49 protein-coding genes (1 of these 49 running past the window's edge) are annotated in these 57,671 nt (G+C 39.4%); 28 read left to right on the top strand and 21 right to left on the bottom strand.

Features of this window, described 5'->3' with window-relative positions:
- The 10 genes from KTJ10_RS10065 to KTJ10_RS10020 form a co-directional block, all read left to right on the top strand.
- Positions 1–797: the 3' portion of a VOC family protein gene (locus KTJ10_RS10065; RefSeq protein ID WP_262441933.1), read on the top strand. Its footprint begins 133 nt before the window's first position; the window shows 797 of its 930 coding nt (coding positions 134–930); the start codon falls outside the window, past its left edge; its stop codon occupies positions 795–797.
- 28 nt (positions 798–825) lie between these two features.
- Entirely contained in the window at positions 826–2,037 is a 1,212-nt protein-coding gene (locus KTJ10_RS10060; RefSeq protein WP_032005859.1) for an NAD(P)/FAD-dependent oxidoreductase, read from the top strand.
- A gap of 42 nt (positions 2,038–2,079) precedes the next feature.
- Positions 2,080–3,303: an MFS transporter gene (locus KTJ10_RS10055; RefSeq protein ID WP_005803015.1), complete on the top strand. Its 1,224-nt coding sequence runs from the start codon at positions 2,080–2,082 to the stop codon at positions 3,301–3,303.
- Positions 3,304–3,326: 23 nt separating this feature from the next.
- A complete protein-coding gene (locus KTJ10_RS10050; RefSeq protein WP_002117566.1) occupies positions 3,327–3,848 on the top strand; it encodes a cupin domain-containing protein in 522 nt (173 codons plus the stop codon).
- A gap of 35 nt (positions 3,849–3,883) precedes the next feature.
- Complete coding sequence (locus KTJ10_RS10045; RefSeq protein WP_170248883.1) at positions 3,884–4,708, top strand: alpha/beta fold hydrolase; 825 nt, start codon at positions 3,884–3,886, stop codon at positions 4,706–4,708.
- A gap of 15 nt (positions 4,709–4,723) precedes the next feature.
- A complete protein-coding gene (locus KTJ10_RS10040; protein WP_000009973.1) occupies positions 4,724–5,518 on the top strand; it encodes an SDR family oxidoreductase in 795 nt (264 codons plus the stop codon).
- Between the two features lie 15 nt (positions 5,519–5,533).
- A complete protein-coding gene (locus KTJ10_RS10035; RefSeq protein ID WP_262441932.1) occupies positions 5,534–6,325 on the top strand; it encodes an aspartate dehydrogenase in 792 nt (263 codons plus the stop codon).
- 13 nt (positions 6,326–6,338) lie between these two features.
- Entirely contained in the window at positions 6,339–7,805 is a 1,467-nt protein-coding gene (locus KTJ10_RS10030; protein WP_262441931.1) for an aldehyde dehydrogenase, read from the top strand.
- Positions 7,806–7,843: 38 nt separating this feature from the next.
- Entirely contained in the window at positions 7,844–9,484 is a 1,641-nt protein-coding gene (locus KTJ10_RS10025; RefSeq protein ID WP_063098301.1) for a thiamine pyrophosphate-binding protein, read from the top strand.
- Between the two features lie 155 nt (positions 9,485–9,639).
- On the top strand, positions 9,640–10,836 hold the full coding sequence (locus KTJ10_RS10020) for a hypothetical protein (protein ID WP_262441930.1): 1,197 nt from the start codon (positions 9,640–9,642) through the stop codon (positions 10,834–10,836).
- Between the two features lie 62 nt (positions 10,837–10,898).
- On the opposite strand, the gene KTJ10_RS10015 is transcribed toward KTJ10_RS10020, so the two are convergent.
- Positions 10,899–12,197 carry an MFS transporter gene (locus KTJ10_RS10015; protein ID WP_017399054.1) on the bottom strand — a complete coding sequence of 433 codons (1,299 nt, stop codon included), beginning with the start codon at positions 12,195–12,197 and terminating at the stop codon, positions 10,899–10,901.
- Between the two features lie 234 nt (positions 12,198–12,431).
- Between KTJ10_RS10015 and def the strand changes: the two genes are divergently transcribed.
- Both def and KTJ10_RS10005 read left to right on the top strand, forming a co-directional pair.
- Entirely contained in the window at positions 12,432–12,914 is a 483-nt protein-coding gene (def, locus tag KTJ10_RS10010) for a peptide deformylase (RefSeq protein WP_016144602.1), read from the top strand.
- 178 nt (positions 12,915–13,092) lie between these two features.
- Positions 13,093–14,415, top strand: a complete 1,323-nt coding sequence (locus KTJ10_RS10005) for a glutaminase (protein ID WP_262441929.1) — start codon at positions 13,093–13,095, stop codon at positions 14,413–14,415.
- Here KTJ10_RS10005 and KTJ10_RS10000 read toward each other — a convergent pair.
- Positions 14,382–15,170, bottom strand: a complete 789-nt coding sequence (locus KTJ10_RS10000; RefSeq protein ID WP_262441928.1) for an AraC family transcriptional regulator — start codon at positions 15,168–15,170, stop codon at positions 14,382–14,384. The two genes, KTJ10_RS10005 and KTJ10_RS10000, sit on opposite strands and share 34 nt — an antisense overlap.
- Before the next feature lie 106 nt (positions 15,171–15,276).
- Here KTJ10_RS10000 and KTJ10_RS09995 point away from each other — a divergent pair, with 106 nt between their 5' ends.
- Positions 15,277–16,497 carry an MFS transporter gene (locus tag KTJ10_RS09995; protein WP_032063159.1) on the top strand — a complete coding sequence of 407 codons (1,221 nt, stop codon included), beginning with the start codon at positions 15,277–15,279 and terminating at the stop codon, positions 16,495–16,497.
- A 67-nt stretch (positions 16,498–16,564) separates the two neighbouring features.
- On the opposite strand, the gene KTJ10_RS09990 is transcribed toward KTJ10_RS09995, so the two are convergent.
- On the bottom strand, positions 16,565–17,710 hold the full coding sequence (locus KTJ10_RS09990; protein ID WP_262441927.1) for an aldose epimerase family protein: 1,146 nt from the start codon (positions 17,708–17,710) through the stop codon (positions 16,565–16,567).
- Positions 17,711–17,901: 191 nt separating this feature from the next.
- Here KTJ10_RS09990 and KTJ10_RS09985 point away from each other — a divergent pair, with 191 nt between their 5' ends.
- The gene (locus KTJ10_RS09985) at positions 17,902–18,348 is read left to right on the top strand and encodes a hypothetical protein (RefSeq protein WP_262441926.1); all 447 of its coding nucleotides are present in this window, start codon (positions 17,902–17,904) and stop codon (positions 18,346–18,348) included.
- An 11-nt stretch (positions 18,349–18,359) separates the two neighbouring features.
- On the opposite strand, the gene KTJ10_RS09980 is transcribed toward KTJ10_RS09985, so the two are convergent.
- Positions 18,360–19,235 (bottom strand): LysR substrate-binding domain-containing protein, encoded by an 876-nt coding sequence (locus KTJ10_RS09980; protein WP_079284341.1) that lies wholly within the window; start codon positions 19,233–19,235, stop codon positions 18,360–18,362.
- A 184-nt stretch (positions 19,236–19,419) separates the two neighbouring features.
- Between KTJ10_RS09980 and KTJ10_RS09975 the strand changes: the two genes are divergently transcribed.
- The 4 genes from KTJ10_RS09975 to KTJ10_RS09960 all read left to right on the top strand — a co-directional run bounded on the left by KTJ10_RS09975 (position 19,420) and on the right by KTJ10_RS09960 (position 23,429).
- Positions 19,420–20,169, top strand: coding sequence for an SDR family NAD(P)-dependent oxidoreductase (locus KTJ10_RS09975; RefSeq protein WP_262441925.1), 750 nt, complete (start codon positions 19,420–19,422; stop codon positions 20,167–20,169).
- A 78-nt stretch (positions 20,170–20,247) separates the two neighbouring features.
- Positions 20,248–21,549 carry an MFS transporter gene (locus tag KTJ10_RS09970; RefSeq protein ID WP_057068489.1) on the top strand — a complete coding sequence of 434 codons (1,302 nt, stop codon included), beginning with the start codon at positions 20,248–20,250 and terminating at the stop codon, positions 21,547–21,549.
- A 19-nt stretch (positions 21,550–21,568) separates the two neighbouring features.
- Complete coding sequence (locus KTJ10_RS09965) at positions 21,569–22,414, top strand: transketolase (RefSeq protein ID WP_262441976.1); 846 nt, start codon at positions 21,569–21,571, stop codon at positions 22,412–22,414.
- A 10-nt stretch (positions 22,415–22,424) separates the two neighbouring features.
- Positions 22,425–23,429: a transketolase family protein gene (locus KTJ10_RS09960; protein ID WP_262441924.1), complete on the top strand. Its 1,005-nt coding sequence runs from the start codon at positions 22,425–22,427 to the stop codon at positions 23,427–23,429.
- 165 nt (positions 23,430–23,594) lie between these two features.
- Here KTJ10_RS09960 and KTJ10_RS09955 read toward each other — a convergent pair whose 3' ends face one another.
- Genes KTJ10_RS09955 through metH form a run of 4 tightly spaced genes read right to left on the bottom strand, consistent with a single transcriptional unit; the run spans position 23,595 to position 30,370 of the window.
- Positions 23,595–24,290, bottom strand: coding sequence for an MAE_28990/MAE_18760 family HEPN-like nuclease (locus KTJ10_RS09955; protein ID WP_163049926.1), 696 nt, complete (start codon positions 24,288–24,290; stop codon positions 23,595–23,597).
- Entirely contained in the window at positions 24,283–25,428 is a 1,146-nt protein-coding gene (locus KTJ10_RS09950) for a DUF262 domain-containing protein (RefSeq protein WP_262441923.1), read from the bottom strand. The genes KTJ10_RS09955 and KTJ10_RS09950 overlap by 8 nt, the downstream gene beginning before the upstream one ends.
- Positions 25,429–25,438: 10 nt before the next feature.
- On the bottom strand, positions 25,439–26,680 hold the full coding sequence (locus tag KTJ10_RS09945) for a site-specific DNA-methyltransferase (protein ID WP_262441922.1): 1,242 nt from the start codon (positions 26,678–26,680) through the stop codon (positions 25,439–25,441).
- 3 nt (positions 26,681–26,683) lie between these two features.
- Entirely contained in the window at positions 26,684–30,370 is a 3,687-nt protein-coding gene (metH, locus tag KTJ10_RS09940) for a methionine synthase (RefSeq protein ID WP_262441921.1), read from the bottom strand.
- Between the two features lie 464 nt (positions 30,371–30,834).
- On the opposite strand from metH, the gene KTJ10_RS09935 reads away from it, so the two are divergent.
- Both KTJ10_RS09935 and KTJ10_RS09930 read left to right on the top strand, forming a co-directional pair.
- Positions 30,835–32,466: an inorganic phosphate transporter gene (locus KTJ10_RS09935; RefSeq protein ID WP_161281807.1), complete on the top strand. Its 1,632-nt coding sequence runs from the start codon at positions 30,835–30,837 to the stop codon at positions 32,464–32,466.
- A gap of 166 nt (positions 32,467–32,632) precedes the next feature.
- Complete coding sequence (locus tag KTJ10_RS09930) at positions 32,633–33,967, top strand: D-serine ammonia-lyase (RefSeq protein ID WP_262441920.1); 1,335 nt, start codon at positions 32,633–32,635, stop codon at positions 33,965–33,967.
- 47 nt (positions 33,968–34,014) lie between these two features.
- Here KTJ10_RS09930 and KTJ10_RS09925 read toward each other — a convergent pair whose 3' ends face one another.
- The 5 genes from KTJ10_RS09925 to KTJ10_RS09905 form a co-directional block, all read right to left on the bottom strand.
- Complete coding sequence (locus tag KTJ10_RS09925) at positions 34,015–35,562, bottom strand: hypothetical protein (RefSeq protein WP_262441919.1); 1,548 nt, start codon at positions 35,560–35,562, stop codon at positions 34,015–34,017.
- A gap of 556 nt (positions 35,563–36,118) precedes the next feature.
- Positions 36,119–36,283 carry a hypothetical protein gene (locus KTJ10_RS09920; RefSeq protein ID WP_086264877.1) on the bottom strand — a complete coding sequence of 55 codons (165 nt, stop codon included), beginning with the start codon at positions 36,281–36,283 and terminating at the stop codon, positions 36,119–36,121.
- A gap of 109 nt (positions 36,284–36,392) precedes the next feature.
- Entirely contained in the window at positions 36,393–37,397 is a 1,005-nt protein-coding gene (locus KTJ10_RS09915) for a formylglycine-generating enzyme family protein (RefSeq protein ID WP_262441918.1), read from the bottom strand.
- Complete coding sequence (locus tag KTJ10_RS09910) at positions 37,394–39,070, bottom strand: arylsulfatase (protein WP_262441917.1); 1,677 nt, start codon at positions 39,068–39,070, stop codon at positions 37,394–37,396. The genes KTJ10_RS09915 and KTJ10_RS09910 overlap by 4 nt, the downstream gene beginning before the upstream one ends.
- Before the next feature lie 172 nt (positions 39,071–39,242).
- Positions 39,243–39,860, bottom strand: coding sequence for a rhomboid family intramembrane serine protease (locus tag KTJ10_RS09905; protein WP_017387134.1), 618 nt, complete (start codon positions 39,858–39,860; stop codon positions 39,243–39,245).
- Between the two features lie 158 nt (positions 39,861–40,018).
- Here KTJ10_RS09905 and nfuA point away from each other — a divergent pair, with 158 nt between their 5' ends.
- Both nfuA and KTJ10_RS09895 read left to right on the top strand, forming a co-directional pair.
- The gene (gene nfuA, locus KTJ10_RS09900) at positions 40,019–40,657 is read left to right on the top strand and encodes a Fe-S biogenesis protein NfuA (protein WP_002117617.1); all 639 of its coding nucleotides are present in this window, start codon (positions 40,019–40,021) and stop codon (positions 40,655–40,657) included.
- A gap of 169 nt (positions 40,658–40,826) precedes the next feature.
- Positions 40,827–43,091 carry a TonB-dependent siderophore receptor gene (locus KTJ10_RS09895; protein ID WP_262441916.1) on the top strand — a complete coding sequence of 755 codons (2,265 nt, stop codon included), beginning with the start codon at positions 40,827–40,829 and terminating at the stop codon, positions 43,089–43,091.
- 23 nt (positions 43,092–43,114) lie between these two features.
- Here the strand turns inward: KTJ10_RS09895 and KTJ10_RS09890 are convergent, their stop codons facing one another.
- Positions 43,115–44,122 carry a hypothetical protein gene (locus tag KTJ10_RS09890; protein WP_262441915.1) on the bottom strand — a complete coding sequence of 336 codons (1,008 nt, stop codon included), beginning with the start codon at positions 44,120–44,122 and terminating at the stop codon, positions 43,115–43,117.
- A gap of 26 nt (positions 44,123–44,148) precedes the next feature.
- Positions 44,149–45,174: an alpha/beta fold hydrolase gene (locus tag KTJ10_RS09885; protein WP_199992692.1), complete on the bottom strand. Its 1,026-nt coding sequence runs from the start codon at positions 45,172–45,174 to the stop codon at positions 44,149–44,151.
- A 284-nt stretch (positions 45,175–45,458) separates the two neighbouring features.
- On the opposite strand from KTJ10_RS09885, the gene KTJ10_RS09880 reads away from it, so the two are divergent.
- Positions 45,459–46,073, top strand: a complete 615-nt coding sequence (locus KTJ10_RS09880; RefSeq protein ID WP_002117769.1) for a carbonic anhydrase — start codon at positions 45,459–45,461, stop codon at positions 46,071–46,073.
- A gap of 35 nt (positions 46,074–46,108) precedes the next feature.
- Here KTJ10_RS09880 and KTJ10_RS09875 read toward each other — a convergent pair whose 3' ends face one another.
- Positions 46,109–46,732 carry an arylesterase gene (locus KTJ10_RS09875; RefSeq protein WP_033848609.1) on the bottom strand — a complete coding sequence of 208 codons (624 nt, stop codon included), beginning with the start codon at positions 46,730–46,732 and terminating at the stop codon, positions 46,109–46,111.
- 44 nt (positions 46,733–46,776) lie between these two features.
- On the opposite strand from KTJ10_RS09875, the gene KTJ10_RS09870 reads away from it, so the two are divergent.
- Positions 46,777–47,469 (top strand): ABC transporter ATP-binding protein, encoded by a 693-nt coding sequence (locus tag KTJ10_RS09870; RefSeq protein WP_033848611.1) that lies wholly within the window; start codon positions 46,777–46,779, stop codon positions 47,467–47,469.
- A gap of 3 nt (positions 47,470–47,472) precedes the next feature.
- Positions 47,473–49,932 (top strand): ABC transporter permease, encoded by a 2,460-nt coding sequence (locus KTJ10_RS09865; protein ID WP_262441914.1) that lies wholly within the window; start codon positions 47,473–47,475, stop codon positions 49,930–49,932.
- A 1-nt stretch (position 49,933) separates the two neighbouring features.
- Here KTJ10_RS09865 and KTJ10_RS09860 read toward each other — a convergent pair whose 3' ends face one another.
- Positions 49,934–50,743 carry a rhomboid family intramembrane serine protease gene (locus KTJ10_RS09860; RefSeq protein WP_262441913.1) on the bottom strand — a complete coding sequence of 270 codons (810 nt, stop codon included), beginning with the start codon at positions 50,741–50,743 and terminating at the stop codon, positions 49,934–49,936.
- Between the two features lie 76 nt (positions 50,744–50,819).
- On the opposite strand from KTJ10_RS09860, the gene mtgA reads away from it, so the two are divergent.
- Both mtgA and ppk1 read left to right on the top strand, forming a co-directional pair.
- Entirely contained in the window at positions 50,820–51,497 is a 678-nt protein-coding gene (gene mtgA, locus KTJ10_RS09855; RefSeq protein WP_002117784.1) for a monofunctional biosynthetic peptidoglycan transglycosylase, read from the top strand.
- Between the two features lie 104 nt (positions 51,498–51,601).
- Entirely contained in the window at positions 51,602–53,680 is a 2,079-nt protein-coding gene (gene ppk1 / locus KTJ10_RS09850) for a polyphosphate kinase 1 (protein ID WP_262441912.1), read from the top strand.
- Positions 53,681–53,739: 59 nt separating this feature from the next.
- Here ppk1 and KTJ10_RS09845 read toward each other — a convergent pair whose 3' ends face one another.
- Positions 53,740–53,868: a hypothetical protein gene (locus KTJ10_RS09845; RefSeq protein ID WP_086264938.1), complete on the bottom strand. Its 129-nt coding sequence runs from the start codon at positions 53,866–53,868 to the stop codon at positions 53,740–53,742.
- Between the two features lie 57 nt (positions 53,869–53,925).
- On the opposite strand from KTJ10_RS09845, the gene KTJ10_RS09840 reads away from it, so the two are divergent.
- Positions 53,926–54,516 (top strand): SPOR domain-containing protein, encoded by a 591-nt coding sequence (locus KTJ10_RS09840; RefSeq protein WP_199992752.1) that lies wholly within the window; start codon positions 53,926–53,928, stop codon positions 54,514–54,516.
- Positions 54,517–54,545: 29 nt separating this feature from the next.
- Here KTJ10_RS09840 and oxyR read toward each other — a convergent pair whose 3' ends face one another.
- Genes oxyR through rubB form a run of 3 tightly spaced genes read right to left on the bottom strand, consistent with a single transcriptional unit; the run spans position 54,546 to position 57,639 of the window.
- The gene (gene oxyR / locus KTJ10_RS09835; RefSeq protein ID WP_068566306.1) at positions 54,546–55,454 is read right to left on the bottom strand and encodes a LysR family transcriptional regulator OxyR; all 909 of its coding nucleotides are present in this window, start codon (positions 55,452–55,454) and stop codon (positions 54,546–54,548) included.
- Positions 55,455–55,460: 6 nt separating this feature from the next.
- A complete protein-coding gene (gene estB, locus KTJ10_RS09830; RefSeq protein WP_032056843.1) occupies positions 55,461–56,405 on the bottom strand; it encodes an esterase EstB in 945 nt (314 codons plus the stop codon).
- Between the two features lie 52 nt (positions 56,406–56,457).
- Positions 56,458–57,639 (bottom strand): rubredoxin reductase RubB, encoded by a 1,182-nt coding sequence (gene rubB / locus KTJ10_RS09825; RefSeq protein WP_262441911.1) that lies wholly within the window; start codon positions 57,637–57,639, stop codon positions 56,458–56,460.
- Between the last annotated feature and the right edge of the window lie 32 nt (positions 57,640–57,671).

Genomic DNA, 57,671 nt, shown 5'->3' with positions numbered 1-57,671 from the left:
GTAGCAAGATTTATCTATTTAATTGTGATGATGAGCGTTTGCCGACTGCTATTGAACAAGGTTCAACTTTACGTGAAGTGACTTGGGGCGTTGATAGTGCTCAAGACCTTGATGACTTGGCAGCTCGTTTGGCCGATGTAGAGGGTTTTAAACGTACTGAAAATACAGTTGAGTGTCTTGACCCAAATGGCATGACCATTCGTTTTGAACAAAGTTTTGTTAAAGAAGTACCTGAACTTAAAACGGAAGGTATTAACCAATACGGCAACATTCAACGTGTGAATGCAGCAAGTCCTGTTTATGAAAAAGGTCAACCTGTTGCGATTGGACATGTGGTGTTCTTCACACCGGATTTGGCAACAACTGAAAACTTCTATATCGAGAAAGTAGGTTTCCATTTATCTGATGCTTACAAAAATCGCGGTGCATTCTTACGTTGCCGCGGTGAAGGTTATCACCATGATTTATTCTTGCTTAGTGTTCCAAATAAACCTGCTGGCTTAAATCACGTTGCGTTTGTTGTTCGCGATATCCATGAGGTGATTGGGGGCGGTTTAAATATGAATCGTTCGGAGTGGTCAACCTTTATTGGACCGGGACGTCATCCAATTTCTTCTGCTTATTTCTGGTACGTCAACTCACCATTAGGTGGTGCATTTGAATACTACACCAACGATGATTATTTGACAGAAGAATGGCAACCACGTGTAGAAGAACATCGTCTAGAGCTTTTCACTGAATGGGCGATTGAGGGTGGTCTTGATGACACAACCCGCCGTCAGGTGAAGCCTGTTTAACAGGTATTGCTTTACAAGGAAGATGGCTATGGAAAAGATCGTAATTGTAGGTGCCGGACAGGCAGCGGGTTGGGCAGTAAGTACCTTGCGTCAAAATGGGTATGTGGGTGAAATTCACGTGGTTTCAAATGAAGATCAAGTGTTTTATGAACGTCCGCCACTGTCTAAGCAAGTACTTTCAAAAGAAGCAACATATGAAAGTTTGAATCTGTTCTCACCTGAACAGGTTCAAGAGTTCAACGTTCAATGGCATAAACCGGAAATTGCGACAAAAGTCGATCGTGAGCAAAAACAGGTTCATTTAGAAAGTGGTCAGATTTTGCCGTATGACAAATTGCTGATCGCAACTGGAAGCCGTGCGCGTGTACCCGTCAATACATGGCAGTTCATTCCAAATGTTGTGACTTTACGCAATGTGCATGATTGTGAACGTTTGGCTGAAATTTTAAAGAATGCAAAAAATGTCGCTGTGATTGGCGGTGGCTGGATTGGTTTAGAAATTGCTGCAACTGCACGTAAGCAAGGTAAAGATGTTCATATATTTGAATATGGTGATCGTTTATGTGCAAGAAGCGTGAGTCCGGAAGTTTCTGCATTTTTAAAAAATATGCATGAAACTCAAGGTACAAAAATTCATTTAGACAGCAAGAGTCTTCATTTAGTTGAAGCGCCAAATCAAAAAGTTGAAGTGGTGAACCATCCTCAAAATAGTCAGTTATTTGACTGTGTTGTGGTAGGTGCAGGCGCTGAGATTGCCAAAGAGTTAGGTGTACATGCTGGTCTCGATGTGAAAGATGGCATTGTAGTGAATTGTTTTGGGCAAACTTCAGATCAAAACATTTATGCCGCAGGTGATGTTGCGATTCATCCGGGCTTGGGTTATTGCATTCAGTCGTGGGCAAATGCACAAAATCAGGCGATTGCAGCTGCGAAGTCAATGCTCGGCATTGAAACCGAATATAGCGATATTCCATGGCTTTGGTCAGATCAATATCACTTTAATATCCAGATTTTAGGTACGTATCAACCTGAAAAAACGAAGGAAGTAGTCATTCGTCAAGGTGGGGAAGATCAGGTGAGCTATTTATATCTGGACCATGAAAATCGTTTGCTCAACATGATTGCCATTAATGATTCTAAACTGATCAAACTGGCAAAACGTTGGATGCAAGCCAACACCGTTTTAGATCCAAAACTATTAGCAGATGCTGAATTTAATGTCATGAAGTTAAAACCGTAAACATTAAATCTGGTTCTCATTACCAAATCGAAGGAATGACACATGAGTAATGAAGAAAAAAGTGGATTGAAGCATTGGGTACCTGCTTTTGTCCTTATGGTGTGTGTGGTACTGGCGTTTTTCGACAAGATTAGTATTGCGGTTTTATTTTCAGATCCTCATTTTCAAAGTGCAATGGGAATTGCTGAAGATAAGGCCAAGCTCGGATGGCTCATGACAAGTTTTTTACTTGCTTATGGTTTTTCATCAGTCTTTCTAAGCTTTTTGGGTGACATCTTTAACCCAAAGAAAATGCTGTTCTGGAGCGTAACGTCGTGGGGCGTACTCATGTTCTGTATGGGGTTCACCACCAGTTATTCAGGCATGTTGGTTTTACGTGTACTGCTTGGTTTAGCAGAAGGCCCGTTATTTGCCTTGGCATACACCATTGTTAAGCAGACTTATACGGACCGTCAGCAGGCACGTGCTTCTACCATGTTCTTACTTGGAACACCGATAGGTGCATTCCTTGGGTTCCCGATCACTGCAAATGTTTTAGCTCACCACGATTGGCATACCACTTTTTTTGTGATGGCTGCGCTAACCCTGATTGCGATTTTTAGCATTGTTTTTGGTCTGCGTAACTTGCAGCTCAAGAAAACTGTCGAAATTGAGGGCGAGAGTAAACGCACTAATTTCAAAGGTCACATTGCCAATACTAAATTGCTGCTCAGCAACAGCGCATTCTGGCTGGTTTGTCTCTTTAACATTGCGTTGATGACGTATTTGTGGGGCTTAAACAGCTGGGTTCCTTCTTACCTAATGCAAGACAAAGGATTCAATCTCAAAGAGTTTGGGATGTATTCAAGCTTTCCGTTCATTGCCATGTTAATTGGCGAAATTATCGGTGCGTTTTTATCTGACAAATTAGGCCGCCGCGCAATTCAAGTATTTAGCGGTTTATTACTCGCGGGCATCTTCATGTATGTGATGGTCATTATGACTGAGCCATTATTGATTATTGCTGCCATGTCTTTAAGTGCTATGGCATGGGGTTTTGGAGTAGCAGCTGTATTTGCTCTGCTTGCAAGAGTAACGACCTCAAATGTAGGGGCGACTGCGGGCGGAATATTTAACGGTTTAGGTAATTTTGCAAGTGCAATTGCGCCTGTTCTTATCGGTTACATCGTGATGCAAACACACAGTTTTAATTTAGGAATTACCTTCTTGGCTGCTGTCGCTGTCATTGGGTCGTTGTTCTTGGTTCCTCTTTTAAAACGTTATTAATTCACTGTATAGGAGTTTAAAAAATGACTACACAACAATTCGAATCGTGGGCACAACCAGAGGGTGCTTCTTTAGAAGATTGGTTAAACACACGTATTGCTCGCTTTGAGACACGTAAATATGACTTCGATGCTTTGAAGTTCCAAGCAGATTACGACCCGAAATATCGCCGTGCACAAATGCGTTACATGGGTACGGGTGCAACAGGTGTTGCAAATGATGGTAACACCGTTCCAGCAGAAAACTTCACGTTTTCAACCATGGTTCTGCCACCACAATGTGAAGGTCCTTTGCACATTCACCACGATGTTGAAGAAGTTTTCTTTATGCTTCGCGGCGAAATTGATTTGTTTATTGAGCACAACGGCGAAAAATTTGAAACCCGTTTAAAAGAGCGTGATCTGATTTCAATTCCACCGGGAATTTACCGTGGTCTGTTTAACCCAGGTCAAGAAGATGCCTTGATGTGTGTGATGTTAGGAACAGGTAAACCAACCATTCCGAACTATCCACCAGAGCATCCATTGTCTCAAATCAAACGTTAATTGTTTGATGAAGTGAATGAAGGAAAGAATTGAAAATGATGACACTCATTGAAAAGTTAGCAGAATTTCCGGTGAAAACCGTTACTGTTCAAGGCCAGCAGCAAGCCTATCGGGAAGCTGGTCAGGGCGAGTACCTTGTGCTGTTGCATGGTATTAGTTCAGGTTCTGCTTCATGGGTAAACCAACTTGAAGTGCTGTCTCATCATTTTCATGTCATTGCCTGGGACGCACCGGGCTATGGCAAATCAGATGAACTTTTAACTGATCAGCCCAATGCTACTGATTACGCAAAGCGTTTGGCAGCATTGTTTGATGTTTTAAAAATTGAAAAAGCAATTGTGGTCGGACACTCATTAGGTGCCTTACAGGCCAGTGCATTTGCTGCACTTTACCCAGAGCGAGTGGAACACTTGGTTGTTGCTAACTTGGCACAAGGCTATCAACGCCACGATGAACAAACACAAATTCAGGTTTTTGAAAAAAGACCAAAAATGTTGAAAGAACTAGGCGCTAAAGGAATGGCTGAAAGCCGTGGACCTCATTTGATTTATAAACAAGAGCCACAAGCCTTAGCTTTAGTTTCAGAGGTGATGCAGCAGCTGACCCTAAAAGGTTTCACCCATGCATCGTACTTACTGGCATATGACGAAATACGTAATTACTTAACCAATTTAAAAGTCCCATGCACAGTCATTGCAGGGCAGCAAGATCAAATCACTCCTGCGTTAGGTATACAAGAGCTTGCTCAGGAATTGCAGTTGGAACAGCGCTTCGTCATAGAAGATGCAGGACACTTAAGTTATGTCGACCAACCGCAAGCATTTAACCAAATTATGTTGACGATTCAGGAACAATCGTAAGAGAGATTAAGGATTATGAGCTTCCAAGTTGAAGGAAAAGTTGCAGTTGTTACCGGTGGCTCATCTGGGATTGGGCTGGCTGCTGTTGAAATACTGGTTGCAGAGGGTGCAAAAGTTGCTTGGTGTGGTCGCGATGAAGAACGTCTAAATGCTTCAAAGCACTATATTTTAGAAAAATTTCCACATGCCAATATTTTTACTAAAGCATGTAATGTGTTGAAAAAAGAAGAAGTTCAGCAATTTGCCAAAGAGGTCAAACTCAATTTGGGCAATGTGGACATGCTCATTAACAATGCTGGGCAAGGCCGTGTTTCAAATTTTGAAAATACGCAAGATGAAGACTGGATGAAAGAAATCGAGCTGAAATATTTCAGTGTTTTACATCCGGTAAGAGCTTTTCTTGATGACTTAAAACAGTCGGCAAATGCCTCAATTACTAATGTGAACTCGTTACTGGCATTGCAACCGGAACCGCACATGATTGCGACTTCATCTGCACGCGCTGCACTGTTGAACTTAACCCATTCGTTGGCGCATGAGTTTACTCAATATGGCGTTCGTGTGAACTCGATTTTACTCGGTATGGTCGAATCTGCGCAGTGGAAACGCCGTTATGAAACCCGTTCAGATTTAAATCTGTCATGGGAAGAGTGGACAGGCAATATCGCAAAAAATCGTGGCATTCCTATGCAGCGTTTAGGTCGTCCAGAAGAGCCTGCACGTGCTTTAGTTTTCTTGGCATCACCATTGGCATCTTACACCACAGGTTCGGCAATAGATGTCTCAGGTGGTTTTAACAAACATTTATAAATATTAGGTGCTGTCATGAAAAAGTTGATGATGATTGGTTTTGGCGCAATGGCAGCAGAAGTGTATGCCCACTTGCCTCAAGATCTGCAACTCAAATGGATTGTCGTGCCATCTCGCAGTATTGAAAAAGTGCAGTCACAAGTCTCTTCCGAGATTCAGGTGATTTCAGATATTGAGCAATGTGATGGTACGCCAGACTATGTCATTGAAGTGGCAGGTCAAGCAGCAGTGAAAGAGCATGCTCAAAAAGTTTTAGCGAAAGGCTGGACCATTGGTCTGATTTCGGTGGGTACTTTGGCTGATAGCGAATTTTTGATTCAGCTTAAGCAAACTGCCGAAAAAAATGATGCACATCTGCATTTACTTGCAGGGGCTATCGCAGGTATTGACGGTATTTCTGCGGCCAAAGAAGGTGGTTTGCAAAAAGTCACTTACAAGGGCTGTAAAAGCCCAAAAAGCTGGAAGGGCAGTTATGCAGAGCAATTGGTCGATTTAGACCATGTGGCTGAAGCTACAGTCTTTTTCACAGGAACTGCCCGTGAAGCTGCGACCAAATTTCCAGCCAATGCCAATGTTGCAGCAACCATTGCACTGGCAGGGCTTGGAATGGACGAAACCATGGTTGAGTTAACTGTTGATCCAACCATCAACAAAAACAAACACACCATTGTGGCAGAAGGTGGCTTTGGGCAAATGACCATTGAACTGGTGGGCGTGCCGTTGCCAAGTAACCCGAAAACATCAACTTTGGCTGCGCTTAGCGTGATTCGTGCTTGTCGCAACAGTGTAGAAGCAATACAGATTTAAGAAGGATTTGATCATGGCAAAGGAAATTTATATTGCAGGTGAATGGCGATTAGGTCGTGGTGCAGTCATTCAAAGCCTGTTTCCGGCAGATCAGTCGGTAAACGCTGAGCTTTCAACAGCAACGCTTGAAGATGTAAATGAGGCAATTGAAAAAGCGGATCAGGCTTGGCGTCAACCGAGCTGGAGAAACAGTTTGCCGCATGAGCGCGCACGTATTCTCTATAAAGTTGCAGATATTATTGAAGCGCGTATAGATGAATTAGCAAAATTACAAACCCGTGATAATGGAAAGCCTTTAACCGAAACTCGTGGTTTAGTGATGAGCGCGGCGGCGACTGCACGTTATGTTGCTGCGGCATGTGAAACGCTGAATGATGAGCTCACCACACAACGTGCTCCAGACTTTATGACCATGAGCGTGCATGAACCTGTAGGGGTTGTGGCAGCAATTACGCCTTGGAACTCTCCAATTGCGAGTGAAGTTCAAAAGCTTGCTCCAGCTTTGGCAGCAGGAAATGCAGTGGTGTTAAAACCAGCAGAAGCAACTTCACTGATTGCTTTAGAACTTGCCAAAATTTTTGAAGAAGCTGGCTTACCAAAAGGTTTACTCAGCGTGCTAGTTGGTCGTGGTTCTGTGATTGGTGATGCAATTGCTCAGCACCCGCTGGTTCGTAAAATCTCTTTTACGGGTGGAACAACTACGGGTCGTCATTTGGCACACATTGCCGCTGACAAGCTTATTACTACTTCACTTGAGTTAGGTGGAAAGTCACCAACCATCGTTTTGCCAGATGCAGACATTGAACTGGCTGCTAAAGGTGTCGCGTACGGTATTTTTAGCTCGGCAGGCCAAGCGTGTATCGCAGGTTCTCGCTTGTTTATTCATAGCAGTCTTTACGATCAGTTTTTAACGCGGTTGGTTGAAATTACCAAAGGCTTACGTGTGGGTCATCCGGAACAAGCTGGTGTACATTTAGGGCCACTAGTGAATGACAAACATTTGCAGTCAGTTGATCGCTATGTGCAACTTGCTAAAAGCGAAGGTGGTCAAGTTCTGATTGGTGGTGAAGCACTTACAACTGGTGACTATGCCAAAGGAAGCTATTACTTACCTACCATTATCACGGGCTTAAATAACAGTGCTCAAACCTGTCAGGAAGAAATTTTTGGCCCTGTTTTAGTGGTTATGAAATATGACAATGAGCAAGATTTAATTGCCCAAGCTAATGACAGTTGTTTTGGTCTTGCCGCAGGTATTTGGACTGAAAGCTATCGCAAAGCTTGGCGTATTGCACGTGCCTTAGAAGTGGGAACGGTATGGATTAATACCTACAAAAAATTCTCGATTAGTGCGCCGTTTGGTGGCTTTAAAGACAGTGGTATCGGGCGCGAAAAAGGCCGTTTGGGCATTTTATCGTACATGCAACAAAAGAGTATTTATATGGGGCTGAATGAACAGCCTAACCCTTGGTGCGATTAATAAATTCAAGGACTGAAAATAAATTTTGAGGAACAGACATGACTGAACGTGTAAATGTAGGCGAAGCAATCGCAAGAGTTTTAGAAGCGCACCAAGTTGATAGTATTTATGGTGTTATTTCCATCCACAATTTACCTATTGCCGATGCAGTAGGGCGCCGTGAAAAAATGCGTTTTGTTGCAGCCCGTGGTGAGGCTGGCGCAGTTACCATGGCAGATGCACACTCACGCTTTAAAGGCCTAGGTGTAGCGTTGACTAGTACAGGTGCTGGGGCAGGTAATGCGGTAGGCTCACTCATTGAAGCAATGAATGCGGGTAGCCCTGTATTGCATTTAACGGGTCAAGTTGAGCGTGAATATCTCGACCGTGATGCGAGTTTCATTCATGAAACCAAAGACCAACTTACATTCTTGCGTGCATCGAGCAAAGCGGCGTTCCGTATTACCAGTCCAGACAATGCTGTTGGTGTAATACGTGAAGCAATCCGTGTAGCAACTACAGTTCCAATGGGACCGGTTAGTGTTGAGTTACCAATTGATGTACAAGCAGCAGAAATTGATTTGCCACTTAATCTTGGGCCAGTGAAAGCACTTGAGTTGCCACAGGCAGAGCAAGCTGAAATTGATCTTCTTGTCAGTGAAATCAAAAAAGCAAAACGCCCGATTTTCTGGATTGGTGGTGGAACTTTAAATAGCGTTGCCGAAGTTAAAGCCATTGCAGATTTAGGTATTCCGGTTGTGTCGTCTACACACGGCCGTGGTGTGTTGGCAGATGATCATCCACGTAGTTTAGGTGCTTTCCATAACTCGGCAGGTGTTGAGCAGTTATTAAAAGATGCCGACCTGATGGTAGTAGTGGGTTCTCGTTTACGTAGTAATGAAACTAAAACTTATTCGGTTGAATTCCCTGAAAACATTATTCAGGTAGATGCAAACCCAGTGGCTCAGCAACGTAATTACAAAATCCGCAACTTCATTTGTGGCGATGCCAAAGATGTATTAACACGTGTGTTGGAACAACTTCAAGGCACTTCAAAAGTTGATGCCGATTATGATGCTGCTGTAGTAGCTGCTAAACAAGCTGCAATTGATGCACTGCGTAAGCAAATCGATCAGTACGCTTTAATTTGTGATCACTTACGTGCAGCTTTACCTCAAGACGGTATTTTTGTACGTGACATCACCATGTCGGGTAGTACATGGGGCAGTCGTTTATTCCCGGTACAAGCACCAAACCAAAACATCCACTCGCTTGCGGGGGCAATTGGTTTAGGTCTTGCAACAGCAATCGGTGCTTCGATTGCTAACCCTGACAAAAAAGTAATTGGTTTAGTCGGTGATGGCGGCTTAATGCTTGGCATTGGTGAAATTGCAACCATGGTGCAAGAAAACACCAATATGGTCTTAATGATTATGAATGACGGTGGTTATGGCGTAATGCGTGGCATTCAAAATAACTACTTTGGTGGTCGTCAGTATTTCAATGAATTGCATACACCTGACTACAAACTTCTTGGCGAATCAATGGGTGTGAAAAGCTGGAAAGTGGGTAGTGCAGATGAGTTTAAAACGGTTATTCAAGAGGCAGTCGCTTTTGAAGGACCAACTGTGATCGAGCTCGATATGAACTCGATTGGACCATTAAACTTCGCGGGTCCACCGCAAAAGAAACTGTATTAACCAGTTTGGATGGTTTAGTACATATGCGATGGGAGCTGCTAAGCCATCCTTTTTTTAGATAAATTTTTTTGTCTAAAAAACAATAAAAACTAAGTTTTACAGGTAAAACAAATAAAGTTCCAGCAGGACGCTGGAACTCAATCAAGGATGTAGAGATGAAAAAGACTTCATTGATCATGGCATTCATTGCACCGCTTACGCTGGGGGTAAGCGTCAATGTATTTGCAAAAGATTCATTGCTTGAATGGAAAAGTGATGATGGTACCGATTCATTAAAGTTAGGTGGGGTGGTTCGGTTAAATCAACGCTATGAAGATTGGGAAGGGCCAAACCGTGGTTTTGGTAAGCTCCATTTTGATATTTTCAGGGTTGATCTCAAAGGTAAATTTGATGATGCCTATATCAATGCCAGCTATATGTTTCAAGACCAACAGAAAACGTCCATTGAAAAAGCATATGTTGGCTATAACTTAGATGCCAATAACAGCATCGAAGCGGGGCTAGTCTATAAACCTTTTACGATTTATCCTTATCCGCAAAATGGCTGGACCTATCACATTCCATTCTTTTTAGGTTATGGCAATAACATTGCACCGGGGATCAACTGGAATTATCACAACAAAGATTGGGATGTAAAACTCGGTTATTATCCTCAAATGTTAGAGACGAACCTGCGTTATTCCCCTGAAAGTGCAACTTATGATGACTTGGCAGGAAATGCATTTCCATCTCAAAAAGCCTATCAAAATGAAAAGCGCAATCAGGTGAACACCCGCATTGTTCGCAAGTTAGAAACTGATTTCGGTAAACAAGAGTTTGGCGTGTCGGGTGCAATTGCCCAGCTACATAATGACATTACTGACAAAGACGGCAAATATTATGCAGTCGGTTTGCATACCGAAAACAACTATAAGCGCTTTAACTTACAAAGTTCGGTCATTCATTATCAGTACGATGCTAAAAATCCGGATGGTGTAAATAGTGATATGACTTTGATGGGAGCGAATGGCCTTACGCCTGCTTATTTCATTGCTTCGGAAGGTACGATTGCCAGTTTAAACCTTGCCTATACGTTGCCTGTGACCAATATGGGCAAGCTAAAAGCCATTAAGTTTTATAATGACTATAGTTATCTCGATAAAAAACGTGATGATTGGTCAGATTCGCAAATGAATACCACAGGGATGATGTTTATTGCTTCACCATTTATGGTTTGGGCAGATTATACGTGGGGTAAAAATTCGAACATCATTGGTGGCTCGACTAATTCAACAGGATATACCTCTGCAACTTCACCAAATAGTGATAAATGGCTATACCGTATTAACTTTAATATCGGGTTTACTTTCTAAAGTAAGCAGCAATAAAAAAACCACGCAATTGGCGTGGTTTTTTATTTAATAAGTGAAAATTTTTAATACCTGTTTTTTTCGAACTTATTCCAAAACACAAAGGCAGTCACAAAGGCCAAAATGGTTAGCGCGAAAATATAATACATCGCACCAATATCACTATATTGACTGAGCCAATGAACTAAAGGCAGGGTCATACCACCAACAATTGCATACGATAAATTATAAGAAAATGAAATGCCCGAAAAGCGAACAGGCGCGGGGAACATTTTAACCATACTGCTCGACACCATGCCGACAGTACCAGAGCATAGACCCAACAACATATATAAACCAAAAATGGTTGAATGTGCCGCGTGTCCCAAACTATTATAAAAAACTGCTGCTGTGAGTGCCACGGCAAGCGCACCGACCATCATGACTTTGCCACAGCCAAAACGGTCAGCAAAATAGCCTGCCAAAATACAGCCGACCATTTGCATGACAATGGCTGCACTTTGCATTTCAAAAGTTTGAGAACGCTCAAAGCCAAACGTACCAGTTAATAAATTTGGCATGGCTAAAATCACCACCACCACACAACCTGTTAAAAACCATGTAAATAACATGCCAATCGCAACAGCTGTTTTATGCGTTTTTAACACTTGTTTTACAGGCATTTCTTTTGAGATTTCTTTACGAGCTTGCATGGCTTTAAACACAGGCGTTTCTTTTAAATAAGTCCGCAAATAAAGTGCAACCAGACCAAAAATACCACCTGCAATAAAAGGTATACGCCATGCCCAGTCATGGATTTGTCCTTCACTAAAATTCAGTGAAATCCATAAAGACATCAATGCACCCAATAAAATTCCTAAAGACAGCCCAGCGGTGAGTAAACCATTTGCCAGTCCAATTTTTCTTTCGGGTACGTGCTCAGACACAAATGTCCATGCGGCTGGAATTTCACCCCCAATCGCAATACCTTGTACCACACGCATAAGCAATAAAAGTAGTGGTGCCAAATATCCGATATTTTCAAAGGTAGGCAATATCCCGATAAACAGGGTAGGCAGCGCCATCAGTAAAATAGAAAGTGAAAATAATTTTTTACGCCCGACCAAATCACCAAAATGGGCCATGACAACCCCACCTAAGGGCCTAAAAAAGTAACCTGCTGCAAAAATACCGTAAGTGTTGAGCATGGCCCAAAACGGACTAAGTGTGCTGGGGAAAAAGAGGTCGGAAATGATTTTGGCGTAAAACACATAAATCACAAAATCATAAAACTCTAAAGCTCCACCCAATGAAGAAAGGGCGAGGGTTCGTTTATCTTCTTTATTAAGATAGTTCGCATCCTGCAAAGTTAATTCCTGATCCATTTTTTACTTAATTGTTGTAATTGAAGTTTGGATATTAATGGAAAAGTGAAGTAAAAGTAAATGGAGGAAATTTGTTCTATGTGGCAACGTCGATTGGACTTGTTCAGATCAAAAAGCTTTAAAACAAAAAACGCTTTAGATGAAACAAAAACAGATGTAGGAATGGCTTTTCTTTTGTTTCGTTCAGCGACACAATAAAACTTGTTATAGCCAGTTTAATGAGAGAGTCAAAGGATGAGTGTAGTTTTACCTGTCGCGAAGCGTGGTGAAGATATTTTGAAACTGACTGCGGCCCCTGTGTCGGCAAATGAGTTAAACAGTAATTGGCTTTATCAGCTTGCTGACGCTATGCATGCGACAATGCTTGAGCGTAATGGAGTAGGGATTGCTGCACCGCAAGTGTATATCTCTAAACGCGTCATTATTGTGGCGTCTCGTCCAAACCCACGTTATCCCGATGCACCTGAAATGGAAGCAGTGGTCATGGTGAATCCTGAGATTTTAGAGTTCTCAGACGAAGTTTGTTTAGGTGAAGAAGGTTGCTTAAGTGTGCCAGACGAGCGGGGGCAAGTTGAACGCGCAGAAATGGTTAAGGTTAAATATTTAACACTTCAGGGTGAAGCAGTTGAAATGATTTTCCATGGTTTTCCTGCTCGTATTGTTCAACATGAAGTCGATCATTTAAATGGGATCTTATTTGTAGAAAGAATAATCTAATCTTTAGTTTAAAGTTTTGAAAAACCTATAATGAGCTTGAAAAGGATAACTCATCGGAATTAGAATACTTATATCGTGATATTTAAATCATTACAAAAGATATAATTTTAATATTATCAGCAGGTTGTGCTGAAATTTTGCGCGATGTTGTAAATCTCCTCATTTAAGGTTACTGACCATGAAAACCCCTCTCCCAGAATATTTGGCAAATGTTATAGAAGCCTGTGACATCGATAACAGCGGTCATCTCGCCGATTATATTCCTGAGTTGGCAAATGCAAACCCAAATCGATTAGCTTTAGCAATGTCTACGGTAGATGGTGAAATTTATTCGGTCGGCGATGATGATGTTGAATTCACCATACAATCAATTTCTAAACCATTTGTATATGCCTATGTTTTACAACAGCTTGGCATTGATGCAGTACTTGCGAAAGTAGGGGTAGAGCCTTCGGGGGAAGCCTTTAATGAAATTTCATTAGGTAAAGACGGCCGTCCCAAAAATCCGATGATCAACTCTGGCGCAATTACTGTACATTCCTTGATTCAGGTTAAACATGGTTTGCATAGCGCAGAAATCCTACGCCGTTTTATGAGCGAGCTTGCTGGTCGTGAATTAAGTTTTGATGAGTCTGTTTATGATTCGGAAGTCAAAACAGCCTATCGTAATCTTTCGATCGGTTATATGTTGCGCACGGTGGGGATTTTGGAAACTGACCCTGTTGATATTGTGAATGGTTACATTCGTCAATGTGCGATCATGGTTACAGTTAAAGATCTGGTACGCATGGGCAGTGTACTTGCCAATGGCGGGGTCGACCCTAGAACTGGAAAACGCCTATTAAACCGATCTGTAGTTAGACAAGTGCTCAGTGTCATGATGAGCTGTGGCATGTATGATGCCGCGGGTGACTGGCTTTCAACTGTAGGTATTCCTGCTAAAAGTGGTGTAGCAGGGGGGATTTTGGGTGTGCTACCGGGGCAGGTCAGTATTGCTGCTTTTTCACCTCGACTAGATGAGCATGGTCATAGTGTTCGAGGAATCGATATTTTAGAGCGATTATCTCGTGACATGGGATTACATCTCATGGAAGGTACGCCTTCTGCCCAGACCATTGTACAAAGTCATTACCGTACAGGAAAAGATGCATCATTAAGTGTGTATGTGCTTCGGGGTGTATTGAAATTTACCGAAGCTGAAATGTTGTTGCGTATTTTACAAGACGAGACAACTGATCAAAGCACAATCGTTATTGATTTAACCCAGATTTCACTTATCCACGATGTGGGTAAACGTATGTTTTTAGAAGGCGTAGATCGTCTGATTGATGATGGTCATACTCTTGTTTTAGTTGATCCTGAACAGCGCTTAGACCATGCCAGAACCGCCAAAGATCGAGAACTTCATGTCTATCATGATTTCGATGATTTATTGGAAAAACATGAGATCCGCACTAAAAAAAAGACTTATAGCGACATCGTGGCACTTCTAAACTGCTGAGGTGTTTTTCCTAGATGTCGCTTAAACATCGCACTGAATGCGCTGGGGTTTGTATACCCCAGTGACTCTGAAATTTGGGCAATAGATTCGCCATTCGCGATTTTACTCAAGGCAAGTGCAATATGCATTTGCTGTACCCATGCTCGATAAGACAGCCCAGTTTCTTTTTGGAACATACGCATTAAAGTTCTAGAGCTCGTACCAATATCATCAGCCCAATCTGTTAAATCTTTTGAATGGTCAGGAGTATGTAATAACTCTTGGCAAATTTTTAAGAGTCTTTTGTCTTTCGGCCACGGAATCTGAATAGACAACAAATTAGCGCGATGGATTTCTTCAAAAATCAAAATTTGTAAAGAACGGGAAAGCTCTTGAGAGGTCGCTGTATTTGGAGTGTCTTCTCTTTCAATTTCATTTAAACGAATTAAGAGTTCATGCAACAGATTGCTTACCCGAATAATAAAACAATCTTGTCCCATTAAAGCTGCTGCATTTACTTCAACCAATGCCGTATTTAACTTCACGTGACTCAGTGAAATCACGCTGTGTTCTACATGTGCTGGAATCCATAAGGCACACATGGGTGGAACAATCCAAACATGATTAGGTGTAAAAACCTGAATAGTTCCAGTAGAGGCATATAAAAACTGCGCACGTGTATGCGTATGGGTAGGCGTAATTTCTCGGTAAGAATGCTCAGAAGATAGCCCAATCACAAGTTCAGACAAATCAGACTGAATAAGAGAATCGGACATAAACTATCCTAAAAATTGTCACTTATACGATGATTGTTGGAAGATAACTTTATAAGCGACAATTTACAATAAGCATCTCATTTAAAAATATTGGAGTTTTTCAGGTATGACGTCTTCAATACAATTGAAAGATGGTATTGCCAATACCGTTGCAAATGATCAGCCTCAAGGAATGATTATTAAAATTGTAGGCGCCGTGGCAGTCGCACATTTACTGAATGATTTAATTCAGGCGGTGCTACCAGCCATCTATCCAATGCTAAAAGCAAACTTTTCGCTGAGTTTTGCGGAGGTTGGCCTAATCTCGTTTGTATATCAAATCACAGGTTCACTGCTACAGCCTTGGATTGGACTTTATACCGATAAACATCCAAAACCATATCTTCTTCCACTTGGAATGGTTGTCACATTCTGCGGCATTATCTTGTTAGCATTTTCACCAAGTTTTGCTGTGTTGTTATGTGCATCTGCGCTTATTGGGGTGGGGTCTGCAACATTTCATCCAGAAGCTTCACGTGTGGCACGAATGGCATCGGGCGGGCGCTTCGGTACAGCTCAGTCGACTTTTCAGGTGGGCGGAAACACGGGTACAGCCATTGGTCCATTGTTGGCAGCTTTACTGATTGTCCCTTTTGGACAGCATGCAGTTGCGGGCTTGGTGATATTTGCACTTTTGGCGATTTGGGTTTTATTTGGTGTAAGCCGTTGGACAGTGAGCCATGCTAAAAGTCAGGTGGTTGCACGTGCTACCCAAGCACATACTAAATTGCATGGTCGTAAGCTAATTATTGCTTTGAGCACAATTAGTGTGTTGATGTTTGCCAAATTTACCTACATTGCTAGCATTAGTAACTACTTTACCTTTTACTTAATTCAAAAGTTCCATATCAGTATTCAAACAGCTCAGTTGCATTTATTTGCCTTTTTGGCAGCCGTTGCTTTAGGTACATTTGCAGGTGGTCCAATTGGTGACAAAATTGGCCGTAAAGCAGTGATCTGGGTTTCATTTATTGGTATGGCACCGTTTGCATTAATGATGCCGTATGCAAACTTATTTTGGACAACAGTTTTCTCAATTATTGCAGGTTTAGTGTTGTCGTCTGCTTTTGCTGCAATGGTGGTTTACGCACAAGAAGCTGTTCCGGGCCGTGTGGGTATGATTGCAGGTTTAATGTTCGGTCTTATGTTTGGGGTAAGTGGTATTGCCGCAGCTGGGTTAGGGCATTTAGCGGATATTAACGGCATTGAATGGGTATTTGGTTTATGTTCATTGTTGCCATTACTTGGTTTTGCAACCGCATTTTTACCCAACACAAAAGTAAAATAAATGAAAAGACTCTCCGCCATATTTAGCTGAGAGTTTTTGTAATATGAACATAGCCTCATTGAAAAGATTATTTTTGAACACCAAACTTAAATACGGTGACACTGTTATAAGTTTGATTTGGGTTTAAACGTGTAGAAGGGAAAGCTGATTGATTCGGGCTATCTGGAAAATGCTGTGTTTCTAATGCTAGCGCATCTGCTTGTCGATAGAGTACGCCATTTGCACCAGTAACATTTCCGAGTAAATGATTGGCTGTATACATTTGAATGCTTGGTTCAGTAGTTAAAACCTGCATGGTCCGTTTAGATTTTGGATCAACTACACTAGCTGCAAGATTGAGTTTCACTTGAGACTTTTGATTAAGTACCCAAGTTTGGTCATAGCCATATCCATAGGCCAATTGCTGATTATTCGCTCGAATATCTTTCGCAATCGTCTTAGGCGTCCGAAAATCAAAAGGTGTACCTGCAACTGAAGCAATTTCACCTGTTGGTAAGGAGTTTTGGTCGGTTACTAATATACGGTCTGCATTGAGTTGTACCACATGATCTAGTACACCATAAGGATTATTGCCAGCGCCTGATAAGTTGAAATAACTGTGGTTGGTGAGGTTGACGACTGTCGGTTGATCAGTTTTGGCTTTATATTCAATCTGGAATTCATTTTGATCTGAAAGACTGTAGATCACTTCCACATCTAATTTTCCCGGAAAACCTTGATCACCATTTGGACTGGTCAACTTAAGAGAAGCTTTAACGGTTTCACCTTTAGAAACCAAGGGCTTAACTTGCCATACACGTTTATCAAAACCAGGATTGCCGCTATGTAATGAGTTCGGGCCATTATTTTTTTCAAGATTATACGTTTTTCCATCTAAGCTAAATTTAGCATTACCAATCCGGTTCGCATAACGACCAATTAATCCGCCAAAATGAATACCTTCCTTAGTATCAGTGACTTCATAGCCTTTTAGATCATCAAAACCTAAAACGATATTATTTTGTTTACCTTGGGCATCGGGAGTCAAAATTTGTGTAATTACACCACCGAAGCTAATAAAAGAAACTGTGACTCCTTTGTTATTGCTCATGGTGTATAGATCAACTTTTTGACCGTCTTGAGTCGTACCATATGGTTTTGTATTTAATGTTGCTGCATTTGTAAGTTGTGCAAAGCTATAAATCGTAACACCTAAAATTGCTAATTTTTTCATGTTTATACTCTATTTTTAATAGTAAGACTGGATGAATATAAGATTGATTTTTCATCTTTTTAAAGAGGTTTTTATTATATGTAGTGTTAATAATAATCGATTAGTTAATGTTAAATATTGGAAAAACTGGTTCAATTTATGCTTATAAAGAAGCTAATCTTATGAGTAAAACTCAACGGTAAGCTATTTTTATGATTCATCCCGACTCGGTTTTAAAATTTTCACTTGGTCTAAATAGTCTCTCGTTTGATGTAGACAGCCAACACATTCACCTTGAGCAGGGCTTAGGTTTTATTAATTCAAAAAGTATTAGCAATGGTGTTATTGATGAGCTTGCGATTGAAAAGATGATTTATTTCATTGAAGAAATCATCGAGTCAAAACCCCTCAGAAATTTAAATATAAGTGGTGTAGCTGTTACCTCTGATGCTGTTATGATACAACTGAGTCAGTTATTTTTTAATACTAAAAAGCAAATCAGCCGTACTGAGCTTGAGCATGGTTTTAATAGTTTTATTGAGCGTTTGAGTTACTACACGAATCAAGTGGCTCCAAATCCGCTTTATATTTTTACCTACTTTGTATTTATTCGAGAGATGATGCATCACTTAAGAATTGAGCAAATTCAGATCCTTTAAGAAATGATTTCTCAGCCTGCCAATTCATCATGAATCCAGTTTAAAAATAGCTCAATTTTAGGAATAAATTGGTGGGTTCGTGGATATACCAAGTGATGAGCAGAGATTGGAATCGATAGCTCATCTGCAAAAACTCTAACCAACTTTCCAGATTCTAAGTAATTTTGAGTAAGCAAATTACTTTCCAAAACAAAACCTAACCCGTGTGTGGCCGCCTCAAGTGACATATAAGAGCGGTCAAAACTCAAAGTGTAAGGAAACTCAGGAATGCTTAAACCCTGATGGGCAAACCATTGGGGCCAAGTAACTAAGGTTGAACGCGATAAAATCAGATCCTTCTTTAATAAATCTTGAGGTTTATAAACCGGACTACGTTCCAGCAGCTTAGGGGACGCAAGCACTTCAAGCTTTTCATTACGAATCGTTCTGATTTCTACCCCTGTCCAGTTGGGCAAACCATGACGAATATCGATATCGATCTTGTCGCGGGTAAAGTGCAAATTTTCATAGGAACATGACAGATTGACCTGAATCATTGGGAACTTCTCTTTAAATGACTCGAGGCGAGGGAGCAACCAAAGCAAACCAAAACTTGGGGATGAATGAATATATAAACTGTCTTTAGGGCTTTTATCGGCAGCTTTTTCCGTGGCTAACATTAGGTTATGCAAAATGGTGGTGACATCTTGAAAATAGCGTTCACCAGAAGGGGTCAGCGTCACACCACGGGCACCACGAATAAATAAACTCTGCCCAATCATTTCTTCAAGCTTAGCAATTTGATGACTCACTGCTGAAGGCGTGAGATTCAAATGCTCGGCTGCCTTGGCAACATTGCCGAAACGGGCGGTTTGTTCAAAAGCCTGTAATGTTTTAATTGAGGGTATTTGGTTGAAATTGTTTTCACTGCTATCCATGAAATGATCCGTTTTTATCCCTAAAACTTATTTGAAAATAGCATAGGCATGAATTTTTTTCATGTCTTGTTGAATTCGAGATGATTGCTGGGCTTTGTGAAAAAAGAGATTCTAAGTCAGAACTCAGGAAATAAAGCGTAAAAGAGGATTGAATATGTTACTACAAGGAAAAGTGGCATTAATTACGGGTGCAGCATCAGAACGTGGAATTGGGCGAGCAACCGCAGAAATCTTTGCACAACAGGGTGCCAAAGTCATTATTGTTGATTTAGATCTTGCTCAAAGCCAAAACGCTGCAAAGGCGCTTGGTGAAGGACATTTAGGCCTTGCTGCAAACGTTGCGAACGAAGAACAGGTCAGAGTAGCTGTTGAACAAGCATTACAGCACTATGGCAAGATTGATATTTTAATTAACAATGCTGGTATTACTCAGCCAGTTAAAACACTCGAAATCCAGCGCAATGACTATGACCGCATTTTAGATGTTAGCCTACGCGGAACACTGATTATGTCGCAAGCTGTTATTCCATCTATGAAAGCAAACGGTGGCGGAAGTATTGTCTGTCTATCTTCAGTTTCAGCACAACGTGGTGGTGGTATTTTTGGCGGGCCACATTATAGCGCTGCCAAAGCAGGCGTGTTAGGTCTGGCAAAAGCGATGGCTCGTGAGTTTGGTGCTGATCAGATTCGTGTAAATTCTCTTACTCCAGGTCTAATCCAGACTGATATTACTGGCGGTTTAATGAATGATGACCGTCGTCATGACATTTTGGCAGGTATTCCTCTCGGCCGCTTAGGTAAAGCGCAAGATGTTGCAAATGCAGCATTATTTTTGGCAAGTGATCTGTCAGCTTACTTAACTGGTGTCACACTCGATGTAAATGGTGGCATGCTGATTCATTAATCGCTCACCATTTCAAAACTAAAAATAGAATGATGGTCACAAGAGGATACTGTGGCCAAATGTAAAGGGATTCGCATGATGGATACAGTATTTTCATCTGAAGTAGATACGGCGGTTCGTAAATCTGCCTATCGAAAAATTGCATTTCGGCTCATGCCATTTTTAATGCTTTGTTATTTTTGTGCCTATTTAGATCGAGTAAATGTGGGTTTTGCCAAACTCCAAATGATGAGCGATTTACAGTTTAGTGAAGCTGTATATGGACTAGGCGCAGGGATTTTCTTTATTGGTTATTTTCTTTGTGAAGTACCAAGTAACATTGTACTTCACAAAGTAGGTGCGAGACGTTGGATTGCCCGAATCATGATTACATGGGGCATTTTGTCAGGCTGTTTTGCCTTTGTTCAAACCGAATGGCAATTTTACACCTTACGTTTTTTGCTTGGTGTTGCTGAAGCTGGGCTAGCTCCGGGTTTGTTGCTCTACCTCACTTACTGGTTCCCATCTTACCGCCGTGCGCGCATGACCGTACTCTGGTTTATCGCGATTCCAATTTCAGGAATGATTGGTGGACCACTTTCAGGCTTGATCATGGACCGAATGAGCGGTGTACATGGTTGGTTTGGATGGCAGTGGATGTTTGTAATTGAAGCCATTCCTACTGTACTTGTTGGCCTGCTTGTACTTGCTGTTTTAAAAGATTCAGTTCAAGACGCCAACTGGTTAACCCAAGACGAAAAGAACTTGGTGAAGCAAGAGCTTGCTCAAGATAACCAGCACAAAGAAGGTCATGCTAGCGTCAAAGAGTTCATCGCAGATAAACGCTTATGGCTACTGGCAGGTATTTACTTTTGTGTCGTGATGGGGCAATACGCCATTACATTTTGGCTACCAACTCTCATTCGTAACTCGGGCATTAGTGATAACTGGCATATCGGTTTGCTCACAAGCCTGCCTTATATGTGTGCCATTGTGGTCATGATTTTGGCAGGGCGTAGCGGTGACCATTTCCAAGAACGCCGCTGGCACTTAATTATTCCGATGTGTGCAGGCGCTATAGCACTCACATTTGCGACTTTATTCGCTTCAAATCTAACACTCTCTTTAATTTGTCTTTGCATCGCAGCCTCAGGTGTGCTGACGGCATCCTCTTTATTCTGGATGTTACCGACCAACTTTTTGGGTGGTGTTTCCGCAGCGGCAGGTATTGCAGCAGTGAATAGCTTCGCCAATCTTGCAGGATTTTGCTCACCTTATTTAATCGGTTGGGTCACTACCAACACAGGTTCAAATGCAATCGGTATGTTCTTAATCACAGCAGTATTAATTTTCGGTGCCAGTTTGGTTCTGCGTGTTCCAGCAAAACTGGTTAATCGTTAACAAGGAATAGTAAATGACAATGTTAAATGTTGATAAAGCAGGCCAAATTGCCGAGTTGCAACAACGTGCCTACCACATTCGCCAACATGCTTTACGTATGGGGCAAGTACAAGGCCAAGGCTATGTTGGACAAGCCTTAGGTGCAGCAGATTTGCTAGCAGTATCTTATTTCCATGCGATGAAATATCAGCCAGAAAACCCCGAATGGGAAGGCCGTGACCGTTTTTATCTCTCTATTGGGCATTATGCAATTGCACTTTATGCAGCCTTAATTGAAGCAAAAATTATCCCGCTTGAAGAACTTGAAACCTACGGTGCAGATGACAGTCGGTTACCGATGTCGGGTATGGCTTCCTATACACCCGGTATGGAAATTACAGGTGGTTCATTGGGTCACGGTCTTGGAATTGCAGTCGGCGCATGTTTAGGAATAAAACAGAAAAAATCAGATGCTTTTGTCTATAACTTACTGTCCGATGGAGAGCTAAATGAAGGTTCAACGTGGGAAGCCGTAATGTCTGCTTCTCATTGGAAACTAGATAACTTGATTGCCATCATTGATGTGAATAATCAGCAGGCAGATGGACATTCCAGCGAAATTTTAGCGTTTGAGCCGATTGTTGATCGTTGGCAGTCATTTGGTTGGTACACCCAACGTGTAGATGGCAACAACATGGAAGCTTTGCTTGAAGCATTCGATCAAGCGCGAAACCATGAAGGAGCATGCCCACGCGTCATTATTTGTGACACCAAAATGGGTAAAGGCGTGTCGTTCTTGGAAAGCCGCGAAAAAACACACTTTATTCGTGTTGATGAACATGAATGGGACGATGCTTTAAATATTTTGACCCACTACGGACAGTAAGGAATACACCATGAGCCAGTTAGCCAATCCTCCTAAGAAAAAACTAACCACTTCTGCAATGATTGCTTCTATTGCTGCCGAGGGCCAACCGACTAAACCAGCTCCATTTGGACATGCACTGAATGCCTTGGCAAAAGAGCGTGACGATATCGTAGGTTTATCAGCAGATTTATCAAAATATACAGACCTACATATTTTTGCCAAAGAAAACCCCGACAAGTTTTTCCAAATGGGCATGGCAGAACAACTTTTGATGAGCGCAGCAGCAGGACTTGCTCGTGAAGGATTTATTCCTTTTGCGACGACCTATGCCGTGTTTGCATCACGCCGCGCCTATGACTTTATTTGTATGGCAATTGCAGAAGATAACCTGAATGTCAAAATTGTGGCAGCACTTCCAGGGCTAACCACGGGTTATGGCCCAAGTCATCAGGCAACAGATGATATTGCAATTTTCCGTGCTATGCCGAACTTGATGGTCATCGATCCATGTGATGCCTTAGAAATCGAACAGGCGATTCCTCAGATTGCCGCGCATAATGGGCCTGTATATATGCGTTTATTGCGTGGTCAGGTTCCGTTAGTGCTCGATAAATACAACTACCAGTTTAAATTGGGTAAGGCACAGGTGATTAAACCCGGTAAAGATTTACTCATTATTTCCACTGGTCTATTGACTATGCGTGCGCTTGAGGCAGCCGAAGAGCTTGAAAAAGAGGGCATTGAGGTCTCAGTGCTGCATGTGCCTACGATTAAGCCTTTAGATGAACAAACTATTTTGGCCGAAGTCGCTAAAGGTGGGCGACCTGTTTTAACTGCCGAAAATCACTCAGTCATTGGTGGGTTAGGAGAAGCTGTTGGCTCACTACTTCTAAGAAATGGTCAACATCCTCGTTTTGACATGATTGGTTTGCCAGATGCATTTTTAGATGCAGGCGCATTACCCACTTTGCATGCTCGATATGGTATTTCAACTGAAGCAGTTAAAGAGAAGATTAAGTCACATTTGAAATAAAAGTAATGTGTACTTGATATAAATAGTATCGGAATAAACTCTTTGAAATTCTTCAGTTTATAAAAATTAAAGGGCTACTGAAAATAATCCTCTTAATAGATTTCATTTTAATATTTATATATTAAAAATTTAGGCTAGATTTAATATCTAGCCTAAATTTTAGGCCTAAGCTGACATAGGTAGTAAGTATTTATTTAATGATAAATATCCTATAATTTGATTTTTTATTAATTTGAGCAGAGTTTGTATAGAGTTTTTAATTTCTAAATATTCTGCATAAGTCCATCCATTTTTCTTGCTACCATGAGCAATATTATTTCTGAACTCTAATAATTTATTTAAATTGCTAAGATCACTTTCAGAAATACATGTATGATCAAAACCTAAACGGAAAAAAATTTTTTTGAGTACAGGAGGTTTTAGATTAGACTCTACATCAACTATTTTATCTACTTTCAGCTTTACTTTAGTCAACATAATATTCTGTATCACTTCAATGAATTCAGTTCTACGACAAAGTTCTTTAAAATCAGGATCATATTCTTTATTGAATAAAGGGTGTTTTTTATCAGGATTTTTTAATGCTCCAAATGTAGAGTCCAAGGAACTAGCTACCAAATTTGGTATGGTTTTTGAACAATCTAGATCAAGCGAGTTTATTTGGTTAGCACATTTTGTGAGCATTAATTTTGCATGCCCTTCAAAATGAGAATATAAAAGTAAAATTAAGGGTTTTGTCTTAATCATTTGTAAAGACTCATCTTGAGTTTTATTTAGATCATTTTCGAAAAAACGTAATTCTGTTTCTCTCCAAGATAAGTCTTGTTCAAACTCTGATAAAGTTTCATCTAAATTAATCAAAATTAATCTCCAATAATCTTGATGAAACAAAATCAATACGTTCATTTAATTTGTTTTTTGTATTTTTACCACCACCTGTAGTGATAGGCTTAAAATCTTTATTTAACTTAATGGATATTAATTTCTCGCTAATTTTAGCTAAATGGTCAGGGTTCTCACAATCAACTACGTTAATAATTTTTTGTAAAGCTAAGCTGATACTTTCATACTGATAAATAGAAAAGTTTTCATGAATTGAATCGAAATTTTTTGAAGCTTGCCCAAATACTTTTGAACCCAATGTCTTATTTAATATTTTGAAGGTTTTAGCAAAAATAGCCTTTTCAATATTGTAATCAAATTCTATAAAATGTATGTCAGAATCAGGTAGTGATACACGCTCCATATATTCATCAAGAAAATCTGCAATATCATGAGTATAATTTTCTCTGAAATTTTTAAATGCTAAAAATCTTAATATAAGTTCTTGTTTGTAAGCATTTATAGTTTTAGCCTCAGATATATTGCATGTCGTATCTTGAAAATCCTGATTCTCAACTACTTCATTAAGAAAGTTAGGGAAACTTTCATTTAGGATTCGAATAGTACAATTTCTAAGTTCTTGATCTTCTAAACCTTCTCCACCAGTATTAAGACGCTTAAACATGTGATATCGAATTAATTTATTGCTTTCTTTGCGAATTACTTCCATTCTTATAAATGATCGCTTTAATCTAATTTGATAAGAGGTAGGTAATTCATCAAAAGTAAAACCATTTAATTCTTCGATAACATCACAATCAGATAATTTTAATTTGTCTTTATCTTCAATATTATTATGTGTTGCACCTACTAATTCTCCTCTTAAATGTAAATATGAGGAAATTCTTTGTAAACCATCGATTAATTCATATTTACCATCTTCAAGCTCAATAACATAAATAGGTGGTACAGGCATTTCTAAAATAAGAGATTCAATAAAGCGTGATTGCTTACCGTTTGACCATCGAAATAATCGTTGAAAATCAGGTGAAATGTTTAACTCATTACTTTGATACATATCAAGAATTTCATTAAAAGACACATCCAAATGTGTCGTATGTATCTTGGAAACTTTTTCTTCAATTATCGTTACTAGTTGACTTGGATTAATTTTCATATATAACCTTCTATTTTTTTAAGATAATAACACTTTCAAAATTTTGTTTTTTAGAAACATATTTTGAAGAATTTTTATTAATATTGGATAAAGATCGAATTGGAAAATCCTCACGCTTAATAAGATTAAAACCAATATTAATAGACATTTCACTTAAATGAGTTGCGATATCATTAAAAACTTCTTTATAGTAAGAGTTTTGTACAACTAATACGAAAGTTCCATTAAATTTTAATACTCTATATATTTCTTCCAAAGAATTAAACATATTAGAGAAGTATTGAATATGATTTTTATAATAATATGTATTGGATGCTCTGGATTCATGGTTTTTTATTAAATTAATGAAATTGTTGCAACTATTACCCCATATAATATTAGGATCAGATATTTGTTTATCAACGGTTGTTGTTCCAATAATACTTCTTCTCAAGTCTTTAAATTCATAATTTAGACGATAGTTTAAAATTGCTAGCTCAGGCTTCATTGAAACTGCATAATCTATTCTTGTGCAGTAAGGAGGTGATGTTAGTACAAAGTCGATAGATTGATTGGTTAATGGAAGAGATGTGGATGAACCTATATAAAAATTTGTATTAACATTAGAAATTGAATTGCAGTTAGATTTTTGCTTTTTAATATATTTTTTAAGTAATTCACTATATTCCTTTAGAATATAGTGTTTATCAATATTTATTTTGTCTTCTTCAAATTTTGCAATTTTAATCCATGTTGGATTAGATGAAGAAAAATTTTCTTTAACTATTTTTTTTGTTAAAAGAAATAAAACTGTTAAATAAAAACACGTTTCTTCAGAATAGTAATTTTCTGGGTTTAGAAGTTTATCATATGCTAAAGTTATCTCCCTTTGTAAATTTCTAAATATTTTACATGTATCTTCATGAAACCATTGTTTAAGTGGTTCCTCTTCATCAATACTTTTATTAAAATCAATTGTATGTAAAAAATTATCATTAATATTGGTTAGATTTTCATAAGTAACCAAAGATGCTCTACTTATAATAGTCATAACTGGATTAATATCTATTCCAAATGACTGCAAATTTAATGTATTTGCAATTATATTTGTGATTCCAGTTCCAGCCCAAGGGTCTAAAACAACAGAATTTTGTGAATCTATACCTTCTAGAATAGATTTAACAAAATATTTAGAAAAGCCAGCATAGTAAGGGTACAAACCTGCACCCTCAATTTGCTCATGTGAATTAAGTTTAGCTGTATTTAAATTCATAAATTATACAATCGAGTCATCTAAATTCGGACCTAACCAACGCTTCGCTTCATCAAGTGTCCAGCCTTTACGTTTTGCGTAATCTTCAAGTTGGTCTTGTGAGATTTTACCCACGTTAAAGTATTCACTTTGTGGATGAGAATAATAGAAACCACTCACCGAAGATGGTGGCATCATTGCAAAGTGTTCAGTCAGTTTAGTACCGATTTTGTCGGTAGAACCTAACCAGTCGAACAAAACCGCTTTTTCAGAGTGCTCTGGGCAAGCAGGGTAACCCGGTGCAGGGCGAATACCGACATATTTCTCTTTAATCAGTTCTTCATTGCTAAGCTGCTCATCCGCTTTATAGCCCCAGAACTCTTTACGAATACGTTCATGTAAATGTTCTGCAAAAGCTTCGGCAAAACGGTCAGCTAATGACTGCACTAAAATTGCAGAGTAGTCATCACCTTTAGCTTTGTATTCATTTGCCAGTTCTTCTGCACCAAAAATCGATACAGTGAATCCGCCTAAGTAGTCTTGTTGCTCACGATCCTTACGAATGTAATCTGCCAAAGACAAGTTCGGTTTACCTGTCACTTTGTCAGATTGTTGACGTAAGTGCTCAAAAGTATGCGTAACATTTTGACCCGCTTCATCAAATACGCTCACTGTGTCTGCGTCAGTGCGCTGTGCAGGGAACATACCGAATACGGCACGAGCATCAAAACGGTTGTTGTCGATAATATCTTTCAACATCACTTGAGCTTGGTTGTACAACTCTGTTGCAGCTTCACCAACCACTTCATCTTCTAAAATTTTCGGGAATTTACCTGCCAAGCTCCAAGAAATGAAGAATGGTGTCCAGTCAAAATACTCTACAAGGGTTGCAAGAGGGTAGTTAGTGAGAACTTGTGTTCCTAAAAGATTTGGTTTTGGTGGTACATAGCTTTCGTCAATTTTAAAACCGTTTTCAACTGACTCAGCATAGGTCAATTTTGCAGCTTTTGGCTGTTTGTTGGCTAAGCGCTCGCGAATCTTGGCATATTCAGCACGGTGCTCTGCAATAAAGTTTCCACGCATTTCTTTCGAAAGGAGAGTGGTTGCAACACCCACAGCACGTGAAGCATCGGCAACATAAATCACAGCATCGTTTTGGTACTGAGGATCAATTTTTACTGCAGTGTGTGCTTTAGAAGTAGTCGCACCACCAATTAATAAAGGAATGTTAAAGCCTTTGCGCTGCATTTCTTTCGCAACAAATACCATCTCATCTAAAGATGGAGTAATCAAACCTGACAAGCCGATGATGTCACATTTTTCATCAATTGCAGTTTGTAAGATTTTCTCGCAAGGGACCATCACGCCAAGATCAACAATGTCATAACCATTACAGCCGAGTACTACACCTACAATATTTTTACCAATATCGTGTACGTCGCCTTTAACAGTTGCCATCAGGACTTTACCTTTAGATTGGCTACCTGTTTTTTCAGCTTCAATGTACGGGTTGAGCCAAGCCACAGCTTGCTTCATAACACGTGCAGATTTCACAACCTGTGGTAAGAACATTTTGCCCGAACCGAACAAGTCACCAACCACGTTCATACCGTCCATCAAAGCGCCTTCGATTACATCTAAAGGACGTTTGGCTTTGAGGCGAGCTTCTTCGGTATCTTCATCAATGTAAGTGGTAATACCTTTAACCAACGCATATTCAAGACGTTTTTCTACAGATTCATTACGCCATTCAAGGTTCTCGGCTTCTTTGGTAGCACCGCCTTGTCCGCGGTATTTTTCCGCCACTTCAAGTAGTTTCTCGGTTGCAGCCTGACCAGACTCACCTTGGTTTTGGTTTAAGATGACATCTTCAACTGCTTCTTTTAGCTCGGCTGGAATATCATCATAAATTGCCATTTGGCCGGCATTCACAATACCCATGGTCATGCCTTGCTTGATCGCATGGTATAAGAACACAGAATGAATCGCTTCACGAACGGGCTCGTTACCACGGAATGAGAAAGAAACGTTCGATACACCACCAGAAATCATGGCATGAGGTAAGTTTTGTTTAATCCAACCTGTGGCCTCAATGAAGTCGACGCCATAGTTATTGTGCTCTTCAATACCTGTTGCTACTGCAAACACGTTCGGGTCAAAAATAATATCTTCAGCAGGGAAGCCTACATCGTTAACCAAAATGTCATATGAGCGTTTACAGATTTCACGCTTACGTGCAGCAGTGTCTGCCTGACCTGTTTCGTCAAATGCCATGACAATAATCGCAGCACCATATTGACGGCACAGGCGAGCTTTTTCTACAAACTCGTCATAACCTTCTTTTAAAGAAATCGAGTTAACTACAGGTTTACCTTGTACGCATTTTAAGCCAGCTTCAATGATTTCCCATTTTGATGAGTCGATCATGATTGGCACACGTGAAATATCTGGCTCAGAAGCCACAAGGTTTAAGAAATGCACCATCGCATTTTGCGAATCGAGCATCCCTTCATCCATATTAATGTCGATAATCTGTGCGCCAGCTTCCACTTGTTGCTGTGCAACTTCTAAAGCTTCAGCAAAGTTTTCTTCACGGATTAAGCGTAAGAATTTTTTCGAACCTGTAACGTTAGTACGTTCACCCACGTTAACGAACAATGAGTCATCATAAATATTAAATGGTTCTAAACCACTCAAACGGCATGCAGGTACAGTTTCAGGAACTTGACGAGGGGAAATATCTTTTACCGCATTGGCAATCGCACGGATATGATCAGGTGTTGTACCACAGCAACCACCAGTAATATTAATTAAGCCACTTTCTGCAAATTCTTTTAAGAATGCTGCAGTTTGCTCTGGTGTTTCATCATATTCACCAAAAGCGTTTGGTAAGCCCGCATTTGGGTGCGCTGAAACAAAGGTATCTGCTACATCGGAAATAGTTTTTACGTGAGGGCGCATTGCATCTGCACCAAGCGCACAGTTAAAACCAATCGATAGTAAGTCACCATGACGTACAGAGTTCCAGAATGCTTCTGCAGTTTGACCTGTTAAGGTACGACCCGATGCATCGGTAATGGTCCCTGAAATCATAATTGGTAATTCGCGACCAATTTGTTTAAAGACTTCTTTAACCGCAAAAATCGCAGCTTTACAGTTTAATGTGTCAAATACGGTTTCAATCAAAATGATATCTGCACCGCCTTCAATCAGCGCATGAGTCGCTTCAATATAGTTTTCTTTTAGCTCATCAAAGGTAATGTTACGAAAGGCAGGGTCATTTACATTAGGTGAAATTGAACAAGTACGTGATGTTGGCCCAAGCACGCCTGCAACAAAACGCGGTTTATCTGGAGTCGAATACTTCTCACACGCTGCTTTGGCCAAACGTGCTGCTTCACGGTTAATCTCTGGAACAAGATCTTCCATGTGGTAATCCGACATAGAAACACGTGTGCCGTTAAAGCTGTTGGTTTCAATAATGTCTGCACCAGCATCAAGATAAGCTTCATGAATACCTTGAATGATTTGAGGTTGTGTCAGAACTAGAAGGTCATTGTTACCTTTTAAGTCATGTGCCCAATCGGCAAAACGCTCACCACGGTAGTCAGCTTCTTCCAATTTATGGCGCTGGATCATAGTTCCCATTGCACCATCAATAATCAGAATGCGTTTAGCAAGAAGCGCTTTTAGGGTGGCAAGCGTAGACATAGAAAACCCCGATCTTTTATATGAATTTAAAAATGCGGCGCTATTGTAACAGAATAGTTGCGCAATTGATGACCTATAACGATCCATCATTCACTGTAATAGATTCATTAAAAAACGGCTTTTATGACAAATGAAGACTGTTTTTTCATCAAATATTCATAAAATGATCATGATATTGAAATATTTCATCTCCAATATCCGGTTTTATGACAGTTGTGGTGTTTAAAAAGTAGTCGTTCAGGTAATTTTTTAGATATTTTTGCTTCAAAAATCGTCATAAAATAGATGGGTGGGGATTTATGTAAATTATTGTATTTAAATAAAAAAATAAAAATCATAGAGGAAAGGTGCATCAAATGAGGTCAAAATGTGAAAAATTGACTTCATCAGGCGCCGCTTTGTCATATAATTGTCATAATTTAATTTAAGAATACAGAGGATTTTTTTATCCTCTTACCGTCTGCATGAATTCTAATCTACCCCCTGTTTCGGATTCAAAACTTGCGGCAAACCTGCAAGTCAAATCGACGAATGTACATGTCCCGACACCTAAATTTTTTATGCCGGTGTTTCTGACGATTATTGTTGCAACACTTATTTATATTGGATTTCAGGTGAGTGCGGATTTAGCGCATGTACCACCTTTGAGTCTTTATTCAGTTATTCTTTTATCAACTGCACTCTTGATTGCTTTAGGCTTTGAGTTTGTAAATGGCTTCCACGATACTGCAAATGCAGTGGCAACAGTGATTTACACCAATGCTTTACCAGCACCAGTTGCAGTCATGTGGGCTGGTTTTTGTAATTTCCTTGGGGTAATGGTTGCAAGCGGCGCAGTCGCTTACGGCATTATTGCATTGCTGCCTGTTGAACTGATCATGAATATGGGTAGCGGTGCAGGTTTCGCAATGGTTTTTGCATTGTTGCTCGCTGCAATTCTTTGGAATCTTGGTACATGGTTCTTAGGAATTCCTGCGTCTAGCTCTCATACTTTGATTGGTTCAATCTTGGGTGTGGGCATTATGAACCATCTATTGAGTGCATCGACTGGCGTAACGACCAGTGGTGTTGATATGGATCAGGTGATTAAAGTCGGTAAGGCATTATTATTTTCACCTTTAATTGGTTTCGCTTTTGCAGCGATTGTATTCTTGTTGGTTAAAACTATTTTTAAACGCCAAGTAGAATTATTCCAACCACCGGAAGGTAATAAACCACCACCAGCAATCATTCGTGCAATTTTGATCTTTACCTGTACAGGTGTAAGTTTTGCACATGGTTCTAATGACGGTCAAAAGGGTATGGGACTCATCATGCTGATTTTGGTTGGTCTGGTACCATTGGCTTATTCATTAAATAAAAATCTTGATACACAACAAGTTCAATCATTCCATCAGCTTTCTTCTCAAACTGCCGTATTGTTGAAGCAAAATCAGCCAGAATTAACTGATGAAAAAGCACGTGTTATTCTGACTAAATATATTCAAACTAAACAGCAAACTCCAGAAGTCGTGCCTGCATTGGCAAGTATGACTGACCACTTGGGTGAGCGAGTTTCTAGCTATAACAACTTAAAAGATATTCCTGAAGCTGCAATTAGTGAAATTCGTAATGATATGTATTTAAGCACCACGACGTTTAAGCGTTTGGATAAAGCGGATGCTTTACCAAAAATGGATCAATCACAAGAAAAACTTGTGAAAGAATACCGTAGTAGCTTAGATTCATTCTTACAATACATTCCGACTTGGGTAAAAGTAGCTGTTGCTTTAGCACTTGGCCTAGGCACAATGGTTGGTTGGAAACGTATTGTGGTAACTGTTGGTGAGCGTATTGGTAAGCATCACATGACTTATGGTCAAGGGATGTCTGCTGAACTTGTTGCAATGAGTACAATTGCAGCTGCTGATGGTTTAGGTATGCCGGTTTCAACAACGCATGTTTTAAACAGTGCTGTTGCGGGTACGATGGTTGCGAATAAATCAGGTTTAAACTTTAATACAGTTAAAACAATTTTATCTGCATGGGTATTTACTCTTCCTGCAACAATCTGTTTGTCAGGTGGTTTGTACTGGTTATTCTTGCAGTTTGTATAAAAGCATTTAAAAAAATTAAAGCCACTGTTCACAGTGGCTTTTTTATTTGTTTAGTTTTTAAAGTTGAGACTATTTTTCATATATATTCATCTATAAATTAATAAGTTGTTATAGGCCATTAAGCAGCTTTATAGGCTGGGCTTAAACTTTTATATCAGGATATATTATGAATGCGGTTCAAATAGATCAGTTAAAACAACAATTTCCACTTATTGAAACACTTCAAGCCTATCAAGAGACATTTTGGTTTACACCTCATCGATACCCTTTAAAAGAAGCTTTAGAAAAAGTTGGACTAACTGCTAAGGACGTAAGTGAAGCAGAATCAAGACTAGCGCGTTTCGCACCTTATTTGGCGAAAGTATTTCCTGAAACTCAAGCACAACATGGAAAAATTGAATCAGATATTGTTGAAATTGCTCATATACAACAAGCGCTTTCTTCAGCAAAACAAGTACAATTTAATGGAAAATTCTGGCTGAAAAAAGATAGTCATTTACCTATTTCAGGCTCCATAAAAGCACGTGGTGGCATTTATGAAGTGCTCACACATGCAGAAAAACTTGCCATGCAGGCAGGGTTACTCAAACCAGAAGACGATTACAGTAAACTCGACCAAGACGCATTTCGAACATTTTTTTCTAAGTATCAAATTGCGGTAGGTTCTACAGGCAACCTTGGGCTTTCGATTGGTATTATGAGTGCCAAACTCGGCTTTAGAGTCACTGTTCATATGTCGGCTGATGCTAGACAGTGGAAAAAAGACAAACTACGTTCCCTCGGCGTTAACGTTGTAGAATATGCCAGTGATTACGGAGTAGCTGTTGAAGAGGGACGAAAAGCCGCAGAGCAAGATCCTCACTGCTTTTTCATTGATGATGAAAACTCAACCACATTATTTTTAGGTTATGCCGTTGCAGGAATACGCCTAAAACAGCAATTTGAGCAAAAACAAATTAAAGTCGATGCTGAACACCCCTTATTTGTTTATTTGCCGTGTGGCGTCGGTGGTGGGCCGGGTGGGGTGAGTTTTGGATTAAAACTGGCTTTTGGTGAGCATGTACATTGTATCTTTGCCGAACCCACACATTCGCCGTGCATGTTACTTGGTGTCCACACAGGTTTGCATGATCAGATTTCAGTTAATGACATTGGCATTGATAACGTTACTGCGGCAGACGGGCTTGCGGTAGGGCGTGCTTCAGGTTTTGTTGGACGTGCTATGCAACAGTTAATTGATGGCTATTACACCATTCATGATGAACGTTTATATGAGCTTATTGCGCTTTTAAATCAAACTGAGAATATTCAGCTTGAGCCTTCTGCGGCAGCAGGTATGATGGGGCCGTATTATGTTCAGACGACTCCTGCTTACTTGGCTTTACACCAGTTAACAGTTGAGCAGTTGCAGCAGGCAAATCATGTGATATGGGCTACTGGGGGCGGTATGGTGCCGCCTGATGAAATGCAAAAATATCTATCACACTTTCAACGTAAATAAAGACATATTAGAAAAAAGCCCAATTCTAGGATTGGGCTTTAATCAAATTATTTTTTAGATGATTTTCTAAAAGGGAGTTTTTCTGTAGCAAAACCATAAATTGCAGCGAAAGGTAGGGCAGTCCGTGCTAAATAAGCGACACGCCATAATCCACCGTGGTTGGCACCTTCCATCATCAGTTCAAGCGGATGATCCAGTACAGTTTCAGGATTCGCTACTGAAGACTCATTTCTTAAGTCATGAATCCAGAGTGCTGCCATAATGGCATTAGTGGTTTCAGGACTAAATGCTTCTACATCAAAAAGCTCTGCGCCATTAAAAGCAGCTTTCAATAGTGGATTTTTAGTTACTGAGTGAGTCGTTGTCGATGGAGCAATATTAATGCTAACGCGTTGGCCTTGATGGCGGGCCAAAATAGCACGCCATTGTTGAATACGTTTTGCCAAAGCATAGTTTGGACCTTGTTCAACCACTAAACAGTCTGCAATACCATAAGTTTTGCCATTCTCACACTTAATCAAGTCTTGGTATGGTGCTTGAAAAAAACGATTGAGCGAAAGCGTAGAAACACCTTTCACTGCCAATTTTTGCATTTTTGTGCGGGATTTAAATTTTTGTTGTGCGGCCTCGGCAACTTCTTTAGGTACTGCATAAACATCAGTTGGCGTGCACATAAACATAAGGCTGGTATCGGACTTATGCTCGCTCACGAATTGCATGATGCTATCCATCGCCATGGAAACACGTACATGCTTTTCACCATCTAAATAGGCGATTGCAGCTAAATCTAATTTTTGTGGAAACTGAACCAACCACTGTGCAATTTCAGGTAGTTGGGTGAGTAAATTTGCTCCCAACTTATCTTTTAATTCAGAGGCTTTTGCCGATGCATTCACTTGTTCTACAGTTGGTGTAATGAGAGTAGCATTCCCTTGTTGAATCGTATTTAAAATTTTGCCCCAGACTCGTGAGTTTGGTAAATCTACGGCAACAATATTCGCTTTCCATTTTGCTAACCAAGGCAGTGGTCCTGCTTCTGAGGCTGCACCAAATAACACCATTGTACGGTCAGATAAATCGAACCATTCAGGATGAGCAATAGCTTCACGAAGTGCTTTTGCATGACTTGGCTCAACAATACCAGTCTCTTCCCAGCGTTGAATTTGGTCCAGTAAGCTTTGTCCACTCAGCTTTTGTCCTTTATAAGGAACATACCACTCCGGTGCTGCATCACTTTCACCTTTAAGTTTTACTGTATAAAGCGGCTTGGATGAAGCAATATGAACGGCATCTTTTAAAAGGTAATGTTTACCATCACGATAATAATCAAAAATATGGTGAGCTTTATGCAATCCTTGCTTCGCGATAGTAATGGGGTTGTTGATATTAGAAATCCCTTGTTTAACAAGTGCTTTAAAATATACAGGATAGTTTTTTCGCCAGTTTTTTTCATTCAACACTTGTTGTGCGGTTTTATTATCTACAATAGATAGGGCCTCCGACAAAATCTCTTGACCTGTAAGAGATGTACTTTGTTTTTTTGTTGAGGCGTTTACCGGAAATTGCAGACCTTCGACTTGACTTGTGCTGGACATAAAATATCTCGTTTATACGACTTGGTTAATATACAGATGTATACATTATCTATGCCAATGAAAGGAAACGAGTGGCAATAACTGACAAAATAATATTGATTATTTATGTGATGAAACGTGAAAGAGAAACTTATTATGATAAATTCATCTCATTTTGATCTTAATTTTTTTCACATTTTTAGAACATTTTTATAGACTTACGTTACATAAATGTTTATTTTGTATTAAGCAAATACATCGGTTTTAGCCTGAAGGTAAAATGTTCAAAATGTATCAATAATAGAGATACAGAAATGATTAAAAACTAGACTTTTTTCTTAAGGAATAAGGAAAGTCGGACGGAATAAGAAAGAATTGGGGTGAAACTAGATAGAAGACAACGTAAGATTGTCTTTTAAAAATCTTGGGGATATGGTGACTTTTTTACACCATAATTTTCTAGTTTCATCCCATCTATTTTTGGGTTGGAACCCTCCATTTTTAGTATTCAATTCAGTACAGGATTGAATTCTATTTCTTTAGAGTAACTTAAAAATTAGTTTAAAAGAGCCTATGCTTAGCAACGCCCTTTTTTCGCTTGTCCTGGTGGGCAAAAGTCTCCCGGATGGTTATGATGAGGTGAATCGGGATCAATCACAATACTACCATCGGGCGTGTGGACTGCACATGCTGATAGTGACATTGTAAAAATTGCTGCGGCACAAAGAAGTAAAGTTTTCATCTTGTTCTCACTTTTTTATCATTCTCCTTTGTACTATAGAAATATTTTGATTGTTTTTCGATCTAATTTTGGTTAAAAAATATCTTTAATGCGCTTAATTAAGAAGAGATTAAGGAGATCGCAAAATTGTTCGAAATCCTACATGTGTTGCGGCTAAATCAAAATCCTGAGGATAGCGACTACTGCTACGATAACGTGAACAATAATTTTGTGCACAAAGAAAAGATCCACCTTTAATTACATATTGCGTGCTAGTGATTTGTTGTTGTCGTAAATCAGAATAATTTCCCATATGCTGGTCATGTGCACCCTGATAGGGAGATGATGTCCATTCCCATAGATTTCCAATCATATCGAATAGTTTAAAACCGTTAGGTTTAAAACATCCGACAGGAGCAATACCAGTAAAATGATCTTGGTTCAGATTTTCAAAGGGAAATACACCTTGCCAGTAATTGGCTTGCGGATGTTGATGTTCATCAGTAGGGGCCTGATGTAAAGGTGTATCAGTCTTTGAATTGGCTTTAGCTGCATATTCCCATTCTAGTTCTGTTGGTAAATCACGTCCTAGCCACACTGCATAATGTTCAGCATCATTTTTACTTACATACCTTACAGGCTCATTAGGATTTGCAATAGCACCATTACTGCCGTTTGGCGTTTTCCATGTATAACCTGATTTTAGCTGCCACCATTGCTGTGGGTGATCAGGATCAGGTGAAAAAACAGCGGCCTGCTTTTGTTTTTCGGCATCGGTAATATAGCCAGTTGCTTTTACAAAACTTGCAAATTGAGCGACCGTAACTTCAGTTTGGTCAATCCAAAATTCTTTGACTTTGCGCTGTTTTTTTCCAAAATTAAGTTCGTCGGGATAGGCTTTCTCAGAACCAAAATTAAAATTCCCATCGGCAATTAAAACCATTCCAGCTGTAGGTTGTTTGAGCCAAGCCTGAGGCAAACCAGTATAGTTTTGACACTTTTCAATAGACCCTAAATCAGCTAAAGAGGTTTGCTGTTGCGTTGAGGGTGCTGATTCAGAAACTTTTGAAGATTGGCTACAGCCTGTCATGATAGACAGGCTGATGGTGGTGACTAAAAAGGGTTTTAATTTCATTTGGGGGTATATTCCTGCACACCATTTTTCTCAGTATATTTTTGATAGACCGATAAGAGTTCTTGAACTTTTGCAGGATAAAGCTGAGCAACGTTTTGTCTTTCTCCTCGATCTAATTTAATGTTGTATAGTTCCCAAGTCCCTGTGCCTAATTCAGGGCGCCCTTCAAGTGCGATTTTCCATTCACCTTGTTTTGCATATTTGCTGCCATGTAACTCATCGGCAAAGCTAAAATTTGCAGGGCGAATAGTATTGGTTTTGTTTTCAAGCAAAGGTTTCCATGAAATCCCAGATGGCGTATTAATGGTACGACCGTTATATTGGCCTTGAGGTACTGGAATATGAGCATATTCTAGTAAGGTAGGGAAAACATCGAGTACCGATGCAAAGCTATGATTGGTTGCTTCTGCTTTTTTCTGGTTCGGTAATTTCACAATAGCAGGGGCAGTGGTTGCTCCTTCGCCAGCTGTATCTTTCCATAAATGAAATGGTGCCGCGCTGACCTCGGCCCAACGTGGCCCAATATAGTGATATGAAGTAGGTGTGCCAACATTGGCGACCGAGTTATCAAAACCAGATTCACTGCCATATCCGCCACGTACAAAACCTTCTGCACCATTATCTGAGACAAAGAAAATTAAAGTATTGTCATAAAGATTATTTTGTTTGAGATATTGAATAATGCGGCCGACATTGGCATCAAGATTTTCTACCATGCCCGCATAGATTTCCATCTTACGAGCTTCTAGAGCCTTTTGTTCGGCTGTTAATTCATCCCATTTCCCATATTTTTGTGGAGCATTTTGAGTCGCAATTGGTTCTGCTGCATCAAAGTTTGCAGGAATAATTCCAAGCTGTTTTTGTCTGGCAATGCGGGCATTACGAATTGCATCGTAACCTACATCATAAACTCCGCGATATTTTTCACGATATTCGGCTGGGGCTTGAATTGGCCAGTGAGGCGCCGTATAGGCAGCATAAGCAAAGAATGGTTTGCCACTATTTTTGCCTGAGTCTAAGTAGCTTAGTAATTTATCGGTGAAATAGTTGGTAGAGAAAAAGTCATCAGGCAAAGCTGAAACAGGAAGAACTTGACCATCTTCTGTATAAGTTGAATTTCGTTTAAAGGCGCTTGGTGCTTGCTTAAAATGATGGTCTAGACCTTGTAATAAAGTAAATGAATGATCAAAACCTTTTGCATGTGCATTGGTTTCAGGGGTTAGTCCTAAATGCCATTTACCGCTGATGTACGTGCGGTAACCATTGTCTTTAAGTACTTGTGCGATAGATAGAGAGCGTTCATTCAAATATCCCTCGTAACCTGGTTGTCCCTTCAAATGTTCTGGAGTGAGTTCTGCCATTGCGCCAATACCAGCTAAATGATGATCAGTACCGGAAATAAGTTGAGAACGTGTTGGCGAACAGGTCGGGGCAGTATGATAATCCGTTAAAAGGCGTCCTTCTTGAGCTAAACTATCAATATTAGGGGTGTGAATTTCACCACCAAAAGCTCCTAAATCTGAATAGCCTAAGTCATCAGCCATAATAAATAATATATTAGGTTGCTTAGGCGTGCTTACAACATTTTCTTGATTATCATTGTCATTACATCCAGCCAAAGATAAGCTAAATAATGCAATAGAAAGGCTAGATAAAATTGCTTTGTACTTCATTGTATCATCTGAATTATTAAAGGAATTGGCACGAGTTTAATCAGATGGTTTTTGTAAACAAAACAACGAATTGATCAAAGAAAAGCAGAAAAAAGACTGAGAATTTATGCAGATAAATAAATCAGAAAAAAAGAAAAGCCCATAACGGGCTTTTTCTTAGATTTATATGCTTTTAGAAAGGAAGGCGAGTAAGTTGGTCTAAGAAATGTGGAATAACTTTAGGTTCAAGTAAAATGGTTACGATGATTCCGTAAGCTGCACCCCATAAATGAGCACTATGGTTAATATTGCTATTACCACGCTTACCAGCCCAAATACTGTACGCCACATATAAAATCGCAAAAATAATAGCAGGTACAGGAATGAAGAATACAAAAATCAGCTTCCATGGCTGAAACAGAATATAAGCAAATAAAACTGCTGAAACAGCACCTGAGGCACCTAGGCTGGCCCAATTCGCATCATTTTTATGTTGTAAATAGCTTGGCAAAATCGCAAAGATTAAGCCACCTAAATAGAACAACACAAAACCCATGTCATAGAAATATTGGCGGTAAAAACTTTCAATGATACTGCCAAAGAAAAACAGGGTAATCATGTTGAAAAGTAGATGTGTTCCGTCGGCATGGATAAAGCCATGAGTAATGAATCGATCAATTTGTCCACGTTGCATTGCAGGCGGCCAAAAAATCAATCGGTTCATTACATTTTGATTGCTAAAAGCAAGTAAAGAAATAATGACCGTAATAATAATAAGAGTAACTGTATGGTTAAACGGCAAATGCAACATAAGAAATATTTAAAAAATGATCAATACTGAGCTCAATAATGCCATTAAAAACTTAACTTGAAACCCTGTTGTGTATAAATCCGACAAATTTAGTTGATTTTTTTTAAATCCACCTCATCTTCGGTTAATATAAAGGCATCAGCTTGAGGAATATTGTTATGTCGACTGAGAACACCAACACTGCTGTTGCAGAAGAAATTCCAAACCTTTTGATTACACCATCTGCACAAGAGTATTTGCACGATTTACTAACGAAGCAAAATACTCCGGGAATTGGCGTTCGAATTTTTGTTGAGCATCCGGGTACGCCACGTGCGGAATGCTGTATGGCATATAGTGCGCCAGAAGAAGTGATCCCAACGGATTATAAACAGGACTATCCTGATTTTCCTGCATATATTGATGCGCCATCTATTCCTTATCTTTTAGATGCCGTAATCGATTACAACAAGGACCGTTTTGGTGGTCAGCTCACTTTCCGTGCTCCAAACTCTAAAGTTCCACGTGTTGGTCCAGATGCTTCGATTGAAGAACGTATTACTTACATTCTTCAGGCAGAAATTAACCCAGGTCTTGCAGGGCATGGCGGAAATTGTAGCTTAGTAGAAGTACAAGATGATCCAGAACACGGTTTAACTGCTGTATTGAAATTTGGTGGTGGTTGCCAAGGTTGTTCTGCAATTGATGTTACCTTGAAACAAGGTGTAGAAACTACTTTAAGAGAGAACATTCCTGAGCTTCAACGTGTGGTTGACCAAACAGACCATACACAAGCTGAAGGTGCTTATTTCAAATAATCAAATTATTTGAAAAGTGAAATAAAAAAGCCTCGCGATGAGGTTTTTTTATTATTCAATATAAATAATGATAATTATTATCAATATCATTTGTAATTTTATTTATCTTTGTTACAATGCGAAACTGAAAATGAGAGATGTTTAATAAATCAATATATTGGGAATACTTATGTCGAAGCGTATTATCCAGTCAGTGCTTTCTGTTTCAGTACTGGCAAGTATGATGTCTATGGCTTATGCTGCACAAAATGAGCAAGAACAAGCTGAACAAGCATTAGAAAAGCCTGCTGAACCTGTGAAATTGGAAACAATTTTTGTAACAGCTGAAGAGCAAGTGAAGCAGTCGCTCGGTGTATCAGTAATCACCCAAGAAGATTTAGAAAAACTACCAGTTCGTAATGATATTTCTGATTATGTACGCCGTATGCCTGGTGTCAACTTAACAGGTAACAGCGCAACAGGGCAGCGTGGCAATAATAGACAAATTGATATTCGTGGAATGGGACCCGAAAACACGCTTATTTTAGTAGATGGAAAACCAATTAACTCTCGTAATTCAGTTCGTTATGGCTGGAAAGGAGAGCGTGATACACGCGGTGACTCAAACTGGGTGCCAGCAGAAGCAATCGAGTCGATTGAGGTTTTACGTGGTCCAGCAGCAGCTCGTTATGGCTCTGGTGCGGCAGGTGGTGTGGTTAACATCATTACTAAAAAAGTGACTAATGAAACCCATGGCTCAGTAGAGTTTTATACATCGCAACCTGAAGACTCTAAAGAAGGCGCATCAAATCGTGTTGGTTTTAACGTAAGTGGGCCACTGATTAAAGATGTTTTGTCTTATCGTTTATATGGTAATTACAATAAAACAGAAGCTGACGATGTTGATATTAATAAATCAATTGGTAGTACCGCAGCTGGGCGTGAAGGCGTTAAAAATAAAGATATTTCGGGCCGTTTAGCTTGGCAGGCAACAGACCAGCAAACTGTTTTGCTTGATGTTTCTTCTAGTAAACAAGGTAATATTTATTCTGGTGACTCTCAGTTAAATGCAAATGCAGAAGCTGATGCGATTCTTTCGGAACTTATTGGTAAAGAAACCAATACTATGTACCGTGATAGCTACGCATTAACCCATGAAGGTGATTGGTCTTGGGGTAAGAGTAAGCTCGTTGCTCAATATGACAAAACGCATAATAAACGTCTTCCAGAAGGCCTTGGCGGTAGCACAGAAGGAAAAATTAATAATCTTGATGATAAAGCCACTTCACGTTTGGAAACTCTTCGATTTAATGGTGAAGCCAATATTCCTTTTGAATATTATGTGCCGCATGTATTAACACTTGGTACTGAATGGGTTGAAGACAGATTTAAAGATAATGTGTCGACAAATCAAGGGAAAGACAGTAGTGGTTCAGGTTATGGCGATCAATTGGCTAAAGGCGATCGCAGTAAAATGGAGTCACGTATTGCTTCTGCATATATTGAAGATAACTTGAAACTCACAGAGAGCACAGATGTCGTGTTAGGCCTTCGTTTTGATGACCATAGTAAATCTGGTTCTAACTGGAGTCCAAGCTTAAATATTACCCAAAGACTTAACGATTATTTCACTTTAAAAGGTGGGGTAGCAAAAGCTTATAAAGCACCGAATATGTATCAAAATGCCGAAGGGTATTTATTAAGTACAAATGGTAATGGTTGTCCCGCCAATATTGAGTCACGTTGCTTGTTACAAGGTAATGGTGATTTAAAACCAGAAACTTCGGTTAACAAAGAGCTCGGTATCCAGTTCCAAAAAGACATCGTGAATGCGAGCTTAACTTGGTTCCGCAATGACTATAAAGATAAAATTGTGGCTGGTACAAATGTTGTTGGAACAGTTGATGGTTCAAGCACGAATGCAAATACAGGAGCTGTGACCAATACTAAGTGGAATATCTTACGTTGGGAAAATACGCCTAAAGCATTAATTCAAGGTTTTGAAGGAAGCTTAGGATTAGATTTCGGTGATATCCGCTGGACTAACAACTTTACGTATATGATGGATTCAAAAGATAAACAAACAGGTAATCCATTATCTTTGGTTCCAGTTTATACAATTAACTCAATTTTTGATTATGACATCACAGATCAGTTAGATGTAAATTTTGTGTTCACTCAATATGGCCGTCAAAAATCACGCCAGTTTGCAGAAAGTAGAATCGAATCGGGTATTGGTTCAGGTGGAGCAGATTCTGCGCTTAAGCCAAGTACTGTAAAAAGCTATAGTACCGCTGGAATCAATGTCGGTTATAAATTTTCAGACAATATAAGTACGCGTGTTGGTGTAAGTAATCTGTTTGATAAACAAATTTTAAGAGACAGTAATTCGATCAGCCAAACTTATAATGAACCAGGTCGAGCTTATTACGCTTCTTTAAAATATTCTTTCTAATCAATACAAATAACAAAGGCGCTCTAAGCGCCTTTGTTATTTAAAATATCTAATGCTTTTTCAGAATAATAAAATTTCTCTAAGTACACACGGGCACGGCGTCTTAAATGTCCTGTTGTAATTAACTGCTGTAATACAGGCACAAGTAACGTGGTCAGCTCATGTTGCACTAAGCTTTCATCAATATTGAGGTCACGGAGCAATAAATCAAAACTACGCTCTTGATTACGTACATACCAAGTATAGATACCATCATGTACTTGTTGTTTTAAATAATCAGTTTGGCGAATGTGGTCCCATATTTCATGCCCTAAACCAACCGTTTTTGATAAGTCTTGAGTTTCTACATAATTTTTTAAAACAGAAAGTGGCATAGTTTTAACTTTATGCCAAACATTTGCCTGAAAATGGTAGAGCTTATCATTGTCAAAATATTGGTTTAAAACACGCTCACTCATTTGGCTGAGTTTTAGAATATTCTTTTGCAAATAATGATTAATCGTATCGTCCAGATTGGAATCGGTTACTGTTTCTAAAACAGATTTCCCCATTTTCATAAAACGGCCTACACCAGGTACGCGTTTTGACATGGATTCATCTAAATAATCATGCATTGTTTGCTGAATCAGTTGCGTGAGTAGGGCTGAAAAAGCAGGATTATTCACAATTGTTTTAATGAGCTTTTTACGGTGCTGCTCTTTACTCGCAACGTATTGTGCAATTCTATCAATCGTTAAAACAGGAATAACATCCTCAATAGTTGCGGTGTCATTTGCAGGATGAATTAATGCAAAGCGAATATGCTCAGCAATTTGTTCAATTAGAAAATCAGAAGCAGGCGTATCTAAAATCTGCTTTTGAATGAGCTGTTGAATTTGTTCAAAAGTCCACAGATGCTGTAATTGCCGACTCCCCAACCAATGATAAAATTGCTCAAACTCTTGCTGGATCACCTGAGTCTGAGCAAATTGCTCATCTAAAAAATCTAGATGAGCTTCAATAAGTTTTTCAATAAGTGGTTGGGTAGACATAAGGTCTCACAAGTCCGAAGTTTTATTTAAGGTGTGGTCGTTTTTGACGACTGATTTGTTTCTACTTTAAGTAAAAACGGTAGATATTGTTGCATAACCAATTGTTCAGCTTCCAATATCGGCATATGGCCTACATTTTCTAAAATAACTGGAGGCTGAGCATTCTTTAAAAGCCGTTTTAGTTCACTTGCTACTTCGACATTAATAATCTTATCTTGTTTACCCCATAAAATGAGCGTCGGTGCATCGATCGTTTTGGTAAGTACCGCAAATGAGTCTGGTGTATAGACTTTATTAAGAGCAATCAATTGATCAACCAGTTTTTGTGTTTGAGGTGCCTGATCAATCATCAACTTTTCTTGAGCTTGAAGAAACTCTTTAGGAATAAACGGAGGATTAAACATGGTTTGTTTTAATAAATAATTAAAGTCACCTTTTTTAGACACTAAAAGCTGTTTTAGGTAAGCAGGATCTTTTAAATAAATTGTATTGGCTGAGCGAAAAATACCGCCGCTATCCACCAAGAATAGACTTTTGGTTTCAAATGGATATTGTCCGGCATAGAGTAGGGCAATAGAGCCGCCGAGTGAGTGCCCAGCAATATGAATTGGACCTTTTAAATTTGCAGCCTCAACAAAGCGACGTAACTTTTCAGCAAGATTTGGTACTGAATAATCGAAATCTTGTGGAACGATAGTTTCGCCACTACCCGGCAAATCGGGAATAATGACATGATAATTTGTGGTGAGATAACGAGCCACTCGGTTCCAGTTATCACGGCTGCCTGCTAGGCCATGAATAAGCAGTAAAGTCGGTTTTGTTGTGGAGCCGCCTTCGCTATATGACCAAGTCACATCACCGACTTTTAAGCTTTTACTTTGTAAACCTGCCCAGCTACGTTCTTGCTGTAAAACATTCTGGAACGTCACATCAATATTATCGGCTGCCTGTATTTGAGAAATACTCATCAATGACAATAAGCTACAAGCCAATGTCAGGGCGGTAGCAGTTTTTTTCATAGAGGCCTTAATTGATGTGGACACCCTTGTCATAGATTTCATCCTTGAAGCTTAAGCGAGTTTGAAAAATTATTGAAAAACTTTGCCAATGAGTCATTTGCCAAATGTTTAGAATGAGGAAAATTATAGTCAATCCGAGAACCAAAGTATGTCTATTTTTTCACTAAACAGTAGCGAATGTGCAGTGAGCTCTTCATTAAAACAAGTTAAGTATTTTTAAATTTTTTCATAGAAAAGGATTTATTTTTTGTCAGTGACATTCAAATTTTGACACATTAAAATGATTTCCAACCTTGAAAAAACAATGGAAATATAAAATGCCTACTGCGCAAGAAGTTTTAGATCGTCTGAAAGCCGGTAATCAACGATTTGTAAATGGAAATACTTCCCTTGCAAAAACCTTATCTCATCAAGAACGCGCTGAAATGGCAAAGGATCAAAATCCATTTGCAATTGTACTTGGCTGCTCAGATTCTCGTGTTCCAGCAGAGATGGTATTTGACCAAGGTCTTGGTGATTTATTTGTAATCCGTGTTGCTGGTAATGTGGTTGCACCTTCACAAGTCGGTAGTGTCGAGTTCGCAGCAGAGCGTTATGACTGCCCGGTTGTAGTTGTATTAGGACACAGTCATTGTGGCGCGATTCAAGCAACAATTGATACGTTAATGAATCCTGATCACCCGCCATCATCTAACCTAATGTCGATTGTGAACCGCGTTCGTCCATCAGTTGAAATTTTAATGCAGACTGATTTAAAAAATGATTTGAAAAAATTATCATGTCATGCAGTGCGTTCAAACGTTTTTGCTTCAGTAAATCAATTACGCCATGGTTCAGCGGTGTTAGAGAGCCTGATTGCAAAAGGTGAGTTGATTGTTGTCGGTGCAGAATATTCACTCGAAACTGGTGAAGTTACTTTTTTTGATTTCTGATCATATTAAAAAGAATATTTAAAGATAAAAGGTGCCTATAGGGCACCTTTTATATATGGGTAAGCTAAATTAAGTAGTTTTGACTGCGCTTGAGCATTGGGATGAATCAAATCATTTTGCATAAGCTGTTTTTGACCAGCAACACCATCTAGAAAAAACGGTAGTAGTTTCACCTGATGTTTTTGGCTTACGACTTTATAATTATTTTCAAAAGCTTTGCTATACGCAGCACCATAATTTGGCGGAATCTTCATGCCAAAAAGAATAACTTTGGCTTTTTGTTTTTGGCTTAATTGAATGAGCTGATCCAGATTTTTTTGAATCATTTGAGGCGGTTGCCCACGCAAGCCGTCATTTCCACCTAATTCAATCACGACCACATTCGGCTTATAGGTCTGCAATAATTTAGGTAATCGGGCTAAAGCGCCGCTTGTTGTTTCTCCACTAACACTTGCATTGACCACTTTGTGTTGTTTGGGATACTGTTGGTCTAAACGTTTTTGCAGTAATTGCACCCAACCTTGTTTGGGATCAATTCCGTAACCGGCACTAATACTATCTCCTAAAATTAAAATAGTTTTCGCCGATACAAGCATAGGCAACATACTTAATGAGATGAGCATGATGCTTTTAGAACCAATCAAAAAAGATTTAGACATTTGTACTTCGACCCTGATTCTGAATACATAGGACTTTTCACATCATGCCACAACCCATCATTGCTGCCCATCAAGTTACACAAACTATTCAGATTAACCAAAATCAGTTTACGATTTTAAAAGATATTGATTTAGAGATTTTTGAAGGGGAACAGGTAGCAATTACGGGACGTTCCGGCTCAGGTAAATCAACCTTACTAGGAATTTTGGCGACTTTAGATCAACCGTCTGAAGGAGAAGTCTGGTTGTGTGGACAAGCTGTACATCAGTTAACAGAGGAACAACGTGCCCAAATCAGAATGCTACATATTGGTTTTGTATTTCAGTCTTTTCAACTTCTGCCTCAGTTGAGTGCGCTTGAAAATGTGATGTTACCTTTGCGACTACGTAAAGATTTTGATTATAAAACTGCAGAGAAAAAAGCTTTAGATTGGTTGCATCGAGTTGGGCTGAGTCGTCAAGTTGAACAAACACCTAAAGTTTTATCTGGTGGCGAGCAACAGCGTGTGGCGATTGCACGCGCTCTTATTGCAGAACCACAAATTATTTTTGCAGATGAACCGACTGGAAATCTAGATGGTCAGACAGCACAAGAAATTGAAAACTTACTCTTTGATTTAAACAGAGAGTTAGGTACAACACTGATTTTGGTGACGCATGATCGTAATTTAGCAACCCTTTGTCAGCGTCATGTTGAGTTAGATGATGGCCGACTAAAGACAGTACAGGGTGGTTAAACTATGCGTAATCTTCTCAAGCCTCTGTTGCTACAAAGTTTTCGTACCGGTGGATTATATCTACTCATTATTGCTTTATCGCTTGCGATTAGCGCAACGACAGCCCTGAAATTTAGTAATGACCAAGTTAAAAATGCAGTCAGTTTGCAAGCTTCACAAATGCTGGGTGCTGATTTAGTTCTGTCGAATAACGAGCCTATCGAACAGCAGTGGAAAAAGAAAGCTGAGCAGCTTGGTTTAAAGCAAACTAATGTCACTATATTTAGCTCGATGGCACATACCCAAGATCAGTTTGTCATGGTGAATGTAAAGGCAATTGAGCCTTTATTTCCACTCAGAGGACAGCTTGAAATTTCGCCAGAAACTCAAGCGATTCAATCTGGTGAAGTTTGGTTAAGTCAAAGAGCAGCAGATTTACTTAAAGTAAAGCTAGGAGATACTGTTTCTATTGCTGATGGTACCTTCCGTTTTAGTGGCGTGATTGTGCGTGATTCAAATCAGGAACTCGGTTTTTCAGGCTTTTCACCAACCGTTATTATTCATCAAGCAGATATTGCTAAGACTCATGCGATTCAGACAGGGAGCAGAATTGACTATCGTTTATTAATGGCAGGTAGCCCTGAACAGGTTCAGTCATTTTCAAAGCAATTTAAGCAACAGCATCAACCTTCTAAAGATGTAGATGAAACGGCTGGCTTGCGTTTACGTGATGCAAGTGAATCGAACAGTAGGTTATTACGTCCGCTTGAAAATTTAGATACCTTTTTGCAATTGGCCAATATTTTAACGATTTTATTGTGTGGTATTGCCATCGCTTTAACGAGTCAAAGATATGTTCAACAAAACCAAGATCACATTGCACTTATTAGATGCTTAGGCGCCAGTAAGTTCCAAATCTTGTGGGCATATATTGGATTGCTTTGTATTGTCAGTGCGATTTCAATTGTGCTGGGAAGCCTATTAGGTTTAATCATGGGGTTTGGCCTGCTGCAACTTATGCTGCAATTGATCCCCCAATTAGAGTTAAGTTTTTCAGTTGTACCTCTTTTAATCGGTCCTTTACCAATTGCTATTTTTACAAGCGTGATTGTGCTGCTTGGTTTTATCTTGCCAAGCATCTGGGAGCTTTTAAATACACCTCCAATTCGGGTTATTCGCGAGCAAGCCAAATCTCGCAAATCTTTATTCTTTATGTTTTTTGCAGGGATCACTAGTCTAGTCGTTTTTAGTTTGGTATTGAGTGAAAACTTAATGCTCAGCATTCTGGTTTTAGCAGCAATTATTGTTCTTTGTATTTTGCTTTACACTGTTGTTTGGCTATTGCTTCGCAGTTTAAAAAAGCTGAAAAATCGTTTGTCTTTTTATATTCGTTCGCCATCGCAAAGCGCCTTACAAATTACTGCATTGGCTTTAGGCTTAAGCCTCATTACAGTACTCAGTGTATTAAGAACAGATTTATTAGAGCGTTGGCAACAACAACTTCCGGAAGGAACACCGAATCAATTTGTTTATGGATTGCCTCCATTTGATTTAAAAACCTTTGAGCAACAGTTAAAGCAACATGGTTGGCAAAGCACCCCGTTATACCCCAATATTCGTGGCCGATTACTGGCTAAAAATGATGTACCTTTTTCAGAAGAGGCTATAAAGCAAAATAATTCTTTACGCCGTGAACTGAATTTGACTCAATCAGATTTACTACCAAATGACAATGTCATTACAAATGGTCAAGCCCAGTTTAATGGCATAGGACAAGTTTCAGTCGAAAGTAAAACTGCCGAAAGTTTGGGAATCCAAATTGGAGACAAGCTTACCTTTAGCCTGCCTGAAGGTACACTACAAGCCAAAGTTGTGAATTTCCGGAGTGTCGAGTGGGAAAGTTTTAGCCCTAACTTTTTCTTTATTTTTTCACCTAAAACCTTAGACGAAAATGCTGGAAGTTATTTAGGTAGTTTCTATGTGCCTAAGCAAGATCAACCTAAAATGATCACTATTATTCAGCAGTTCTCAAATACAGTATTTATTGATGTTGACCGGATTTTAGATGAAGTAAAACGCTTAATGAATGTTTTGGTCAAAATAGTAACTGTACTGGCAGCGTTAGTCGGTTTTTCTGGAATATTGGTACTGATTGCATGTTTAAACCTGTTAATGGACGAGCGACGCCGTGAGGTTGCTTTACTGCGCTCATTTGGTTTATCTAAAAATAAAATGAAGCAAATGCTCAGTTTTGAGATTGGTTTCTTAGGTCTGCTAGCAGGCATAGTTGCCTGCTGTTTTGCAGAAGTGATTAGTGCGATCGCAAGCTATAAAATGAATATGGCAATACAGTGGCATATTGAAATATGGCTGATTTTACCAATTGGCATGATGCTGGTTTGTGCGCTGATTGGTCGTTATCGACTAGGCTATCTCTGTAATTTGCCACCTTTACAAAGTTTAAGAGAATTAAACCAATTGTAGTTTAAGGAATAATGTCAGGGTTCTGGATGATGATTTCATGCCATAGGGGAAGCAACGGTGAGTTGAGCTGTACACAGTACATATAAAAACCACCTGTAATTACAAATGCTCCTAATAAGCCTAAGATTTTGAGCACATTTTTTAACTTGCTGACATAGCTTAAGTACCACATCAGTGCAAGAAACGCTCCAATAATAATGCCGCCAATATGCGCGGCATTATTAATACCGGTTGCGACAAAACCAAAAACAAGGTTGATGGCCATAATCATTAATAATGCTTTTTTATCGAGTATGTAGGCTTGATCCGGCAGCGGTTGAAATAAAGAAAGAACGGTTAAAGCAGCACCTAATCCCATCACGGCACCTGAAGCACCTGCACTGACATGAGGTAGTAAGCTTTGATCGAAATGTTGCAATAATTCATGCCCATTTTGAATAGTCATATAGCTACTGAGAAGGCTACCAAATAAGCCAGCAAGTAAATACATACCTATAAAATAGAAGCGACCAAATAGTGACTCAGCTACATTACCGAAAATATAGAGGGCCCACATGTTAAGCATGAGGTGAACAAGACCAAAATGAAAAAACATGCTGGTAAATAAGCGTTCGGGCTGCCCAGTAAAAGTAAGTGGTGTAAAATCAGCCCCCCAATGAATAGCATCTTTCATGGCTGGGTCGCTAATATCGACACCAGTTGCAATTTGCCAGACAAACAAACTTACATTAATCAAGATCAGTAAGGCGGTCAGCCACCAAGTTTGTACATTGAGTTTACGATTAATGTGCGGAGGCTGATATTGAGTCATGCTATGCTTTTGTTATATATGAACATGCTTAACAGCTTAACATGAAAAAAGTTGAATACAGGAGATCAGGACGAACATGAAAGCTTTTATTGTTCGCGTGTTGTTAATTTTTATTGGGGCAATTCTCCTTATTCAGCTTTGGATTTTCTCAAGTTTGGTTTGGTGGCGTACACATGAAGTTGATACCACCATGTTTATGAGAATTGATTATTGGTCAGATACCTCAGAGCCGATCATTCATGAATGGCTTGACTATGATGATATTAGCGACAATTTCAAACATGCGATTTTAGCTGGGGAAGATGCAAAATTCATCCATCATCATGGTTTTGACTGGGATGGCATCCGTTTTGCTCTAGAGCGTAATAATGAAGAAGGAGAGGTTGTTGCTGGTGGATCTACTGTGTCTCAGCAACTTGCAAAGAATTTGTTTTTATACAATAAGCGTTCGTTTATTCGTAAAGGCCAAGAAACTATCGCAACTTGGATGATGGAGCGAATGTGGTCAAAACGCCGGATTCTTGAGGTGTATATGAACTCTGTTGAATTTGGCAAAAATCGATATGGTGTTGAAGCAGCAGCTCAATATTATTATGGTAAAAGTGCGAGAAGCTTAACGCGCGAACAAGCTGCCTTTTTAGCCGCGTTATTGCCTGATCCGAAATATTATCAAGACCACCGTAACGATCGTAAACTACAATATAGAAAACGCGTTATTTTACGTTATATGAATAGTACCCAGATTCCTGAATAATGATGTTTAAAGATGTGTTAATTTTTTAGTTTTTACCAAATTGTCATATTTTTGCAGCATACTGTTTTATAGAGATTTTGGCTGGATAGAGAATTGAGTTAGACATGAATACAGCGATTACACCAACGACCCCTACAGAATATAGTTATAATGACCGTTATATAAATCGTGAATTGTCTATTCTTGACTTCCATTTGCGTGTATTGGAGCAAGCGGTAGACCCTTTACATCCATTACTTGAGCGAATGAATTTCTTGCTCATTTTTTCACGTAATCTAGACGAGTTTTTCGAAATTCGTGTTGCGGGGGTAATGGAGCAATTTTCTCTAGGTAATGAGAGTCGTAGCCCTGATGGTTTGACGCCAAGACAAGTCTTACAAAAAATCTCTGAAACTGCTCACGCTGCGATTGAGCGTCAATATCGTATTTTAAATGAAGAAATTTTACCTAAGTTGCGTGAAGAAGATATTTGCTTCCTCCGTCGTGGTGAACTAACGCCAGCACAGTCAGCTTGGATTAAGAAGTATTTTCAAGAACAAGTTGCACCTGTATTAACTCCAATTAGCTTAGATCCAGCGCATCCGTTCCCACGTCTCGTAAACAAGAGCTTAAACTTTATTATTACCTTAGAAGGTAAAGATGCTTTTGGCCGTCAAATTGATTTAGCCGTGGTTCCAGCCCCACGTTCATTACCTCGCGTTGTACGACTGCCAGATGAGTTAACAGGTGGTAAAGAACATCACGTCATGCTATCTGCAATTATTCATGAACATGTGTCCGATTTGTTCCCTGGCATGACAGCAACAGGATGCTATCAATTCCGTGTTACACGTAATGCTGACTTGGCATTAAATGAAGATGTTGAAGATTTAGCAAAAGCTTTAAAAGGTGAATTAAGTTCTCGACGTTTTGGTCGTGCTGTTCGCTTAGAAGTAACTCATAACTGTCCGCAGCATATTTACGAGTACTTATTAGAAGAATTTGATTTAACTGATGAGCAATTATATAAAGTTGATGGTCCTGTAAACTTGGCTCGTCTGGTTTCAAATTTTAAACGCCCTCATTTGCGTTATGACTCACATACGCCGGTTGTGCCTAAAGTGTTTAAAAAGACCGAGAGCATTTTCTCTGCAATGCAGAAGCAAGATATTTTGCTTCATCATCCGTTTGAATCTTTCGCTCCCGTGATTCAGCTACTTCGTGAAGCTGCTCGCGATCCACAAGTATTGGCAATCAAGCAGACACTTTACCGTAGTGGTGCTGACTCTGAAATTGTACAGATTTTGGCGGAAGCTGCGCGTAATGGAAAAGAAGTGACCGCGGTTATTGAATTACGTGCCCGCTTTGATGAAGAATCAAATATTGAAGTAGCTAACGTTTTACAAGAAGCGGGGGCTGTCGTTGTTTACGGTATTGTTGGTTATAAAACTCACGCCAAAATGATTATGGTGGTGCGCCGTGAAAATAACAAACTTGTGCGTTACGTTCATTTAGGCACTGGTAACTACCATGCAATGAATGCTCGAATTTATACCGATTATGGTCTCATGACGACCGATAAAGATCTCTGTGAAGACGTGCATCGTATCTTCCAAGAACTCACGGGTATGGGCAAAATGGCGAAATTGAAAAAGCTATTACATGCACCATTTACCTTACATGCTCAGCTCATCAACTTTATTGATGACGAAATTGCCAATGCTAAGGCAGGACGTAAAGCTCAAATCATTGTAAAAGTGAATGCCTTAACGGAAGTTCAATTGATCAATAAATTATATGAAGCATCTCAAGCGGGTGTTCAAATTGATCTAATTATTCGTTCTATTTGCTGTTTACGTCCAGGATTGCCTAATTTATCAGAAAATATTCGTGTACGTTCAATTGTAGGACGCTTCCTTGAGCATACGCGTGTTTATTACTTTAGCAATAATGGTGATGCCCGTATCTATTGTTCAAGTGCAGACTGGATGGATCGTAATTTATTTAATCGTGTTGAGGCATGTTTCCCTATTGAAGATCCTGTTTTGAAAAAGCGTATCTATCAACAAGGATTAGTAAACTATTTACAAGATAATCAACAGGCTTGGTTATTGCAAGCCGATGGTACTTGGGTACGTGCTGAGCCAGCAGAGGGTGAAAAACTACATAATGCTCAAAGGGCATTATTAGAAATGATTAAATAATAAGTTTTAAATTTAATTAAAAAAGCCGACAAAATGTCGGCTTTTTAATTTACTGAAATTCAAAGTAATTTAGTTAGTTTTTCTAAATGGTTGTTGGATAAACGATAATAATTTGAAGCACAGCAATATGTTTTTAAAATATGTGATTTTTGCCATAAAACATTGAATTTTAAAAATATACAAATCAGGAGAAATCTACTTTAATACGCCGCATTAAATATACTTAACTTTGGTAAATGAATAAGATGCAATGCTTTATTAGAAGTTTACTTTTTAAAATAATTTTGGGGATAATGCCAGTGACCGCTTACGCAGATCAGAAGTGTTATGGGGATATCATCGTATTTCAAAGATTTGATGACCAAGGGGTATATCCTTATTTTGCATTAGCTTCTAATGATAAAAATAAAAAGAGTGAGGTAAGGAATAAAGCAATAATCATTCAAAAAAGAAAACAAAAGCAAGATGAGTTTTTAGCTCAAAAGAAAACTGAGGATGTTCACACAAAGAAATTAGAAGAAAAGAAAAATTCTGAAAATAAAAAACAACTTGATGCTGCGATTGCTAAAGAAATTTTGGAAAATGGTGAAAAAAAATGGATGGTACAAGTTGCATTAGCTTCTAATCAAAATAAAGCCAATAGGATTCAATCACAGCTTGAAGCAAAAGGCTATAAGGTCGTAACTAGTTCAACCACTAAAGGAATACGGGTTATGATAGATCCGGCCAACGACTATGCTATAGCACAAATTATTAGAGAAAAAATTGTCGCCGATCCTAGTTTGAATATGCAATCTGCTTGGGTGTTTAAGTGGGCATCCCTTACCGCTCAATAAAATAAAAAGGAGTCCGAAGACTCCTTTTTTTATTCATGCAGATTTGTTGTGATTTTCTGCATAATTTGCAGTAATACGTCGAATTCACTTTGTAGCGGCGTACTTTTACGTGTAACGAGTGCTAAAGTACGGCTTGGGGCATCTTCAATTGGTTTTGCAGTAATCTGATCATTAAATTTGATCATACTATTTTCAATTGCAATTTCTGGTAAAAGCGTAAAGCCTAAATCAGAAGAAACCATTTCAACTAAAGTTGGTAAAGAACTTGCTTTTAAACGGTTGTCGTTTTTACGTTCACCGATAGGGCAGGCACTTAAAACATGGTCGCGTAAACAGTGACCTTCCTCAAGCAGAATTAATCTTGATAAATCAAGGTCATCTAGAGAGTTTGCTTGTAAAGCATTTGCATCTTGCTTACTACACACAAGGTACAAATTTTCTTTCGAGATTTCAGCGACTTTTAGGCCTCTGGTATCAAATGGTAGAGCAAGAACAATCATGTCTAGATTACCATGTTCTAGACGCTCTACAATTTTTTCACTTTGAGCTTCATGCAGATGCAATTGAATTTTAGGTAACTGCTGATGCACTTCATCAAGTAACCGTGTCAGGATAAAAGGTGCAATGGTTGGGATAACTCCCAAATGCAAATCACCTGTTAACGGTTCACTCATTTCACGGCTCAAACGCATTAAATCTTGAGCATCTGCTAGTAGTACACGGGCACGAGCAACGACTTGTTCACCTAAGGGTGTTAAACGCACATTCTGACGGTCACGCTCTACCAGAACGCCACCTAATAACCGTTCAAGCTCCATGATGCCGCCTGATAACGTCGATTGCGTGACAAAAGAGCGGCGTGCTGCTTCAGTAAAATGCAAAGTTTCCGACAACGTAACTAAATATGATAGCTGTCTTAGTGAGGGTAATGCAGCCATAGTGTCCTAGTATGATGATTTAAAATGATGCGCAAATAAACCGCTAAGCTGTGGAATAAAATGTGCAGGGATATCATGCCCCATTCCATCAATTAATTCAAACTTAGCGCCGGAAATTGCTTTTGCTACGGCCTTACCGTGACTAGGTGGAAGTAAGCGATCACGAGAGCCATGTAAGACTAACGCAGGTTGCTTAATTTCACGGTCCAGTTGAAGTAAGGAGCCTGTACATAATATTGCTAAAAACTGTTGAAGTACACCAGCAGGATAATAGCTGCGTTGATAAAGTTTGCGTGCAGTTTGCATTGCTTCAATCTGGTTGACGTAACCAGGTGAACCAATCAATTGAAATAGTTTTAAACTGTGATTAACAATACCTTCTTCGTCACGCGATTCAGGTTTGCCAATTAAACTCAAAAGCTGTTTCGGAAAAGGAGGGGGTAAAAAAGGCTGATTATTACTTGTAAACATGAGCCCCAATTTCTCAACCTTTTCAGGATATTTTGCTGCAAGAATTTGAGCAATCATCCCACCCATTGATGCGCCAATGACATGTGTTTTAGCCACGCCTAAACGGTCAATGAGCATTGATACATCATCTGCCATATCGTGCAGGGTATAAGGTGCCCCTTGATTACTTAGACCGAGTGCAAAGCGACCCATCAATTTAACAGTATTTAAACGCTTACCTTCATGACGTACTTTTGAAGAAAGGCCAATATCACGGTTATCAAAACGAATAACACGAAAACCTTGATCAATGAGTGATTTACAGAAGAAATCTGGCCAGAAAAGCATTTGAGCCCCAAGACCCATAATCAGCAAAATGGTTGGATGTTCCGGTTTTCCACCTACTTCTACATGTAGCTCAATACCATTGCCTAAGTTGACTTTGGTTTCTTGCATGAAAGATGTGTATGGCGAAATGTTAAACTGTAAGGCGCTATTCATGTTATTCATTCCTTAAAGGAATACTCACAAAAGAGTATTCCTGATTCAAACCTTATGCTTGAGCTGGAATAAGATCTGGAACAAGCTTTGTTAAAGTTAAGCGTTGTTTACCTGCTGTTGCACCTAACAATACGAAACCACGCAATGTTCCTTCATTGTCAATTGCTTTAGCAAGCATACCATCGTCGAACTCTTCTGTTTCCCAGTTCACTTCTACATCTACTGGTGCCGGTAATACTGTAAGTGGAGCTGCAGGAGTTTTTACTGCAACTGGCATAGCAGGGTAGTGCACGGCAGTTTGTTGTCCGCTGAGGGTTTTTGCAAGAGCACGAGCTTGCTGCATAATTGGCATTACATACGGAAGTAGCGTGCCATTTACTTCAGCGCAATCGCCAATTGCATAAATATCGGCTTGATTTGTTTCAAGTAAACTATTAGTAATAATTCCACGGCTTGTTTGAATATCTGCGCTTTTAGCAAGTGAAATATTTGGCTGTAAACCAATGGCTGAAAGAACGATGTCGGCCACCAAAGTTTGGCCGTTTGCGAGTGTAATCGCATAATCTTCGCCATTATTAATTTTACTGACTTTTTCAACGGTTGTGCCTAATGCAAATTTAACACCAGCCTCTTCGAGATTTTGCTGGAATGCAGAAGCAATATGACCTGGCAATAAGCGACCTAATGGTTGAGGTGCCAAATCAATAACAGTAATGTCATATTCACTGTGAAGTAAGTCATTGGCGAATTCACAACCAATTAAACCTGCACCCAAAATAACAACACGTTTATCTTTACGTTGAGCTAGATTTTCACGGAAAGCACGGTAATCAATTAGCGAGTTCACGACATGAATGTCATCGCTACCATCGCCTGCAATTGCAAGACGAATTGGGTTAGCACCAACCGCTAAAATCAGTTTTGAATAGGGTTGATTCGAAGTTACCCCATCTTTCTCAAGAACAAGGTCATGACGTTCAGCTAAAATTTCTTTTACAAAAGTGAAAGGCTCAATACGCATATTGAGTTGGGTACCCATTTTAGCAGCATCACCTAAAGCAATCTGTTCAGGTGCTTTCTTACCTGCAAATGCATTTGATAATGTTGGCTTTGCATAATTCACTGCATCATCCGCACAAATCATCACAAGTTCTTGCTCTGGGCTAAGTTTACGAAACTCACGTGCTAAGGTATAACCCGCCATGCCTGATCCGATAATGACGATTGGATGCATTTTTCTCTCCAGAGTTAGAATTGTTTATTTAA

Source organism: Acinetobacter sp. WU_MDCI_Abxc222, from assembly GCF_025514755.1.
In the GTDB taxonomy this organism is placed as follows: Bacteria; Pseudomonadota; Gammaproteobacteria; order Pseudomonadales; family Moraxellaceae; genus Acinetobacter; species Acinetobacter geminorum.
This window is presented reverse-complemented; position numbering and strand designations above follow the sequence as displayed.

What these genes read in the sequence shown, in the direction of transcription:
- KTJ10_RS10060 (WP_032005859.1), top strand. Translation starts at nt 826, where the DNA reads ATGGAAAAGATCGTAATTGTAGGTGCCGGACAGGCAGCGGGTTGGGCA.
- KTJ10_RS10055 (WP_005803015.1), top strand. Translation starts at nt 2,080, where the DNA reads ATGAGTAATGAAGAAAAAAGTGGATTGAAGCATTGGGTACCTGCTTTT.
- KTJ10_RS10050 (WP_002117566.1), top strand. Translation starts at nt 3,327, where the DNA reads ATGACTACACAACAATTCGAATCGTGGGCACAACCAGAGGGTGCTTCT.
- KTJ10_RS10045 (WP_170248883.1), top strand. Translation starts at nt 3,884, where the DNA reads ATGATGACACTCATTGAAAAGTTAGCAGAATTTCCGGTGAAAACCGTT.
- KTJ10_RS10040 (WP_000009973.1), top strand. Translation starts at nt 4,724, where the DNA reads ATGAGCTTCCAAGTTGAAGGAAAAGTTGCAGTTGTTACCGGTGGCTCA.
- KTJ10_RS10035 (WP_262441932.1), top strand. Translation starts at nt 5,534, where the DNA reads ATGAAAAAGTTGATGATGATTGGTTTTGGCGCAATGGCAGCAGAAGTG.
- KTJ10_RS10030 (WP_262441931.1), top strand. Translation starts at nt 6,339, where the DNA reads ATGGCAAAGGAAATTTATATTGCAGGTGAATGGCGATTAGGTCGTGGT.
- KTJ10_RS10025 (WP_063098301.1), top strand. Translation starts at nt 7,844, where the DNA reads ATGACTGAACGTGTAAATGTAGGCGAAGCAATCGCAAGAGTTTTAGAA.
- KTJ10_RS10020 (WP_262441930.1), top strand. Translation starts at nt 9,640, where the DNA reads ATGAAAAAGACTTCATTGATCATGGCATTCATTGCACCGCTTACGCTG.
- KTJ10_RS10015 (WP_017399054.1), bottom strand. Translation starts at nt 12,197, where the DNA reads ATGGATCAGGAATTAACTTTGCAGGATGCGAACTATCTTAATAAAGAA.
- def (WP_016144602.1), top strand. Translation starts at nt 12,432, where the DNA reads ATGAGTGTAGTTTTACCTGTCGCGAAGCGTGGTGAAGATATTTTGAAA.
- KTJ10_RS10005 (WP_262441929.1), top strand. Translation starts at nt 13,093, where the DNA reads ATGAAAACCCCTCTCCCAGAATATTTGGCAAATGTTATAGAAGCCTGT.
- KTJ10_RS10000 (WP_262441928.1), bottom strand. Translation starts at nt 15,170, where the DNA reads ATGTCCGATTCTCTTATTCAGTCTGATTTGTCTGAACTTGTGATTGGG.
- KTJ10_RS09995 (WP_032063159.1), top strand. Translation starts at nt 15,277, where the DNA reads ATGACGTCTTCAATACAATTGAAAGATGGTATTGCCAATACCGTTGCA.
- KTJ10_RS09990 (WP_262441927.1), bottom strand. Translation starts at nt 17,710, where the DNA reads ATGAAAAAATTAGCAATTTTAGGTGTTACGATTTATAGCTTTGCACAA.
- KTJ10_RS09985 (WP_262441926.1), top strand. Translation starts at nt 17,902, where the DNA reads ATGATTCATCCCGACTCGGTTTTAAAATTTTCACTTGGTCTAAATAGT.
- KTJ10_RS09975 (WP_262441925.1), top strand. Translation starts at nt 19,420, where the DNA reads ATGTTACTACAAGGAAAAGTGGCATTAATTACGGGTGCAGCATCAGAA.
- KTJ10_RS09970 (WP_057068489.1), top strand. Translation starts at nt 20,248, where the DNA reads ATGGATACAGTATTTTCATCTGAAGTAGATACGGCGGTTCGTAAATCT.
- KTJ10_RS09965 (WP_262441976.1), top strand. Translation starts at nt 21,569, where the DNA reads ATGTTAAATGTTGATAAAGCAGGCCAAATTGCCGAGTTGCAACAACGT.
- KTJ10_RS09960 (WP_262441924.1), top strand. Translation starts at nt 22,425, where the DNA reads ATGAGCCAGTTAGCCAATCCTCCTAAGAAAAAACTAACCACTTCTGCA.
- KTJ10_RS09950 (WP_262441923.1), bottom strand. Translation starts at nt 25,428, where the DNA reads ATGAAAATTAATCCAAGTCAACTAGTAACGATAATTGAAGAAAAAGTT.
- KTJ10_RS09945 (WP_262441922.1), bottom strand. Translation starts at nt 26,680, where the DNA reads ATGAATTTAAATACAGCTAAACTTAATTCACATGAGCAAATTGAGGGT.
- metH (WP_262441921.1), bottom strand. Translation starts at nt 30,370, where the DNA reads ATGTCTACGCTTGCCACCCTAAAAGCGCTTCTTGCTAAACGCATTCTG.
- KTJ10_RS09935 (WP_161281807.1), top strand. Translation starts at nt 30,835, where the DNA reads ATGAATTCTAATCTACCCCCTGTTTCGGATTCAAAACTTGCGGCAAAC.
- KTJ10_RS09930 (WP_262441920.1), top strand. Translation starts at nt 32,633, where the DNA reads ATGAATGCGGTTCAAATAGATCAGTTAAAACAACAATTTCCACTTATT.
- KTJ10_RS09925 (WP_262441919.1), bottom strand. Translation starts at nt 35,562, where the DNA reads ATGTCCAGCACAAGTCAAGTCGAAGGTCTGCAATTTCCGGTAAACGCC.
- KTJ10_RS09920 (WP_086264877.1), bottom strand. Translation starts at nt 36,283, where the DNA reads ATGAAAACTTTACTTCTTTGTGCCGCAGCAATTTTTACAATGTCACTA.
- KTJ10_RS09915 (WP_262441918.1), bottom strand. Translation starts at nt 37,397, where the DNA reads ATGAAATTAAAACCCTTTTTAGTCACCACCATCAGCCTGTCTATCATG.
- KTJ10_RS09910 (WP_262441917.1), bottom strand. Translation starts at nt 39,070, where the DNA reads ATGAAGTACAAAGCAATTTTATCTAGCCTTTCTATTGCATTATTTAGC.
- KTJ10_RS09905 (WP_017387134.1), bottom strand. Translation starts at nt 39,860, where the DNA reads ATGTTGCATTTGCCGTTTAACCATACAGTTACTCTTATTATTATTACG.
- nfuA (WP_002117617.1), top strand. Translation starts at nt 40,019, where the DNA reads ATGTCGACTGAGAACACCAACACTGCTGTTGCAGAAGAAATTCCAAAC.
- KTJ10_RS09895 (WP_262441916.1), top strand. Translation starts at nt 40,827, where the DNA reads ATGTCGAAGCGTATTATCCAGTCAGTGCTTTCTGTTTCAGTACTGGCA.
- KTJ10_RS09890 (WP_262441915.1), bottom strand. Translation starts at nt 44,122, where the DNA reads ATGTCTACCCAACCACTTATTGAAAAACTTATTGAAGCTCATCTAGAT.
- KTJ10_RS09885 (WP_199992692.1), bottom strand. Translation starts at nt 45,174, where the DNA reads ATGACAAGGGTGTCCACATCAATTAAGGCCTCTATGAAAAAAACTGCT.
- KTJ10_RS09880 (WP_002117769.1), top strand. Translation starts at nt 45,459, where the DNA reads ATGCCTACTGCGCAAGAAGTTTTAGATCGTCTGAAAGCCGGTAATCAA.
- KTJ10_RS09875 (WP_033848609.1), bottom strand. Translation starts at nt 46,732, where the DNA reads ATGTCTAAATCTTTTTTGATTGGTTCTAAAAGCATCATGCTCATCTCA.
- KTJ10_RS09870 (WP_033848611.1), top strand. Translation starts at nt 46,777, where the DNA reads ATGCCACAACCCATCATTGCTGCCCATCAAGTTACACAAACTATTCAG.
- KTJ10_RS09865 (WP_262441914.1), top strand. Translation starts at nt 47,473, where the DNA reads ATGCGTAATCTTCTCAAGCCTCTGTTGCTACAAAGTTTTCGTACCGGT.
- KTJ10_RS09860 (WP_262441913.1), bottom strand. Translation starts at nt 50,743, where the DNA reads ATGACTCAATATCAGCCTCCGCACATTAATCGTAAACTCAATGTACAA.
- mtgA (WP_002117784.1), top strand. Translation starts at nt 50,820, where the DNA reads ATGAAAGCTTTTATTGTTCGCGTGTTGTTAATTTTTATTGGGGCAATT.
- ppk1 (WP_262441912.1), top strand. Translation starts at nt 51,602, where the DNA reads ATGAATACAGCGATTACACCAACGACCCCTACAGAATATAGTTATAAT.
- KTJ10_RS09840 (WP_199992752.1), top strand. Translation starts at nt 53,926, where the DNA reads ATGCAATGCTTTATTAGAAGTTTACTTTTTAAAATAATTTTGGGGATA.
- oxyR (WP_068566306.1), bottom strand. Translation starts at nt 55,454, where the DNA reads ATGGCTGCATTACCCTCACTAAGACAGCTATCATATTTAGTTACGTTG.
- estB (WP_032056843.1), bottom strand. Translation starts at nt 56,405, where the DNA reads ATGAATAGCGCCTTACAGTTTAACATTTCGCCATACACATCTTTCATG.
- rubB (WP_262441911.1), bottom strand. Translation starts at nt 57,639, where the DNA reads ATGCATCCAATCGTCATTATCGGATCAGGCATGGCGGGTTATACCTTA.